This window comes from Nocardia sp. NPDC057227 (assembly GCF_042669725.1).
GTDB lineage: Bacteria > Actinomycetota > Actinomycetes > Mycobacteriales > Mycobacteriaceae > Nocardia > Nocardia asteroides_A.
In genome coordinates, this window is sequence record NZ_JBHUXA010000008.1 from 166,077 (window position 1) to 218,522 (window position 52,446).

Consider the following 52,446-nt stretch of genomic DNA (forward strand, 5'->3'; position numbering starts at 1 on the left):
GTACCAGGCCGCCGTGCGGCGATTCGCGGAGGAGCAGAAGTGACCGAGACCATTACCCGCGCCGAGGTCTGCGCGGTGGCGTGCGCCGAGATCTTCGCCGGGGCAGGCGAGATCATGGCGAGCCCGATGTCGCCGCTGACCACCATCGGCGCCCGGCTGGCCAAGCTCACCACCGAGCCCGACCTGCTGCTCTCCGACGGTGAGGCCCGGTTCTTCGCCGAGACCCCCGCGCTCGGCCGCTCGGCGCCGATCGAGGGCTGGATCCCGTTCCGCAAGGTCTTCGACGTGGTCGCCTCCGGGCGCAGGCACGTCGTCATGGGCGCGAACCAGATCGACCGCTACGGCAACCAGAACCTCTCCGCCTTCGGCGCGCTGCAGCAGCCTTCTCGGCAGATGTTCGGCGTGCGCGGGGCGCCGGGCAACACCATCAACCACGCCACCAGCTACTTCGTGCCGAAGCACGGGAAGCGGGTGTTCGTGGACAAGGTCGACATCGTTTCCGGCGTCGGGTACGACAAGGTCGATCCGGCCAACCCGGCGTTTCGCTTCCACCACCTGCACCGGGTGGTCAGCAACCTGGGTGTCTTCGACTTCGAGGGCCCGGATCACACGCTGCGCGCGCGCAGCCTGCATCCCGGCGTGACCGCCGACGAGGTCGCGGAGAACACCTCGTTCGAGATCGCCGGGCTGGCCGATGCTCCCGAGTCCCGGCTGCCCAACGCCGAGGAGCTGCGGCTCATCCGCGAGGTGCTGGACCCCAAGTCGGCGCGCGACCGCGAGGTGCCGCAGTGACCGGGCGGCTGCGCACCCCGCTCACCGAACTGGTCGGCATCGAGCACCCGGTTGTGCAGACCGGCATGGGCTGGGTGGCCGGTCCGGGCCTGGTCTCCGCCACCTCCAATGCCGGTGGGTTGGGCATTCTCGCCTCGGCGACCATGACCTACGCGGAGTTGGAAGAGGCCGTCGCCAAGACCAAGGCGCGCACTTCCAAGCCGTTCGGAGTGAACATCCGGGCCGATGCCTCGGACGCTCCCGAGCGGATCGACCTGCTCATCCGCGAGCAGGTTCGCGTGGCCTCGTTCGCTCTGGCGCCCAAGAAGGAGCTGATCGCCAAGCTCAAGGACGCGGGTGTGGTGGTGATTCCGTCCATCGGGGCGGCCAAGCACGCGGTGAAGGTCGCCTCCTGGGGCGCTGACGCGGTGATCGTGCAGGGCGGTGAGGGCGGCGGGCACACCGGCCCGGTCGCCACCACCCTGCTGCTTCCCTCGGTGCTGGACGCGGTCGACATCCCCGTCGTCGCCGCCGGCGGCTTCTTCGACGGCCGTGGGCTGGCCGCCGCTTTGGCTTACGGCGCGGCCGGGGTCGCGATGGGCACCCGGTTCCTGCTCACGCAGGAGAGTTCGGTGCCGGATTCGGTCAAGCAGGAGTACCTCGCCCGGCAACTCCAGGACACGGTGGTCTCGCTCAAGGTGGACGGTATGCCGCACCGGGTGCTGAACACCGAGCTCGTTTCCCGGCTGGAGAAGTCGGGTCGGGTGCGCGGGCTGAGCGCCGCCGTCGCGAATGCGGCCAAGTTCAAGGGGATGACCGGGATGAAGTGGTCGACCCTGGTCCGGGACGGGCTCGCCATGCGCAAGGCAAAGGATCTGACCTGGTCGCAGGTGGTGATGGCGGCCAATACGCCGATGCTGCTGCGGGCCGGGTTGGTCGAGGGGAATACCGAGGCGGGGGTGCTTGCCGCCGGGCAGGTCACCGGGATCATCGAGGATCTGCCTACCTGCGCCGAGCTCATCGAGCGGATCGTCGCCGACGCGGTCGCCCGGATCGGCACGCTCGCCGCGCTCCCGGAGAACACCCCCGCCGCAGGCTGAATCGGCCCACCGAGCCCCGCCGTCGATCTCGGCGCCGTCGGTGGGGCTGCGGGCAGATCTGTCAGAGATTGGCCGAGACGGGCCCTGGGGGCACGGCGTAGTTCAGTCGCCAATGAACAACAGGTACCCGTTGGCGCGCAGTGCAGCCGAGGCAGTTCGACGCAGCAGTTCGATCGCCTGCCGCTCGGGATCGCTCCGCACCTCGATCTCATCGATCCGATCGAGGACCAGCCCGAGCTGGTATCGGTTGAACATGGTGTCGCCGTACCGGAAGATCCCGCGCACCAGGCTGGTCTCCGGCTGCGCCGCGCACAGCTTGTACAGCGTGTCGTCCCTGTCGTCGCCGACATGCTCCAACTCGGCGTGATTGATGTCCTGGACGATGATTTCCAAAGCCAACTGGTCCTACCCGTCTCCCGCGGGATGCATGGTGATCACTGCACCGAATCTGTCCTGGACGACGATATAGTGCTGCGTCGCGGCACCGCCTCGCTTGGCCGACTCGTTTCCGATGTACCGATCGGGCACGGTGACTTCCCGACGGTAGGTACCGTCGCCTTGATCGATCGCGGGGCTGTTCTTCGCAGCTTCCACAAGCGCATACGGGTCTTCGCCGGCGTAGAAGGTGCTCTTCCATTCCGAATTCAGTCCCCCACCCGGATAGTGCTTGTTCCGGACATATTGCTCGCTCGCTGTTGTCAGAACCGGCGCGGGGACGGAGTTATGAATCTCAGGGGTGCCGCCTCTGCCTGACTCGTCCTCCATCAGGACGATGGGCACGGCGATGATATCGCGGAGTTGCGCAGCATGAAAATCGAGATCCGGCATCTTCGCGAAGGGGAGGCTTGTCACTACGACGGTAAAACTGCTCCTAGCCACAGTTGTATAAACCGGATCATCAAGATCCTTGTTGAATATCGGCGCCGCACATTTGACGATCACCTTCGCCGAATCAACGACGACTACGACACTCGGAATGGCCGTCTCCAGACGCTGCGCGATCGCCGTGCGCAGTTTCCCGAGCGCATCAAGATAGCCTTCCACGGAGAGCTCGACGACCTTCGAGGCACTGGCGATATCGATTGCGGCATCCCGCAGAGTCTCGAGCCTCGCTCGAATCTGGTCGACACTATCCGAAGCGGAATGGTCGAAGTTGTAGCCGATCTCCTTGATGCGATCCCCAGCGTCGGCCAGGTCCGGGTGTAGCGCGTGCGACAACCAGGCGTTGTCTTTCGCTCGCCGCAGCTTATCGGTATCCCCGTTGGGGATCGGCTCGACCTTCGAGAGCCCGACGCCGAGGATTTCGATACCGGTGCCGTTGTCGCCTCGGGCAGTCGGCGCTTCGCGGTAGGGGTTGCCAACCGGCTCGGAGGGGGCCGGGCGATCAGGATGTGGCAGCGTCTGGTTCGAGATATCCCAGTTGTATGCCATTGCCGCAAGCACATCGCCGTAATGCCGCAACGCTTCGGAAAAGAGGGAGCCAGCCGTCAACCACTCGACAGTTGCGGATTCGTAGGCCGAGATCCACTGCAGTGAAGTGGAATAGTCTCCAGCCAGTCCGGCACATGATCCGGTCAGTTCCCTATGCAAGGAATCAATTCTGGCGAGCACAGTTGAAGCAAGGTCGCCGCACCCCTGGGCTGCTTTTCGGTAGTCGGTGGCGTCTATATCCCAGCCCATTCGCTGCCCTCAGGACATCTGACGGTTGAGCTCGGCGGCCCGGACATAGCGGTCGCGCGCCTGTTGTACTGCATCCCCCGCCGATCGGACGTCAGCAACGAAGGCCCTGGCCGTGGCGCCCCATCCGCGCTGTGCATCGTCGAAAGCTCCCGCAGCGATGCCCTCCCAGCTCTCACCTAGTACCGCCGACATTCGCCTATCGAACTCATCGAGATGCGCCTCGATGAATCCGGCCAACCCGGTCAAAAGCGTTGCGACTTGTTCTAGTTGATCGACATCAACGGTGAACCGCTGGCCCATGAATCCCCCCGGAAAATCGCTCCGGGGCGATATTACCCTCCCGGCCCGCCTCTCCGCTCTATGGTATGGCTGCAATCTGAGCACCGCAGGTCGTCGAGCGGGTGCGGTGGGTCGTCAAAGGCATCGTCAGCGCTGCCGTTGCGCGCATCGGTGCGCTCGATCCCGCCAAGCACTGATTGCCGGTGTTCGTGCCGAGCGGTACCGTCTGATCCGACCGGGGCGGGGAGACGGTACCGGCCCCGCATCGGCAGGGAGGGTGCGGAGATGCGCAGGGCAGGGGTTATTGCTGGGGCGCTCGCCGTTGCGTGCCTGAGTGCGGGGTGTGGGCCGACGGTGGAGGAGGTTGCGCCGGAGTCGTCGGTGGTTGTGACGGTGGCGCCGAGTACGAAGGCTGATCCCGATGCGGGGCTGTGGGATCCGTGCGGGCTGCCCGATTCGGCCATTTCCGCGACGGGATTGGATCCGGGGAGCAAAGTGCCGGACGTGGGCGGCGTCGACTTCGACGGGTGGAAGGTCTGTAGCTGGCAGGGCAGCACCGGATGGTACAGCCTCGCCGTCCTCTCCGGCGAACCGACGTTGCAGGAAGTTCGGTCGCGCACCGACTTCGTTGGATTCACCGACCGCACCGTCGGTTCGCGACCGGCTGTGCAGTTCCGCGACGCCGGAGACGACCGGGGGCTCACGTGCTCGATCTCCGTGGAGGTTCCGGAGGGATCTGTCATGTTCACTCTCAACACGCGATACTCGGTCGGTAAGCAGGGCGATCCCTGCACTGAGGTTCGGCGTCACGCCGACGACCTAGCCGTTCACCTTCCCTGAGGCGGGCACATGAATGACGCAGCGGGAACCTTCGAATGGGCTCAGGTCCTAGAATCGGCCGAAGCGGGCGAGTTGGCACTCGACCCCGGAGTCGCCTCGAACCTCGACGCGGTCTGCGATCGGTACATATCGCGGCTCGATCAGATGCTCGATACCGTCCGCGTGGTCGACAAGATCAGCGGATTCGGCACCTTTCCTTCCGCGACGGTTCTCGAGCAGAAGTTCTCCCTCAAGGCCGCCGGCGGCGACCACTCCCTGGAGGTCGTCCTCATGCAGCACATCGACGCCGTGAAACTCGCCAAACAAGCCGTCGCGAAGGCGATCCAGAACTTCCTCGAACAGGACACCGCCTCCGGCGACCACATCTCGGGGACCACACCATGACCTACGACGACTACCGCGCCCGCATCATCGACGCGCAGGAACAGTGGAACCGCGAACGCGACACCATCTACGACTTCACCGCCCGCGCGAACACCGGCTTCACCGGCGAATACGACCCACCGAACATCCCCGCCCCGGACAACTACGACAGCATGACGCTGACCCAGATGGTCGACGCGGTGAACGACATGCGCCCCTCGGTGGCGCAGCAGGCGGCGGAGGCGTGGACGGGGATCGGCATGAACCTCACCGGCGCGGTGAGCGTGTTCAACGAGGAGTTCGCGCGCACCGTGCAGGGCGGGTGGCAGGGGGCGGCGGCAGAGTCGGCGGTCACGGCGGTGCAGAACTACACCCGGCGGTCCGAGGATCTGGCGACGGCGGCGGCGATGGTCGGGCTCAAGCTCTCCGAGCTGCACACCGGACTGCATCAGACGCAGGCGCTGATGCCGTACGTGACGGAGCGCCCGGACGTCGCGGGCAAGACGCTCCCGCAGGAGGGGGTGATGAAGGCGGGCGACTACGCGGAGGAGGAGGCGACGCAGGAGGCACGGCGGGTTCTGCGGACCGTGTACGGGCAGGTGGCGCAGCAGACCGATCACGGTGTGCCCGTGCTGCCCGATGCCCCGGTGATCGTGAACGGACCGGGATCGGAGGGGCCGCCCGCGAGCACTCCGGGAACCCCGACCAGCACCGACAGCACCGGTCCGGCCGGAACCGATACCCCCACCGCCGAGGAGGAGCCGGTCGCCGACGCTCCCGCCACCGACACCCCGACCACCGACGCCGGGACACCGACCGAGGATCAGTCCGACAGCGAGCCGCAGACCGAAGCCGCGGGTACCGAACCCACCACCCAGTCCACAACCCCCACGTCGACAACGCCGAGCACCACACCGGCGAGCACAACACCGAGCCCGACCAGCACCGTGCCCGGCACGCCGTCGACCACTCCCGGGACACCTTCGAGCCCCGGCACGCCATCGAGCCCCGGCACGCCATCTAGGCCGGGAACCCCCTCTCCCGGAACCCCTTCAGGCACTCCGACCACCACGCCCGCACCGGGCCGCAGCATCGCGGGCACTCCCCCGACGACCACTGCCACACCCGCGACCACCACCGCGACCACCGCCAACACCCGTTCCACCACCGGCACCCCCGGCATGATGGGCGGAGGCGCGGGAGCAGGCCGCCGCGACGACGAGAACGCCACCGGCACCAAGGACTACCTGGTGAACCAGCGCAACGGCGAGGAACTCACCGGCCTGGACGCACTGCCGAGGACGGTGCCGCCGGTGATCGGCGGCGACAATGCCTGAGTGGCGTTTCAGCGGCCTCGAATTCGAGCTGCTGTGGAGCGCCTACGGCCGCGACCGCCTCCCGTATCCCCTGCGCTACCGGCCGGAGCCGATGGACTTCCGAGATCTGCAGCAGCTCAGGGAGGCCGCCGTCACCACGCTCACCGGCATGTACGCGGTGGAGCTGGAACGCGCGCTCGACATCCTGCTGGAGCCGGACGTACGGGTCGAGGTCACCGGTCTGGACCACACCGACCCGGCGCACCTCGTGCGCTTCCACGGCGCGATCCGGGCCAATGCGGGCACCGCACTCACCCAGGAACCCGGCCCCGCCCCGGACACGGGCGCGGACATCGTGCTCCGCTACGGCCGGGCCGGGCAGGTACCGGCGGCCGCCGTCGCCGCGCTGCCCGCGCAGCCGCCCGGCTCCCAACCGGCGATCCGCCTGCCCCGCGCGGACATTCGCACCGACCGCGACCGCCCACTGCGCGCGACGAACGGCGCCATCGCCCGGCTCGACCGCGTCTTCGCCCGCCGACGCCGCGCACTCGGCGAGGTCACGGTGTCCCCCGGCCCCGCCATCGACGCCCGCCCGGCCCCCGGCGACAGCTTCTGGTGGATGGACTACGACGACGGCCGCTACCTGGTCCGCACCGGCGACCCGATCGAGGCCGCCCCGCTGAGCGCCGACGCCATGGTCACCGAGATCGAGCGCCGCGCGGTCCGCGCCCAGCGGTGGCACCGCGAGAACGAGCGTGCCTCGGGCTGAACCCCGCTACTCTCTGGCGCATGAACGCGGTGCAGGTGCAGAAGAAGCTCGAACTCTCGTCCGACGAGGACTTCGTCCTCACCGCCTGGCAGTACCGGATGATGCAGCGCGACATCGCGGCCTCCAAGGGCAAACATCTGCCCGCCAAGCGCGAAGTCCGGAATGCCTTCCGCACCGCGGCCGCCGCGGCCATCGCGCAGCACGACCGGGAGTGGTCTCCCGCGGTGGCCGAGGTAGTGCTCCTGATCAGCGCAAATGGTGCCGCACCGAATTTCGAGGCGCTCGAATCCGCCGGGCCGGAGATCTCCTCGGTCGTGGCGCGGCGATCCAGGGCCCTGCTTCTGCTCATCGACCTCTACGGCTTCGAGCCGTGGGCGGAGGGCAAGTGGGAGAAGGCCGCTCGTGCCGAAACCCTCAGTGCCGCGCACGCTTCGATGAGCGCGCTTCATCCTGAGGATCTCGAGGCGGTGGAGAACGCCTATCGGCACGCGATCAAGAAGCTGTCCACGTCGGGCAACTGGACCAAGTACGCGCTTCTCGCGGGGGCCGGCCTCGGACTCGGCGTGCTGACCGGCGGTCTCGCCGCCCCGGCCATCGCCGGGGCGTACGGCGCACTGGTGCTCGGCTATTCGGGCGCGGTCGCCACGACCGCGGGGCTGGCGGCGCTCGGCGGCGGCTCCATCGCCGCAGGCGGTCTCGGCATGGCCGGTGGCGCCGCGCTGATCACCGGTGTCAGTGGTGCGGCTGGCGCAGGAATGGTCACGCTCGCGGGGAAGGCCGCCGGGCTCACGGCGGCGCGCATCGCCGCCGATGCCGTGCGGCTGCACGTGGTGACCCAGCTCGTGCTCCGCGATGTGGACGGCGACGAAGAGGCGGCGAAGGCCGTGATCGTCAGCCTGCGCGAGCGGGTCACGAATCTCGGCAAGACCGTCGCGGCGCTCGCCGAGCACATCGACAAGCTCCGGGTGCAGGTCGAGACCAAGCAGTCGGAGCTGGACGCGGAGCGGGAGCAGCGGGTCGCGGCGGAGGATCGCGTCGCCCGGTTCCGCGGGGTCGCCGACCGGCTCAAGGAGCGCGTCACCGGACCCGAGGACGACGAACTCAAGACCTTGATCGCCGAGCTGGACGAGCTCACGGACGAGAAGAAGACCGTCGAAACGCTCGCCGACGGGGTCTCGAGCCTCGCCGACGATCTCGAGGAAGCGGCGTGAGCGTCGTCGACGACGACTACATCGGCAACCTGGACGTCCTCACCCGCGACCTCGACGCCATCGAGCAGCTCGCCGCGGCAGCACTTTCGGACGCTCCGATCGATCACGTGGCGCGGCAACGGCTCGCGACCGCGCCGGTCGGGCTCGACTACGCCGAACTCACCGACCACCATCGGGAACGACGCGCAGTCGAGATCACCGACCTGCTCGATCCCGTCGCGCTTGCACAACTCGACGAATGGCGAGCCGCCCAGCGGCTGCCGTGGGAGCGCGGCGATCTGCTGGTCGTCGGGATCTCCGGCCTGCTGGGCGCGCTCGCCAACCTCTACGACCACCGGGTGGACGCCGCCGTGCTCGGCGGACTGGCCCAGCTGAAGAAGAGCGATCTGCTGCGCCGGTGGGAGCGGGAAACTGCCCGGCTCCCCATCGACTACACCGGCCCGAAATTCGGCGGCCCGACCCATCGGGTCAAGTCCGCGGGGCACGACATCGGTCGCTTCTACACGGCCCTAAACCAGATCCGCACCGGGATCTTCGAAGGGACCTGGTGGGAGGAGGGCAGGCAAATGACCGGACTGGCGACGACCACCCGCTCCGGGCTGCCGTTCGCGCAGGCGCCCGAGCCGCACCTCGCGGTCGCGCTGCTGCTCAAACACTGGGCCGCCGATTTCGTCACCCCTATGAGCCTCCCGCTCCCCGGGTGGACCCTGCTCTGCGAGATGCCGGACCCGACCCTGCGCAAGTTCGCCCACGACGCCTACGCAAGCGGCCTGAATCTCCGCTCCGGACTGCTGACACCCGGGCTCGGCGTGCTCGCGACCGAGGTCGTCATCCGAACCCACACGCACCTCGCGGCCTATCGGTCGACGGGCACCGCGCAGCTGTCCTCCGGCGCGGCGGCCAAACGCACCGAGATGCTGTTGGCCGCGCACGCCGCGGCCGGCGCCATCAGCGTCTCGAAAACGGCCGCAGCGGCGGTCGCCGGGGAGACAGCGGTCGCGGCCAGGCACCTGAACGTTCCGGTTCTCCTCCGGATCGGCACGCTCGCGCTGCAGGTCCGCTCCGATTCCGCGAGCCGCGCGAATGCCGGAGCACCCTCGTGGGAGGAACTGCTCGCCGAAGAGGCGGCGACGTGGACCTTGCCCGAGGCGCTCACCATCGCGGACCTGCTTGCGGTCGGCACATCAAAGTGCCCACAGTGATGCAAAGGGGATTTCGGGAAGCTCCTCGGTGACTTGATTGTCCAATTTCACCCGGACGTCCGGCACCCATCGGGAAAGTTCGCTCCGGAGCTTCCCTGCCACAGTGCGGTTGATCCGGTACTCGAACGTCGCGCCCACTGGGGGAACTGGGTCGGCTCACTCGACGATCGAGATGTCCGGTCGACCCGGTGGCGGGGCCGTCAGAAGACTCCCAACGACGCATGTCCGCTCGCTATGGCACTCTCGGCGGCTTGGTCGGTGAAGTGCCACGGAGCACCGAATCAGCTGGGAATGATCAGTATTCGAGATGAATGGTGTCGGCCATTTCGCGCATCTCGCGCGTGAGGGTGCGTCGCCTTCCGATAATGCGTCCGAGAATGTCGCGCGCCAGGCGCTGCTCCACGAGCCAGGGGCGGGCCTCGTTCGAAAGCTTGATCAGAACGCCGAAAGCGGCGTCATAGGAAGGAAGTTCGAGGTTGGCTGCTGCCACGTCCAGCAGGTGACGGTTCCGGTTGTCCGAGGTCGGGCGCAGGTCGGGAGGGATTTGGCGGGCGAGCCGCAGTGCCAGGTCCGGCCGGTCGTCCACCACGGCGTTCTCGACGCGCTTCATGTCGACCACGGCGGTGTCGAATGTCGTCCAGTACTGGTGGTAGGGGCCGGGTTCACGGCGCACGGCGACCGCCCCGGCGCGAGCGAGCCGCATCATGTCGTCGGCTTCGTCGGGCCGGTTGTCGCGAATGGCCGCGGCGGACCCGCGAAGCAGCAGCCACCCCCAGGTCGACAGCTCACGGGTCGTTGCCGTCGACATGCGCGGTTCGATACGGTCTGCCCATTCCGCAGCCAATCGGCGCACCGCGTCGAATCGCCGCTCCACCAGCAGTAGCCAGCACTGGGTGATCACCGCCGATGCCGCGTCGAGTTCGTCGCCGGTCGACTCCGCGTCGGCGACGGACCGATCCAGGGCGATGCGGGCAGCGCTGTGCTGGCGGGTCTGCACCATCGCCGAGCCGGCGAGTTGCAGCACCCTCGAGCGCATGAGCGGCGTGGCGGTGCCGCTGTCCTCGATCAGGGCTGGAAGCACGCGGGCCAGCTGCTCGTATTCGTTGTCGTGGTAGAGCCGGGTGGCGTAGGCCAGGACCGGTTCCATGCCCGGATGCGCTGCCGACTCGGTGCCGGGGTCGAGCGCTGCCAGGGCATCCCGCGTCGGTGTCCAGATCTCTGCGGCCGCTACGTCCTCGGGTGGTACGGGTTGCGGCCCGAGCAGTGCGGTCAGTGGGCAGTTCAGAGCCACCGCGAACCGTCGCAGGGTGTCCATGCGGGCGCTGGTGCGCTCGCCCTGTTCCACCTTGCGGACCAGCGACAGCAAGACCCCCGCCGCAGCGGCCAGCTCACGTTGGGTCATGCCGCGGCGCACCCGCACCGACCGCAGCAGTTCCCCGAGCTGGGCAGCCATACAACGAGGCTAACGCGTTCTTCCAGGCGAGCCAGCCCGAGCGCGATAGCGCCGCCGCTGGCAATCACCTCAGGACGCCACCGGAGTGGTCGCCCGTGGTGGCCAGGGTGGAGAAGTAGGCCTACCAAGAAGCTCTCGAGCGACGGACCCGAGTACGTGCTTCGCACGGGGCGCGCCTAGGATTCAGCGCCCTGACAAGTGGGTTCGCCGCACCGCGATCGCGCTTAGGGCGCTCGTGGCCGGCGAGTGCTGCGTGGACGATAGACACTCGGCGAGAGCCCTAACATCTAAACTCGTTCGCTGCAGGATGGCCGACGCTGCTTCGGGCCGTCATCACTTCGACGACAGGGGGGTTTCGATCAAGCTCTTATCGAGCGCGAGGTGTTGGAATGGGTGAGGCATGGCCCGAGGCCCGCTTGCAGGACGCCCGGGGGTCGATCGACAAAGAGGTCTACGACGTGGTCGAGGACCTCGTAAAGAATCAGAAATGGCGGTTGCGCGCGCAGGGCCACAAGTATGCGATCTACTGCCCTTGCATGGATGGGAGCGGGGATTTCGTCACGCTCCCAGGAACCTCTAAGAACCCCGGAAATGCCGCTAAGCGAGTCAAGCGATCTGCGGCGAAGTGTCCTGACCGTCACGAGTTGATGAAGTAGAAGCTCTCTGTCCATCATCGATTGGGCACCGGATCAGCTGTGGCCAATTGACAACAGCCGAGTGAGGGGCGCATGCTGGTGGCATGTCCACGATCGAGTTCGAGCTCATTTTCGAGGTGCCAGAGGTCTCCGGCCCTGGTGACCCGCGAATAGAGCAGGTCGAGGAGCATCTGGACATCGTGGTTCAGTCCCACTCCGGCCTCACGCTGGCTACTGTCACAGCTGACGGAGCCGAGGTGCTCGCCGCAGCCCTGAACGCGGCGCATATTCTGGCGGTTTGCGGTCTTCGACCGGTGCGGTCCCATCCGGATCTGGTCACCCGCCAGGACATCGCCGAGCGAGCCGAAGTGACCCGCCAAGCAGTTGGAAACTGGGTTCGGGGCGAGCGTCTGCGTACAGATCCCTTCCCCGTACCGGCAAATCTGGTCGGTGGCGGTGTCTGGCTCTGGGGCGATGTTGTCGCCTGGCTCCGCCGACAGGGTCATGAGACCGATGATCTGGAATTTCCTTCGCTGAGTGATCACACCCGCATCGATAGTGCGCTCATCGAACTATCAGGAGACTTGACCCAGCCGAGCGCTGCCGTCCGAGGGGCACGGCCTTCGAACGGATGCGAAATCACCGGTTTCGTCAAGCTGGCCGGGGAGCGAACAGCGACTCTTTACGCCCCATCCGGAACTGACGCGCATCATTCCCTGGCAGGCGAGAGTTTCCAGGCGGAATACGGCCTTGCAGTATGAGCGACAAATCCTCATCTCCCGGTGTTGCCACCGACGCCAGCACACTTCTCGCCCTTTCCGAACTCACCGACATCGTGTTCTACGAATGTAGTGGACGCCGCGATCGCGACTCCGGAGAAGCGCCCCTATCCATACAGATCGCGCTCGGCCGAGAGAAACTCGGTCTCGAGGTTCGCTGCCGAGCGACGATCGCCGGCGCCGGGGGCGAGTACGTCGCGGATGCTTCAGCTGTTTTCACATTCCGAGAACCGGTCGAGGCCACGGAGGAAGCCATCACCGACTTCGCGGCCCGGGTCGGGGTCATGGCGGTCTACCCCTACCTTCGCGAATCCATCACCCAGTCAAGCGCGAAGCTTGGTCTGCAACGGCCGGTCTTGCGCCTCCTCCGGCCAGGCGAGGTCTCGCTCACAATCACTGATCAGGTCGGGGAAGGCGCATCCGAACTGGCACAGCACGGCAAAGGCTGACCGCTCCGGCCCGAGCGGGCCAACTCCGAGGACCCTCAGGACTGTCTGCCGCGTACGCGAATACCGGCGCTGACCCGCTCGTAACCGAGTTGTCCGCCGCCGCAACGCGGTGCGCCGCGCTCTGGGCGGCGCACCGCGTCGAGATGCGGCGCACGCGCCCCAGGCGGGTGCGGCACCCGGAGTTCGGCGAACTGGAATTCGACTGCCAGGTGCCGCATATCGTTGATACCGATCAGCGGACGATTGCGTGCTATCCCGAGCCGGGCTCTCCCACCGCATCGGGGTTCGCCCGGCTGACCGAACTCACAACCGCTCGATGATGGTGGCGTTGGCGGTGCCACCACCTTCGCAGATGGTGAGCAGGCCGTACCGCCCGTTCCGCCGCTCCAACTCGTTCAGCAGCGTGGCGAACAGCTTGGCCCCGGTGGCACCGAGCGGGTGGCCCAGCGCGATAGCCCCACCATTCGAGTTCACCTTGTCCGGGTCGGCCCCGGTCTCCTTCAACCACGCCAGCACGACCGGTGCGAACGCCTCATTGATCTCGACCACGTCGATGTCATCGATGGTCAACCCGGTCTTCTCCAGCGCCCACTTCGTCGCCGGAATCGGCGCGGTGAGCATGAAGATCGGGTCGGCGCCGCGGGCGGAAACGTGGTGGATGCGGGCGCGCGGCTTCAGCCCGTATTCCTGGACCGCCCACTCCGAGGCGAGCAGGGTGGCGCTGGCACCGTCGGAGATCTGGCTGGCGACGGCCGCGGTGAGCGGGCTGCCCTCGGCGAGCGCAGGGAGGGAGGCCATCTTCTCCAGGGTGGTCTCGCGCGGGCCCTGGTCGACGCGGAAGTCGCCGACGGGGACGATCTCGTTGTCGAAGCGGCCGTTCTTGATGGCGTCGCGGGCGCGCTCGTGCGAGCGGAGGGCCCACTGCTCCATGTCCTGCCTGCTGATGCCCCACTTCTCGGCGATCAGCTGGGCGCCGCGGAACTGCGAGACCTCGTCGGTGCCGTAGCGGTCGTCCCAGCCCTTGGCGCCGACGAAGGGCGAGTCGAAGCCGTACTCCTTGCCCGCGAGCATGGCGGCCGAGATCGGGATGGCGCTCATGTTCTGCACGCCACCCGCCACGATCAGCTCGGCGGTGCCGCTCATGATGGCCTGGGCGCCGAAGTTGATGGCCTGCTGGCTGGAGCCGCACTGCCGGTCGACGGTGACCCCGGGCACCTCCTCCGGATAGCCGGCGGTGAGCCACATGGTGCGGCCGATATTGCCAGCCTGCGGGCCGACATTGTCGACGCAGCCGACGATCACGTCATCGACCAGCGCCGGGTCCACGGGGTTGCGGTCGAGCAGGCCGCGCAGCACGGTGGCGCCGAGGTCGGCGGGGTGCACCTGGGCGAGCGCGCCATTGCGCTTGCCGACGGGGGTGCGGACGGCGTCCACGACATAGGCATCGAGGGCGCGGCGGGGTGCGGACATCGGAACTCCTAGCTGTGCCCGGGGGCGGTGAGCCCATCGAGCACGATGGTCAGATACTGCTTGGCGAGGTTCTCGACCGTGACCGGGCCGCCCGGGCGATACCACCGGACCGCCACCCAGACGGTGTCGCGCAGGAATCGGTACGCGAGCTCCACGTCCAGCTCGGCGCGGAAGGTGCCGTCGGCGACGCCCGCCGTCAGCACCTGGTGCCAGAGCTCGCGGAACTCGCGGTTGTACTCCTCGATGTAGGCGAAGCGCTCGGAATCGCGGAGCCGCTTGGCCTCGGTCTGGTAGATGGCGACCGCGGAGTGGAAGCGGTCGAACGACTCGTAGGAGCTGAGGACGAGCGCCTCGAGGGTGTCCCGGGAGCCGAGCCCGGCGCCGACGATCTCCCGGTAGCGCCCGAAGAGGTCGTCGAGGAAGCCGCGCAGGATCTCGTCCACCATGGATTCCTTGGAATCGAAGTGGTGGTAGAGGCTTCCGGAGAGGATGCCGGCGGAATCGGCGATATCGCGGACGGTGGTGGCCCGCAGCCCGCGCTCGGCGAAGAGTCCGGCGGCGAGCGCGAGCAGTTCGGCGCGCCGGTTCGGCTTCGCGGCATCGGGAGCGGTCACCCGGTTCATCATGCCCGCTGGCTACTGACCGAGACCACCTCGCCGGTCAGGTAGCTGGTGTAATCGCTGGCCAGCATGGCGATGGTGGCGGCGACCTCCCACGGCTCGGCTGCCCGGCCGAATGCCTCGCGTTCGGAGAGGCGGTCGAGCAGCTCGGTGGAGCTGGTCTTGTCCAGGAAGGCGTGCCTGGCGATGCTCGGTGAGACGGCATTGATCCGCACGCCGAGTTCGGCTGCCTCGACCGCGCTGCACCTGGTCAGCGCCATGACGCCGGCCTTGGCCGCGGCGTAGTGCGCCTGGCCGTACTGCGCGCGCCAGCCGAGCACGCTGGCATTGTTCACGATCACGCCGCCGTGCCCGGCCTCGCGGAAGTAGCGCAGGGCGGCGCGGGTGCAGCGGAAGGTGCCGTTCAGGGTGATGTCGAGGACGCGGTCCCACTGGGCGTCGTCCATGTCGACCACCGGGGTCTCGCCGCCGAGGCCGGCATTGTTGACCAGGATGTCGATCCGGCCGAGTTCGGCCACGGCGCCGGTGATCAGCGCGTCGACCTGCTCGGTGCTCTGCACGTCGCAGGTGACGGCGCCGATGGTGCGGTCCGGGAACTCCGCGGCCAGCGCGGTTCTGGTCTCGCCGAGCCTACGCTCGTGCCAGTCGGAGACCACGATGTCGGCGCCCTCGGAGAGCAGCCTGCGTGCGGTCGCCGAGCCGATCCCGGTGCCGGCGGCGGCGGTGACCACGGCTTTACGCCCGGTCAGGAGACCGTGTCCGGCAACAGGTTCCGGCGCGACAGAGAGCGGCCCCGCGCTCACGGCCGAGCCTCGCGGGGAAGTCCGAGCACCCGCTCGGCGATGATGTTGCGCTGCACTTCGTTCGAACCTCCGTAGATCGTGTCGGCGCGGGTGAACAGGTACAGCCGCTGCCATTCGTCCAGGTCGTCGGCGGCGAGCAGCCCGGCCGGGCCGCGCACTGCCATCGCCAGTTCGCCGAGCGAGCGGTGCCAGTTTGCCCACAGCAGCTTGCCCACCGAGGCTTGGCCGCCCTCGTCGCCACTCTCGCCCATGGTGCGCAGCGCGTGCGCGCGCAGCACCCGCAGCCCGACCCAGGCATCGTCGATCCGGGCCGCGATGGCCGGGTCACCGTCCACCCCGGACTCCTGCGCCAGCTCCTCGATGGAGGCCAGCTCCCGCTCGAAGCGGATCTGCTGGCCGAGCGTCGAGATCCCGCGCTCGACGGCGAGCGTGCCCATGGCCACCCGCCAGCCCTGCCCCGGCTCGCCGACCACCAGGTCGGCGGCGGTGCGGGCATTGTCGAAGAACACCTCGTTGAACTCCGAGCTCCCGGTGAGCTGGATGATCGGGCGCACCTCGATCCCCGGCTGGTCCATGGGAACGAGCAGGTAGGAGAGGCCCTTGTGCCTGCTGGAGCCCTTCTCGGTGCGGGCGATCACGAAGCACCAGTCGGCTACGTGCGCCAGCGAGGTCCAGATCTTCTGGCCGGTGATCGACCACTCGTCGCCGTCCAGCTGCGCGGCGGTGCTCACCGCGGCCAGGTCGGAGCCCGCACCGGGCTCGGAGTAGCCCTGGCACCAGAGTTCGGTGACGTTCCTGACCCCGGGCAGGAAGCGCTGCTTCTGCTCCTCGGTGCCGAAGGCGAGCAGCGTCGGGCCGAGCAGCTCCTCCCCCACGTGCGAGACCCGCGCGGGCGCGTTCGCCTTCGCGTACTCCTCGTGGAAGATCACCTGCCTGCGCACGCTCGCGTCCCGGCCGCCGTACTGCTCCGGCCAGCCGAGGCAGGTCCAGCCCGCGGCGGCGAGATGCCGGTCCCAGGCGAGCCGCTCGTCGAAGGCCTCGTGCTCGCGGCCGGGGCCGCCGAGCCCGCGCAACCCGCTGAACTCGCCGGACAGATTGTCGGCGAGCCACTCGCGCACCTCGCGGGCGAAGGCGGCATCGCCGGAATCGGCCCCGCCGCTGCCCGCCGTGCCGGATTCTGAGGTCTGGATCGCACCCACGACGCTAGGGTAACCTACCAAGCACTTGCTTTGTAGCTTCGACGGTGAGGATATTCGTGAGCACCCCTGCTCGGACCATTCCGGCGGCGCTCAGGGCGGCCGCGGCCGACTTCGGCGCCGCCCCCGCCATCGCCGACGGCTCGGTGCGGCTCGACTGGGACGACCTGCTCGCCGACGTGCGCCGGGTGGCCGGCGCGCTGATCGCCCGCGGGGTCCGGCCCGGTGACCGGGTCGCCATGTGGGCGCCGAACACCCACCACTGGGTGGCGGCCGCGCTCGGCGCGCAGTACGCGGGTGCCGCCCTGGTCCCGCTGAACACGAGGTACGTCGCGGCCGAGGCGGCGGACGTGCTGGAACGGGTGCACGCGGCCGCGCTCTTCGTCGCCGGGCCGTTCCTCGGCCGGGACCGGCTGGCCGAGCTGCGCGCGGAGGCGCCGCAGCTCGAGATTCCCTCGATCGTGGTGATCCCGGTCGACGCCGACGCACCGCGCTCGACCGCCCGAGCGCTGCACTGGGACGACCTCACCGAGCTCGCGGAGCAGACCCCGCACGCGGAGGTCGAGGCCCGCGCCGACGCCGTCACCCCGGACGACATCGCCGACATCCTCTTCACCTCCGGCACCACCGGCCGCAGCAAGGGCACGCTGGTGGCGCACCGGCAGGCGCTCGACGTGGTGCGCGGCTGGGTCGAGTGCGCGACCCTGCGCCGGGACGACAACTACCTGATCATCAGCCCGTTCTTCCACAACTTCGGCTATAAAGCGGGCATCCTCGCCTGCGTGCTGACCGGCGCGACCATCGTGCCGCAGGCCGTGTTCGACGTGCCGGAGGCGATGCGGCTGGTCAGCGACGAGAAGATCTCGGTACTCCCGGGCCCGCCGACCATCTACCAGACCATCCTGGACTTCCCGGACCGCGCGCGGTTCGACCTGAGCACGCTGCGGGTCGCGGTGACCGGCGCGGCCACCGTCCCGGTGGTGCTCATCGAGCGGATGCGCGACGAGCTGGCCTTCGAGGTGGTGCTCACCGCCTACGGCCTCTCCGAGGCGGCGGGGTTCGGCACCATGTGCCGCCCGGACGACGACCCGGCCACCATCTCCGGCACCTGCGGCCGCCCGATCGCCGGCTTCGAACTGCGGCTCGCCGACTCCGGCGAGGTGCTGCTGCGCGGCCCGAACGTGATGCTCGGCTACCTGGACGACCCGGACGCCACCGCCGAGGCGATCGACGCCGACGGCTGGCTGCACACCGGCGACATCGGGGTGGTGGACGAGCGCGGCTACCTGAAGATCACCGACCGGCTCAAGGACATGTACATCTGCGGCGGCTTCAACGTCTACCCGGCCGAGGTCGAGCAGGTGCTGGCCCGGCTGGACGGGGTCGCGGAGTCCGCGGTGGTCGGCGTGCCGGACCCGCGGATGGGCGAGGTCGGCAAGGCGTACGTGGTGCGCAAGGCCGGTGCGCGGCTCACCGAGGAGCAGGTGCTCTCGCACGCCACCGGCACGCTGGCCAACTTCAAGGTGCCGCGCTTCGTCGAGTTCCGCGACCAGCTGCCCTACAGCGCCGCAGGCAAGGTGCTGAAACGTCGTCTACGTGAGGAGATTTCCTGATGTCCGCTGAGGGTGTACCCGACGAGGGCGAGGTGGTCACCTACGAGCGGCGCGGCCCGATCGCGGTCGTCACGATGAACCGGCCGGACTACCGCAACGCGCAGAACTCGGTGATGACCTACGCGCTCGACGCCGCCTTCCAGCGCGCGGTCGAGGACGCCGAGGTCACGGTGATCGTGCTGGCGGGCAACGGCAAGCACTTCAGCGCCGGGCACGACATCGGCACCCCCGGCCGGGACCACCACGTGCACTACGACAACAAGGCCGTGCTCTGGTGGGACCACGTCGACCGCGCGGGCGGTGACCAGCGCTTCGCCCGCGAGTCCGAGGTCTACCTCGGCATGTGCAGGCGCTGGCGGGAGATCCCCAAGCCGATGATCGCGCAGGTGCAGGGCGCCTGCATCGCGGGCGGGCTCATGCTGGCCTGGGTCTGCGACCTCATCGTCGCCTCGGACGACGCGTTCTTCTCCGATCCGGTGGTGCGCATGGGCATTCCGGGTGTCGAGTACTTCGCGCACCCGTGGATGATCGGCCCGCGCGCCGCCAAGGAGTTCCTCTTCACCGGCGACCGCTTCGGCGCGGCGCAGGCCAAGGAGTGGGGCATGGTGAACCGGGTGGTTCCGCGCGCCGAGCTGGAGGCGGAGGTGACCGCGCTGGCCGAGAAGATCGCGCAGATGCCGCAGTTCGGGTTGGCGCTCACCAAGAAGGCGGTGAACCAGGCCGAGGATCTGATGGGCATGCGCACCGGCATGGACTCGGTCTTCGGGCTGCACCACTTCGCGCACGCGCACAATGCCGAGGTCGGGGCGGATTCGCTCGGCGGCATGAACGCCCGCTCCATGCGCGACAACGCGACCGAGAACGGGAAATCCTGATGGATCTGGATCTCGACGAATCCGCGCGCGCCTTCCAGCAGGAGGTCAAGGACTTCCTCGCGGAGTCCGCGCCGCGCACCCCGCTCCCATCGATGGACACCGCCGAGGGCTTCGAGGCGCACCGCGAGTGGGAGCACACCCTCGCCGACGCCCGCTTCTCCGTGGTCTCCTGGCCGCACGAGCACGGCGGCCGCGACGCCTCACTCCTGGAGTGGGTCCTCTTCGAGCAGGAGTACTACGCCGCGGGCGCCCCGGGCCGGGTCGCCCAGAACGGCATCTTCCTGCTGGCCCCGACGCTCTTCGAGCACGGCACCCCCGAGCAGCTCGACCGCATCCTGCCCCGGATGGCCCGCGGCGACGACATCTGGGCCCAGGCCTGGTCCGAGCCGGAGGCAGGCAGCGACCTGGCAGGCATCCGCTCGACCGCCAAGCGCACCGAGGGCGGCTGGCTGCTCAGCGGGCAGAAGACCTGGAGCTCCCGCGCCTCCTTCGCCGACCGCGCCTTCGGGCTCTTCCGCAGCGACCCGGCGGCCGAGCGGCACCGCGGACTGACCTACGTCATGTTCCCGCTGGACGCCGACGGCGTCTCGGTGCGGCCGATCCCGCAGCTGGACGGCGAGGCCGGGTTCGCGGAGATCTTCCTGGACGAGGTCTTCGTCCCGGACGCCGACGTGATCGGCCCACCGCACGAGGGCTGGCGGATCGCCATGAGCACCTCGAGCAACGAGCGCGGGCTCTCGCTGCGCAGCCCCGGCCGGTTCACCGCGACCGCCGAGCGGCTGCTCGAACTGTGGCGCACCGCGGGCGACCGGGCGAACACCGCGCAGCGCGACGCCGTCGTCGACGCCTGGATCGGGGCAGAGGCGTACCGGCTGCACACCTTCGGCACGGTGACCAGGCTGGCCGACGGCGGCAAGCTCGGGGCCGAGTCCTCGATCACCAAGGTGTTCTGGTCCGAGCTGGACGTGGCCATGCACGAGACCGCGCTCGACGTCCTCGGCGACGCCGCCGAGCAGGCGGGGCCGTGGACCGACGGCTACCTCTTCGCCATCTCCGGCCCGATCTACGCGGGCACCAACGAGATCCAGCGCAACATCATCGCCGAGCGGCTGCTCGGACTACCGAGAGGGAGCCGATGAGATTCGCGCTCAGCCCGGAGCAGACCGATTTCGGGGCCAGCGTGCGCAAACTCCTCGAGGCGGGCCGCACCCCGGCCGCCGTCCGGAGTTGGGCCGCGGGCGACACCGGGCCCGGGCTCGCGCTGGTGCGCGGTCTGGCCGACGCGGGCGTGCTCGGCCTCGCGATCACCGAGGAGCACGGCGGGCTCGGCGCCGAGCCGGTCGACCTGCTCGTCGCCTTCCAGGAGATCGGCCGGGCCGCCGCGCCCGGACCGCTGGTGGAGACGGCCGCCGCCATTCCCGCGCTGCTCCAGGCGCTGCCGGATTCGACCGCAGCGGGCGAGATCCTGCCCGGGCTCGCGGAGGGCGCGCTCGGCACCATCGCCTTCGGCGAGCCGCTCGCGCTCGACGCCGACACCGCGGGCACCGTGCTCATCGCCGACGGACCGCGGCTGAGCCGCGCCACCGTCGGCGAGGCGGTGCGCTCGGTCGACCCCGCGCGCAGGCTCTTCCGGGTGCAGCCCGGCGAGGTGCTGGCCGAGGGCGATGAGGTGCGCACCGCCATCGCCGCGGGCTTCGACCACGGCGCGCTCGCGGCCGCCGCGCTGCTGCTCGGCGCGGGCAAGGCCCTGCTCAACGCCACCACCGAGTACGCCAAGCAGCGCAAGCAGTTCGGCGCGCCGATCGGCAGTTTCCAGGCGGTCAAGCAGCAGCTCGCGGATGTGCTCATCGCGCTCGATCTGGCCGAACCGCTGGTGCTGCGCGCCGCGCTCACCACCGCCGGGCCGACTCGCGCGCGCGACGTCTCGGCGGCGCTGCTCACCAGCGCGGACGCCGCCTACCGTGCGTCGCGGGTGGCACTGCAGGTGCACGGCGCCATCGGCTACACCGCCGAGTACGACCTCTCGCTCTGGATCACCCGGGTCCGGGCGCTGCAGAGCGCATGGGGCACGGCGGATTTCCACCGCTCGCGGATCGCCGACGCCCTGCGAGGCACCGCGTGAGCGACGAGCTGCAGGATTTCCGCGCGTCGGTACGCGCGCTGCTCACCAGGCACGCCGATTCCGCCGCGGTGCGCGCCGCGCTGGCGACCGACCTCGGCTACGACGAGAAGCTCTGGCGCCTGCTCTGCGAGCAGATCGGCGTCGCCGCGCTCGCCGTCCCCGAGGAGTACGGCGGGGCCGGTGCGGGGCTCACCGAATCCCTGCTTGTCGTCGGCGAACTCGGCCGCACCCTGGCCGGGGTGCCGATGCTCGGCTCCGCCGTGCTCGGCGTGCAGGCGCTGCTGCTGGCAGGCGACGCCGACACCTGCGAGCGGCTGCTCCCCGAGGTCGCCGACGGCACCCGCACGCTGGCCGTCAGCTGGGCCGATGCCCGCGGCTGGGACTCGCCGGGCGTCCGCGCCGACGGCGACGTCCTGCACGGCACCGCGCACTACGTCCTCGACGCCGCGGGCGCGACCACCCACCTGGTGCTCACCGAATCCGGGCTGTACGAGGCCGAGCCGAGCGCCGTCCGGACCATCGCCACCATGGACCCGACCCGCCGGGTGAGCGAGGTCGAGTTCGCCGGGGTCACCGGCCGCCGGATCGGCGATGCCGACCCGGTCCGGCTGCGCGAGATCGCCTGGACCGCGCTCGCCGCCGAACAGGTCGGCGCGGCGACGCGCTGCCTGGAGAGCACCGTCGAGTACTCGAAGTCGCGGGTGCAGTTCGGCCGCCCGATCGGCAGTTTCCAGGCGCTCAAGCACCGGATGGCCGACCTCTACGTGCTGGTCGAGTCGGCCGAATCCACCGTCCAGGCGGCCGTTGCCGCGCTGGTGGCAGGGTCGGAGAGCGCCGCGGAGGACGTCTGGGTGGCGCGCACGCACAGCACCGCCGCCTTCTCCACGGTGGCGGCCGAGGCCATCCAGCTGCACGGCGGCATCGCCATCACCTGGGAGCACGACGCGCACCTGTTCTTCAAGCGCGCGCACGCCGACGCACAGCTCTTCGGCACCGCGCGGCGCCCGGCCCGCACCGGGTGAGCGACCTCACCGCACACAGATAATTAGCTTATGTAACAATTATCTGTGTGCGGCCTGCCGCGTGAGCACGGCGCCGCGATCAGCCGTCGACACGCGATGAGGTCTCCCGATGAGCAGCACTCCCGAACGCACCAGGCAGCCGAGGGCGGTCTATGCCGTCGCCTTCGCCAGCGTGATCGCCTTCATGGGCATCGGCCTGGTCGATCCCATCCTCAAGCCGATCGGCGAGCAGCTGCACGCCTCGCCGTCCCAGGTGTCGCTGCTGTTCACCAGCTACATGCTGGTCACCGGGGTCGCCATGCTGGTCACCGGCGTGGTCTCCAGCCGGTTCGGGGCCAAGCGCACGCTGCTGGCCGGGCTCGCGGTGATCGTGGTCTTCGCGGCGCTGGCCGGGATGTCGGGCAGCGTGGCGCAGATCGTCGGGTTCCGGGCGGGCTGGGGGCTCGGCAACGCGCTCTTCATCGCGACCGCGCTCGCCACCATCGTCGGCGCGGCCAGCGGCGGGGTCGCGCGGGCGATCATCCTGTACGAAGCCGCGCTCGGGATCGGCATCGCCACCGGGCCGCTGGTCGGCGGGGTGCTCGGCGGAATCAGCTGGCGCGGGCCGTTCTTCGGCGTCTCGGTGCTGATGGCCGTCGCCTTCGTCGCCATCCTGGTCCTGCTGCCGGAGAGCCCGAAGCCCGAGCACCGCACCTCGATCACCGCTCCCTTCCGCGCGCTGCGCCACCGCGGCCTGCTGGTCGTCAGCCTGACCGCGCTGCTCTACAACTTCGGCTTCTTCACGCTGCTCGCCTACACCCCGTTCCCGCTGGACATGGGGACCTACGCGATCGGCTTCATCTTCTGCGGCTGGGGCATCCTGCTCGCCGTCTCCTCGGTCTTCCTCGCTCCCCGGCTACAGCGCCGCTACGGCACCCTGCCGATGATGTGCGCCGCCATCGGCCTCTTCGCCGCCGACCTCGCCGTCATGGCGCTCTTCGCCGACTCCAAGCCGGTCCTCGTCGCGGGCACCGTGCTCGCCGGGCTCTTCCTCGGCGTGAACAACACCCTCATCACCGAGGCCGTCATGATCTCCGCCCCCGTCGAGCGCTCCACCGCGTCGGCCGCCTACAGCTTCGTCCGCTTCGCCGGCGGCGCCGCCGCCCCCTACCTGGCGGGCAAGCTCGGCGAGCACAACACCGCGCTCCCCTTCTGGCTCGGCGCCGCCCTCACCGCCGCCGCCGTCGGCGTCCTGTACGCCGGGCGCGCCGCGCTCGCGCACATCGACGAGCACGAACCGGCGCCGCGCAGTGTGGCTGAGGCCCAGGCCATCACCGTCGGCGACTGACCGCCGCTACGCCGTCGCGCGCGGAACCCGCAGGTCGTGCAGGGCGGTGAACTGGAGGAGGCGGGTGGCGGCGCTGCGCGGGACTTCGGCGAGCAGGCCGTGCGACACCTCGGGAAAGACCTCGGTCTCGACGTTCGGGATCAACGCGCGGGCGCGGGTGACGGCGGCGGCGGGGTCGTAGAGGACGGTGCCGCCGCCGCAGAGGACGAGGGTGGGGGTGGCGATGGCGGTGAGATCCGCATCGGCCAGGACCCGGGCGTACGGCAGCGACATGCGGAAGCGGATCGCGGCGGTGGCGAGCTCGGTGTCCTCGGGGGTGGTCGGGACACCGGGCTGCAGCTTGGCGAGCAGCCTGCGGGTGCGACCCGATGTCGGCCGGATGCCTGCCAGCACCATGCGGGCCAGCAGCACGGTGCGCACCGGGACCAGCACCGATCCGGGTTCGATCAGGGTGAGGCTGGCGGGAATGGAGCTCTGCCCGGCGAGCATCCCGGCCAGCCTGCCGCCGTGCGAGAAGGCGACGAGGTGCGCACGCGGCAGCTCGAGCCCGGTGAGCACCTCGCCGAGCCAGCGCGCCATCTCGGCGCCGTGCACGATCGGCTCGGTCTGCACGCTCCGGCCGGGGGTGCCGATGATGTCCGGCATATAGACGGTGCGGCGGCGAGCGAGCCGCTCGATCACCGGGCTCCACATGAGGCTGTTGCCCTGGAAACCGTGGATCAGCACCAAGGGTGTGCCGACCCCGTTTCCGGAGCTCCGGACGTAGGTGGTGCCGTACGAGGTCGGCACCTCGAGATCGCGCCACGGGATCGGATACAGTGCTTCGGCGGCCCCGTAGGCGGCGACGAACTTCTCCCGCGCCTTCGCGCTGCCGAAGTGCCCCGCTCTGATAGCCATCACCGCTCCTCACACATGGTGGTACCGTCGTATCATATCGGCTGCCTCGCCGTACCGTATGCCTTCCGGGGAAAGGTGGACGAATGCCTCGGCTCGCGGACCACGAACAGCGGCGGAAGCAGATCACCGACGCCACCCGCCGGGTGATCGCGCGGGACGGGCTGACCGCGGCCACCTTCCAGTCCGTCGCGGCCGAGGCCGGGATCTCGGTGCGGCTGGTGCAGTACTACTTCGGCACCAAGCGCGAGTTCCTGATCGCCACCCACCAGGCGGTCGTGGTGGATGCCGGGGCACGGCTCGGCGCCGGGCTCACCGCGCTCGGCCCGGACGCGACCCCGCGCGACATCCTGCGCACCACCTTCGCCGAGCTGCTCCCGCTGGACGACACCCGCCGCGACGAGGTACTGATCCTCGGCGCCTTCCAGGCCGCCCAGCTCGGCCGCGCCGAGGTCGAGAACACCATCGGCAACGGTCCCGCCCGCTACATGGTGGACGCCGCCGCCCAGCAGCTGGCGCGGCTGCGCAAGGGCACCGATGCGCGGATGGAGACGATCACGCTGGACGCCGAGCTCCTGGTCGCCGCGGTCGGCGGGCTCGCCCAGGGCATGCTGAGCGGCTTCGCCACCCCCGAGCACGCCGAATCACTGCTCGACCGCCTGCTCGACCGGCTCCTCCCGCCCTGACCCCCGGAGTACCGTCGGCCCCATGAGCCTCCGCTCCGAGCCGAGCCCCAAACGCGTGCGCACCTACCTGGCCGGCCGCCAGGTCGCGGACACCGACGCAGCGCTGCTGGTCTGGGAGATCCCGCACTACCCCGCCTATTACCTCCCGCTCGCCGACGTGGCGGCCGAACTGGTCCGCACCGGCGCGACCGAGACGCACGAGCTGCTCGGCACCGGCACCAGGTACGACGTGCTGCTCGACGGCGTGCGTGCGCCCGGCTCCGCACTGCGCTGGACCGCGGTCCCGGATCACGTCCGGCTGGAGTGGGCGGCGATGGACGAGTGGCTGGAGGAGGACGAGCCGGTCTACGTGCACCCGCGCGACCCGTACAAGCGGGTGGATGTGCTGGCCAGCTCCAAGCACGTGCGGATCGAGCTCGACGGCACCCTGCTCGCCGAATCCCGTTCGCCGCGCATCCTCTTCGAGACCTCGCTGCCGCCGCGGTACTACCTGCCGTTCGCCGACGTCCGGCTGGAGCTGCTCACCCCGAGCGCCACGCACACCAGCTGCCCGTACAAGGGCACCGCCGACTACTGGACGGTCACGGTGGACGGCACCGAGCACCGCGACATCGTCTGGGGCTACCGCACGCCGCTGCCGGAGAGTCAGAAGGTCGCCGGGCTGCTGTGCTTCTACAACGAGAAAGTGGACATCGTCATCGACGGCGTCCGGCAGGATCGGCCGCAGACCCCGTTCTCCTGAGAGGAATCCATGCGCCCGCCCCTGGCCGAAACGCTCGATCTGGACCCGCACCCCGAGGGTGGCTGGTTCCGCGAAACCTACCGCAGCCCGGTGCGTTTCACCCCCGACGGGTACGACGGCGACCGCGCCGCGGCGACCGCCATCCTGTTCCTGCTCATGCCGGGCGAGCGCTCGGCGCCGCACACCGTGCGCTCGGACGAGCTGTGGTTCTGGCAGGGCGGGGGCGCGCTGACGCTGGAGATCGGCGGCACCGAGGTGGCCCTCGGCCCGGATCACGCGGCCGGGCAGCAGCTACAGGTGGTGGTTCCCGGTGGGGTGAGTCAGGCGGCGAAGCCCGCAGGCGACCAGCACGTGCTGGTCGCCTGCGTGGTCTCCCCCGGCTTCGATTTCGACGACTTCCGGCTCGATTGACCGCTACGCACGTCGAGCCGGCCGTCATGGCACATCGAGCACGCCGCGGCGAGACTCCCGGCCGGATCTACCCTCACTCCACCTCGAGCACGCCCTCCTCGACAGCCCACCGGATCGTCTTGGCGAGACTCTCGCACCCCTCCGGCCGCCCGGGCCCGTACCCGCCCGCGCTCAACCGCGCGAAGACCGGGCACCGCTCCTGCGGCGGCTCGGTCCACTCGATCGAGGTCTGCCGCGCACTGGCCTTGCGCACCCGGACCTCGGTGCCGCAGGCCTGACACCGCAGCGGGGTCAGGCCGTCCTCGAGATAGCGCCGCTTGTCCGCCACCGTCTGGGCCCGCACCTCGGCCTGCCGCTCCGGCCGGTCCGCGAAATCGGGAGCCTTGGCCCAGGTGGCGGCCATCAGACGCTCGCCTCCTGCGGCCCAGGCTCCTGCTGGCGGCGCAGGTTCTCCGCCACCTCGGCCTCCCAGAACTCGTTCGCCTTGGTGGTGTCCACCTCGAACTCGTAGCGCTGGGTCATCTTCTCGGTGACCTCGGCGAGGTCCACGTAGAACTGGTCGTACCAGCGGCGCAGCTGGTAGACCGGCCCGTCCTCCTCGCAGAGCAGCGGGTTCTCGACCTTGGACTTGTGCTTCCAGATCTCCACGTCCTGCAGGAAGCCGACGCTGATGCCCTCGCTCATCTTGGCCGCCAGCTTGTCCGCCGTCGCGCCCTCGACCCCCTCCGGCTTCTGCAGGGTGATCCCCCACTGGAGCATGAAGGAATCCTGCGACACCGGGTAGTGGCAGTTGATCAGGACGCTCTTGACCTCGTACCCGCTGTAGATGTTGACCAGCGGATTGATCATGTACGAGGGGCCGAAGTACGACGCCTCGGACTTGAGCAGCGTGTCGCCGCCGTACTTCGACGCCATCCCGATGTCCGGCCTGCCCTTGGTCTCCAGGAACTGGGTGGCGATGTGCCCCTCGAAGACGTTCTTGAAGTAGGTCGGGAAGGCGTAGTGGATGTAGTAGAAGTGCGCCATGTCCACGACGTTGTCGATGATCTCGCGGCAGTTGGCGCCCTCGATCAGCATCGAGTTCCAGGTCCAGTCGGTCCAGCCGCTGTCCAGTTGCTCGGTGGTGTTGCCGTCCGCGTCGGTGTAGGGGCCGACGATGTGCGGGATGGTGACCTCGTCGGGCGGCGTGCTGCCCTCGTGGTCGTGCCAGACGAAGAGCTGGCCGTTGCGCTCCAGGGTGGTCCACTTCCTGGTCCTGGCCAGCGGCGGCACGCGCCGCGCGTACGGGATCTCGGTGCACTTGCCCGTGGTCCCTGACCAGCGCCAGTCGTGGAACGGGCAGGCGATGTCGTCGCCCTTGACCTCGCCCATGCTCAGGTCGCCGCCCATGTGCCTGCAGTAGGCGTCGAGCACGCGGAGCTCGTCGTTGCCGTCCGCCCAGATCACGAGCTTGGTACCGAAGACGTGGACCGCGTGCGGCTTGCCGTCGCGGAAGTTCTTCGCCAGCCCGAGGCAGTGCCAGCCCCGCGCGTAGCGGGTCGGAACCGTGCCGACGTCGAGCTCCCGCACCTTACCGCCGCGGGTTGAGGTGTCTGCCATTCGCGAATCCTCCTCCTTCACTACTAGAACACGTTACAAAACTGTGGGCCGCAGCGCCAGCGTCGGCCCAGGTCTCCCGCATTCGCCCAGCGGCGACCAGCACCCGCGTTCTGTTCTCGACATAAATAAGAACCTGTTCTAGTCTCAGGGGTGATGAGTACCGGTTACCGATCGACCAGGCAGGAGCAGGTCCGGACATGACGCAGGAAGTGACCGAACGGGTCGAAGCACTGTTGCCGACGCTGCGCGAGCGCGCGCAGGAGGCCGAGGATCTGCGCCGCATTCCGGACGAGTCCGTGAAGGCGCTGCAGGAGACCGGCTTCTTCCGGCTGCTACAGCCGACGCAGTGGGGCGGCCACGCAGCCGACCCGGTCGTCTTCTACGACACCGTGCGCAAGATCGCCAGCGCGTGCGGCTCCACCGGCTGGGTGTCGGGCATCATCGGCGTGCACAACTGGCACCTGGCGCTCTTCGACCAGCGGGCGCAGGAGGACGTCTGGGGCGAGGACACCGAGGTCAGGATCTCCTCCTCGTACGCGCCGATGGGTGTCGGCACCGTCACCGACGGCGGCTACATCGTGCGCGGCAGCTGGGCCTGGTCGTCCGGCTCGGACCATGCCAGCTGGGCGGTGCTCGGCGGCCCGGTGATCAAGGACGGCAAACCGGTCGATTTCGGCTCCTTCCTGATCCCGCGCGACGACTACCGCATCGACGACGTCTGGAACGTGGTCGGGCTGCGCGGCACCGGCTCCAACACCGTCGTGGTCGAGGACGTCTTCGTGCCGCGGCACCGCTTCCTCAGCTTCCGCGCGATGAGCGAGCTGACCGCGCCCGGCCTGGAGCAGAACACCGACCCGGTCTACCGGATGCCGTGGGGCACCGTGCACCCCACCACCATCTCCGCGCCGATCGTCGGCATGGCCTACGGCGCCTACGAGGCGCACATCGAGCACCAGGGCAAGCGGGTGCGCGCCGCCTACGCGGGCGAGAAGGCCAAGGAGGATCCGTTCGCCAAGGTGCGGGTCGCCGAGGCGGCCAGCGACATCGACGCCGCCTGGCGCCAGCTCTCCGGCAATGTCGCCGACGAGTACGCGATCCTGAAGGCGGGCGGGGAGATCCCGTTCGACCTGCGGGTCAGGGCCCGCCGCGACCAGGTGCGCGCCACCGGCCGCGCCGTCGCCTCGATCGACCGGCTCTTCGAGAGCGCGGGCGCCACCGCGCTGTCCAACGGAACGCCGCTGCAGCGCTTCTGGCGCGACGCGCACGCGGGCCGGGTGCACGCGGCGAACGATCCGGAGCGCGCGTACCAGATGTTCGGCACGCACGAGTTCGGGCTGCCGATCAACGACGCCATGGTGTAGGGGGAGAACACGTGACCTCGACGGCGGAACTCACCTACGAGTCCACCTCCCGGTACGCGCAGGTGCGGCCGGACCTGAAACTGCATTACCACGAGGCGGGGGTCGGCAACGGCCCGACCATCGTGCTGCTGCACGGCGGCGGCCCCGGCGCCTCCTCGTGGTCCAACTTCGCGCGCAACATCCCGGTGCTGGCGCGCGAGTTCCACGTGCTGGCGGTGGACCAGCCCGGCTTCGGCAAGTCCGACAAGCCGACCGAGCACCCGCAGTACTTCGTGCACAGCTCGGCCGCGCTGAAGGACCTGCTCGACCACCTCGGCATCTCCGACCGGGTGCACCTGCTCGGCAACTCGCTCGGCGGCGGCGCCGCGGTGCGGTTCGCGCTGGACTACCCCGAGCGCGCGGGCAAGCTCATCCTGATGGGCCCCGGCGGGCTGAGCACCAACCTCTTCGCCGCCGACCCCACCGAGGGCGTCAAGCTGCTCGGCAAGTTCAACTACCAGCCCACCAGGGAAAACCTTGAGGCGTTCCTCCGGATCATGGTCTTCGACCAGAAGCTGATCACCCCGGAGCTGATCGAGGAGCGCTTCGCCTCGGCGAGCGAGCCGGAGTCGCTGGCCGCCACCCGGGCGATGGGCAAGTCCTTCGCCGGCGCGGACTTCGAGAAGGGCATGCTCTGGCGCGACGCCTACACGCTGCGCCAGCCGGTGCTGCTGATCTGGGGCCGCGAGGACCGGGTGAACCCGCTGGACGGGGCGCTGGTCGCGTTGAAGTCCATTCCGCGGGCGCAGCTGCACGTGTTCGGCGGCTGCGGGCACTGGGCGCAGCTGGAGAAGTTCCACGAGTTCAACCGGCTGGCGATCGACTTCCTGGCCGGCGTGAAGGAGAAGTGATGGGCATCCGCTCCCTCGGCTACCTCCGCATCGAGGCCACCGACGTCGCCGCCTGGCGCGAGTACGGGCTCAAGGTGCTCGGCATGGTGGAGGGGAAGGGCACCGACCCGAACTCGCTCTACCTGCGCATGGACGAATTCCCGGCCCGCCTGGTGATCGTGCCCGGCGAGCAGGACCGGCTGCAGGTCTCCGGCTGGGAGACCGCGAACGCCGAGGAGCTGCAGGACATCCGCGCCCGGCTGGACGCCGCGGGCGTGCCCTACAAGGAGGGCACCGCGGCCGAACTGGCCGACCGCAAGGTCTACGAGCTGATCCGGTTCGAGGACCCGAGCGGCAGCGTGCTCGAGGCGTTCCACGGGGTCGCGCTGGAGCACCGCAGGCTGGCCAGCCCGTACGGGCACCGCTTCGTCACCGAGGAGCAGGGGCTCGGGCACGTCGTGCTCAGCACCTCCGACGACAAGGCGGCGCTGGAGTTCTACCGCGACGTCCTCGGCTTCCGGCTGCGCGACTCCATGCGGCTCCCCCCGCAGATGGTCGGCCGCCCCGCCGACGGCGAACCCGCCTGGCTGCGCTTCCTCGGCTGCAACCCAAGGCACCACTCGCTCGCCTTCCTGCCGCAGCCGACCCCGAGCGGCATCGTGCACCTCATGCTCGAGGTGGAGAACGCCGACGACGTCGGGCTCGCGCTCGACCGCGCGCTGCGCAAGAAGGTCAAGATGTCGGCCACGCTCGGGCGGCACGTCAACGACAAGATGCTGTCCTTCTACATGAAGACACCCGGCGGCTTCGACATCGAATTCGGCTGCGAGGGGCTGGAAGTCGAGGACACCGACTGGATCGCGCGGGAATCCACCGCCGTCAGCCTGTGGGGGCACGACTTCACCGTCGGATTCCGCGAGCAATGAGCGAGTATCCGGAGATCGACGGCAGGGCGTTCCGGAACGTCCTCGGGCAGTTCTGCACCGGCATCACCGTGATCACCACCTTCGGTGCGGACGAGGCCCCGATCGGCTTCGCCTGCCAGTCCTTCGCCGCGCTCTCCCTCGACCCGCCGCTCGTCCTGTTCTGCCCGGGCAAGTCGTCCCGTTCGTGGGCGGCGATCGAGGAGCGCGGGCGGTTCGCGGTGAACGTGCTCGCCGAGGAGCAGCGGGAGCTCTGCGCCCGCTTCGGCTCCCGTGAACCGGACAAGTTCGCGGGGGCCGCATGGCACCGTTCTTCCCTGGAGCTGCCCGTCCTGGACGATGCGCTCGCGACCATCGAGTGCTCGGTGGATCGGGTGGTCGACGGTGGGGATCACTGGATCGTCATCGGGCGGGTGCTCTCGCTCGCCGAGGTGGGTGAGTCGGGGCGGCCGTTGCTGTTCTACCGGGGGCAGTACAGCGCTATCGAGCCGGACAAGACGGTGCCCGCGCCCTGGCGCGCGGATCTCGAGCACTTCCTCACCACTACGACGTTGGATACGTGGTTGTGAGCTTTTAGATATCGCGGATCAGCTCGGCGAAGGCGGAGAGTTCGTCGAGCTGGGCGTCGAGCGGGTTCAGGGAGGCGTTGACCACTATGCGGTCGACGCCTTCCGCCGTCAGTGCGGCTATGTCGTCGGGGGTGAGGGCGGTGGAGCCCCAGCGGGTGTATTCGAGGCGCGCGGGATCGCGGCCGGCGGCGGTGGCTTCGGCGCGGGCGAGGGTGATCTGGCGGGCGCGTTCGTCGGGGGTGCGGGTGCCGCCGGCGAAGTAGCCGTTCCCGCGGCGGCCCGCGCGGCGGGCGGCGGCCGGGCTGGAGCCGCCGATGTGGAGGGGGAACTCCGCTGTGGACGGCTTGGGATAGACGCACACCTCGGCGAAATCGAAGAACTCACCGTGGAATTCGACGCCGTCGGGACCGCCGGACCAGAGCAGGCGCAGCACGTCGAGCGCTTCGTCGGCGCGCCTGCCGCGGGTCGCGTAGTCGACGCCGAGCGCCGCCGCCTCGCCCGGCAGCCCACCGACGCCGACGGTCAGCAGCCGCAGCCTGCCCTTGGAGAGCAGGTCGAGGGTGGCGAGGCGCTTGGCAAGCAGGATCGGGTGGCGGTACGGGAGCAGCAGGACGCCGGTGCCGAGGAGCAGGCGGTCGGTGTGTGCGGCGGCGAAGGTCAGGATCTCGAGCGGGTCCGGGAAGGGGAGGGTGGTCGGCACCTCGCTGCCGCCGATGCGGGCGCCGGGGTACAGGGCGACGTGGTCGGGTACGTACAACCCCTCGAAACCGCATGCCTCGACGTGCCGGGCGAAGGTGACCAGGGCGTCCGGGTCGGCGCCGTGTATCGGCGTCGGGTAACTGACCGAGAACTTCATTCTCGCCACGGTAGTTCGTCAGTAAAGTGCTCAGTGGATGAGCGCTTATCTCGGGATCATGAGATGCATGGAGATCATCGAGTGCGCGGACGCCGCCGAGTGGGACCGCTGGCTGGCGGCGAATCACGAGCGGGCAGGCGAGGTGTGGGTGCGGATCGCGAAGAAGGGGGCGGCGCGGACGAGCGTCACGCTCACCGAGGCGCTGGACGGGGCGCTGTGCGTCGGCTGGATCGACAGCCATCGGCGGGCGGTCGACGCCGAGCACTACTTGCAGCGCTACTCGCCGCGCCGGGCGCGCAGCCCGTGGTCGGCGGTGAACGTGGCGAAGGCGGAGGCGTTGATCGCGGCCGGGAGGATGCGGGCCGCCGGGCACGCGGCGATCGAGGCGGCGCGGGCGGACGGGCGCTGGGCGGCGGCGTATCCCCCGCAGCGAAGTGGTGCGACGCATCCGGATCTGGTCGCCGCGCTCGCCGCCGATCCGGCTGCCCGGGCGCGATTCGACGCACTGGGGCGCAGTGCGCGCTACGGCTTCTCATTGCGGGTGACCAAAGCGCGAACCGACGCCGGGCGGGCGACTCAGGTGCGGAAGGTGCTCGCGGAATTACGGTCTTGACCGCTTCCGCCTACGCCCTGCCGTACAACTCATCGAGGCCGATCAACTCGACCTCACCACGGCTCTGCTCCTGCACCAGATCGTCGGTGAATCCGGCCCCGGAGAAGCAGAGCAGGCGGGTCGCCTCGGCGTCGTAGCGTCCCTGACGGCCGACGAGATCGCGGATGCGCCGAAGCCGATCCAGGTGCCCGAGCCCCATGACGTCGTTCCACTTCGCCTCGCCCAGCGCGAGCAGCGGCGCCCGGCTTCCGTCTGCATAACCGACCGCGACCACGTCCACCTCGTGCGTCGTCCGATCGACGGGGTCGTTGACGGTGCCCGCACACACCCGAACCGGCAGATCTGCCAGCCGCCGCTGATGCCCGTACAGCGCCGCCCACTCCCGGCACACCTGCTCGAAGTGCGGCCCGAGAACATTGCTCGTCCAGCGTTGCGCGGACCGTTCCCAGATGCGCTCGATGGCCGTCGCCGCGCTGAGCTGAGGCCAATAGGGCCGCATGATCGCGTGATAGAAGGTGAGGAGCGGTTCGGCGATTCGGAAATCGGTGCGGTTGGCGCGGAAGGCGTCGACTTCGCGGGTGATCAGGCCGGCATCCTCGAGCACCGTCAGCGGGTGCGCGAGCTCGTTCGACTTCCGGCCCACGTAGCCCGCGATACCGCCGCGGCCGCTGTTGCCGTTGGCGATCGCATTGAGTACCGAGTTGTAGATCGCGCCGTCGCGGAGGTCCGGTTCCTCGGCGAGCAGGTAGCGGGCTTCGAGGAACATCGGGCTGCCCGGGGAGAGGACCGCGCGGACGACCCAGTCATCGAAATCGTCGAGCCCGCGCGGGGCGTCGTAGCGGATCATCTCGGTGCGGTACGCGGGCGTGCCGCCGACCACCGCGTGCACGCGCAGCGCCAGCCGCGGGTCATCGATCTCCCAGAACCGCGCCGCCTCCCGATACCCGAGGGTGCGGATAGGCAGTTCGAGCGAGGCGCGGCCGCGCAGCGGGGCATTCCCGGACAGCAGTTTCCCCATGAACGACAGCGCCGAGCCGCACAGCAGCAGCCGGGTGCGGGACGAAGTGCGCTCGCTCCGCCGAGGGGCGTACGCGCCCTGGAGGATGGAGGGCAGTGCCGGGTTCACCCGCACCAGGTAGGGAAACTCATCGATCACCACCGGGACGGGCCGCTCCGCTCCCATCCTGAGCAGCACGTCGAGCACCTGCCCCCAGTCGGCGGGCGCGAACGGCACCACCGGCCGCAGGTGCCGGGTCAGCGCCTGCCCGATGGATGCCAGCGACTCGGCGTCGGTGGCTTCCTGCGCCGAGAAGTAGAAACCGCCCGCGCTCTCGCAGACCGCCTCCAGCAGGAAGCTCTTTCCCTGCCGCCGCCGGCCCGAGACGACGCCGAGCGAGGCTCCGCGGCTTTCGTCCGTGACGAAGCGGCGCAACGCGTCCCACTCGCGATCCCGATCGAAGACATCGGCTGGCTTTTCCACAGCGCCTCCCGGGAGAAGTACAGTTATGATAAGTATACTTCTCTCAGAAAGGCTCTGCTAGGGGCGCATTTCGAGCCACTGTGCGAACGTCTGAATTCCGCGATCGGCATCCGGCCCGGCTACCAGGGCTCCCTGCCGGAACGCACGTCCCGCCTTCCCCGGCAGCGGGAACCGCAGCACCCGATCGCCACGACCGGTGGCGGCGGCATAGCGGCGAATCATGTCGTCCAGCGGCAGCTCCTCCGGACCCCCGAGGTCTCGCACCCGACCCGCCGGCGCACCGACCGCCAGGTCGACCAGCCGCTCGGCCACCTCGCGCGCCGCGATCGGATTCACCCGCATGGCGGGGACCAGCGTCAGCGGGCCGACCCGCACCCCACCCTGCGGTTGTCCGGCGAACTCGTGGAACTGGGTGGCGCGCAGCAGCGTCCACGGCACCGGTCCACGCTCGACGGCGCGCTCCTGTGCCATCTTCCCGGTGTAGTAGCCGAACGGCACCGCATCGCTCCCGACGATGCCGAGCAGCACATGGTGCCGCACCCCCGCCGCCTGCTCCGCGCGGTGCAGGTTCGCGGTGACCTGCTCGAAGAACTCCGTCGCCGCCGGGGCCGATCGGGTGACCAGCGAGGTCAGATCGATCACCGCGTCGACTCCGGTCAGGTCCAGCCCCGCACCGGTGCGCAGGTCCACCCCGGTCGACCGAGCCAGCACCACCGCCTCGTGCCCGCGCTCGCGCAGCACCTCCACCACCGGCTTCCCCACAGTCCCGGTCCCACCTGCCACCGCGATCCTCATCGCCCGCTCCTTCGCTCGTCGGTTACCGGATAGACCAGGTAGGTCCGGGGAAGCTGACAGGGAACCCGTGAGGCGTGCGTCACGTCAGCAACCGTGAGAGATCCCGACTTCGCTGAACTCGAACTCGTCTGCCGGGGTGACGTGAACCGCGCGGCGCGCAGGTTCGTCACTCGCATCACCTCAACAGACCTTATATACGGTTGGCATAGCACATATATACTAAGGGTATGTCGAAGCTATTGATCGAGGTCGATGACGATGCCCTCGCGGAGGCGCAGCAACTGCTCGGAACCTCCACCAAGAAGGACACCGTGAATGCGGCTCTCGTGGAGGTCGCCCGACGGCTGAAGAGGGTGAAGGCGCTCAACGGCCTCGCCGAAATGGCCGAGCAGGGCGACTTCGACTCGCTGCTCGACAAGCGCGAGTACCGGCGGTGATCGGCTACCTGATCGATACCTCCGCCGCAGTTCGCCTGCTCACCGATCCGGCCGTGCGACGGACCTGGCACGAGACCGTCACCGCAGGCGTGGTCGCGCTGTGCGACACGGTCGAACTGGAACTGCTGTTCAGCGCCCGCTCGTTGACCGATCGGGTGCACAAGAAAGCCATGTTCGAGGATTTGTTCGGCTGGGTCGTCACTCCGGACAGTGCGTGGACCCGAGCCCACGAGGTGCAGCAGCGCCTGACCGAGGAGGGGCACCATCGCAGCGCGGGGGTCGCCGACCTACTCATCGCCGTGACCGCCGAGGCGAACGACGTCACCCTGCTGCACTACGACCGGGACTTCGAAACCGTGGCCAAGGTGACCGGACAACCCACACAGTGGATCGCCCCGCCGGGAGCGATCAGTTGAGCCGCCGGACGGTGGCGAAGATCTGCTGCGCCCGCGCGGGCGACAGCTCCCCCGCGACCCCGCGGTCGGCCCCGACGGTCAGCACCAGCAACTCCCGATCCAGGCGGAAGGCGAAGGTGTAGACGGAGAAGTCCGTAGGGCACACGGGGTCGTCGGGTTGGCGAGTTCCTGAAGTCTCGACGACGTGCCCCGCGAGCCCGCCGAGGGTGGTGAGCGGGACCGCGGGGGTGGCTCGGCGGCCCCAGCGGGAGCCGCGGTAGCCGATGTCGGCGGTGGCGGCGCCGACATCGATGGCGGCGGAGGCGGTGTCGGGGGTGCCGGTGCGGGCGACGAAGGCGAGGGCTCGGGTGGCGGTGCCGCAGTAGTCGTCGCCGTCGCTGGCGGGGCCGCGGCCGGTGATGCGGCCGCGCGCGCTCTCGTAGCCGCGGATGACGCCCTCGGGGCTGACGGTCCAGCTCAGCGGGACGTCGTAGGCGACGCCGCGGGAGGGCACCGCGACCCCCTGGAAGCCGGGCAGGATCGGGGCGGTGAGGCTGGGCGGCCTGAGCTGGGCGTGCTCGGGTTGCGGGAGGGAGCGCGGCGGCAGGTCGGCACGGTGGACCGGCGGGTCGGACTCCGGGAGCAGGTCGAAGAGGAACGCAAGGAAGGTGATGCCTGCGATGAGCAGCACCGCGCCGAAGACTCCGACCGGCCAGAGCGACGGCGGTTTGCGGTACTCGTCGAGCGGCCGCATGGGCGGCATATCGGCTGACATCGGCGACCCCTTCCGGCGTCGATCATGCCGGAAGGGACGAAACCGCTACGCGGACAACGATTACTCGAACCGCAGCCGGACGGAGCCGAGTCCGGCGAACTCGGCCAGAAAACTATCCCCCGGCCGCGCATCGATCGCCCGCGTGCAGGATCCGGGCAGCACGATATCCCCGGCCTTCAACCGCACCCCGAAGCCCGCAACCTTCCGCGCCAGCCACGCCACCGCGATCACCGGATCGCCGAGCACCGCGTCACTGCGCCCCTCCGCGACCACCTCACCGTTACGGGTGAGCACGGCGTCGATCGCCTTGATGTCGATGTCACCGGGCGCCACCCGCTCCGGCCCGAGCACGAACCCGGCGGAGGAGGCATTGTCGGAGATGGTGTCGCAGAGCCCGATCTTCCAGTCCCTGATCCGCGAGTCGATCAACTCGATGGCGGGAGCGAAGGCGGTGGTGGCGGCGAGGACGTCGGCCTCGGTGCACTCCTCGCCGGGGAGGTCGGCACCGAGCACGAAGCCGACCTCCACCTCGACCCGGGGGAAGAGGTAGTTCGCGGCGGGCACCGGGCGGTCCTCGAAGACCTCCATCTCGGCGAGCAGGTGGCCGTAGTCCGGCTCGTCGACGCCCATCATCTGCTGCATGGCCTTGGAGGAGAGCCCGACCTTGTGCCCGACCACCTTCGCGCCGTTCGACACCCGGTGCCTGATGTTCAGCAGCTGGATCTCGTAGGCGTCGACCACGTCGATCTCCGGGTGCCTGGCCACCAGCGGGTCGATCGCGACCCGTTCGCGCTCGGCGACCGCGAGTTCGTCGGCCAGCTCGATGCGTACCGCCTCGGAGAGCACCTATCGGATTCCTTCCACTATGTCCGCGCCCGCCACCGCCCGCCCGGCGCGGCGCCCGGAGAAGACGCAGTCGGCGAGCGAGAGCCCGCTCACGTAGGAGCGCGAGCAGATGCCGACGGCGGTGCGGCCCGCGGCGTAGAGACCGGGGATGTCGGCACCGTCGCGGTCGCGCACGGCCCCGGTCTCCTCGTTCACCACGACGCCGCCGAGCGTGAGCATCGGGCAGGGGTTGGTCAGGCTGGGTTTGATACCCACATCGAACAGCCAGAACGGGCCGGTGGCGCAGTTTTCGCGGAATTCGGCAGGCTTGCCGACGGGGTCGGGCGTGCCGTTCGCGATGGCGGCGTTGTGCGCCTCGACGGTGGCGCGCAGCCCGGCCGGGTCGATGCCCGCCTTCCTGGCCGCCTGCTCGATGGTCGGGGCCTTGACGGCCCGGCGGCGCACCGGTTCGAACTGGGCGCGCTGGAACCAGGCGCCTTCCCTGTGGATCTGCCCGAAGGCACGCCGCGCGACCGCGTCGTCGGCCAGCAGCCAGCCGAGCCCGCCGTGCTCGCGGACCAGTTTGCCGCCGACGGCCGCGCCGTAGCGGGTTTCGTCGATGACGCGGGTGCCCGCCGCGTCGACCAGCAATGCCCCCGCGAACGCGCTGGGCGGGAGCAGGAAGCGCCAGGCGGAGATGTTGTCCATGTGCGCGGTGACGGCGCCGGCCTCCTGCGCCATGCGGATGCCACTGCCGTCGTCGCCGGTGGTGCCGAGCGCGAGGCCGTGCCGGAACTCGGGGCCGTGCTCGAGCACCATCTCCCGGTTCGCGATGAAGCCGCCGGCACTCACGATCACGCCGCGCCTGGCAAGCACCCTCGTGGTGACGCCGTAGCGCTGCTCCAGCCGGGCCATCCGCTGTTCCATCGCCGTGCGCAGCGGCGGGTAGTAGATGCCCGGCTTGGCCGCGAGCGCCGCCATCCGCGCGAACTGGTCGCGCACGCGGCGGGGTGCGCTGTTCATGGTCACGCACTCGACGCCGATCACCGCGCCGGTGTCGTCGGTGAGCAGGGTCGTCGCGCGGGTGTAGGTCTCGAGCTGGATCCCGGCCTTGCGCATCGAGGCGAGCAGCCCGGTGGCGAACTTCTTCCCGGAGACCCCGCGCCCCTTCACCCGGTGCCCGCGCTGCGCGGGCGGGATGTCGGCGAAGGCGCCGGAGAGCTCGCTGCCGGAGTGGTAGAGGTACCAGTCGTCGTTCGGGTAGGAGGTCTTGTAGGGGCAGAGCGCGGGGTCGAAGGGGACGCCGTGCTCGATCAGCCAGTCGATCAGCGCGGGGCTCTCGTCGACGAACCGCCGCAGCGTCTCCGGCGCGACCGCGTCGCCGACCTCGCGCTGGAGATACGCGAGCATCCACGCCGGATCGTCGGTGACCCCGGCCGCGCGCTGGATGCTGGTGCCGCCGCCCGCGTAGACGATCCCGCCGGAGAGCGCCGCCGCCCCGCCGCCGGCGAACCGGTCGAGCGCGAGCACCTGCGCCCCCGCTGCCGCCGCCTCCAGCGCGGCGGCGGCGCCCGCGGCCCCGGCACCGATCACGACGACGTCGGCACTGCTATCCCAGACCATTCACACTCCGAACTGAAACGAGTTACCTGGTTGTTCTCGAGTCATCTGCCACTCGACATAGACCAAAGCCGCGTCCATTCTATAACGTGTTCTACATGAGCGATCGGGAATACGACGTGGTGGTGGTCGGCAGCGGCGCCGCCGGGATGACCGCGGCCCTCACCGCGGCACACCACGGACTCAGCGTGGTTGTCATCGAGAAGGCCGCGCACTACGGCGGGTCGACCGCGCGCTCCGGGGGCGGGGTGTGGATTCCGGGGAACAAGGCGCTGAAGGCGTCGGGGCGCCCGGACGACCGCGAGGAGGCCCGCACCTACCTGCACAGCATCATCGGCGAGGTGGTGCCGAAGGACCGGATCGACACCTACATCGACCGCGGCGCCGAGGCGTTCGACTTCGTGCTCGACCACACGCCGCTGAAGATGAACTGGGTGCCGGGGTACTCCGACTACTACCCCGAGGCGCCGGGCGGGACGGCCGAGGGGCGCTCCTGCGAGCCCAAGCCCTTCAACGCGAAGGTGCTCGGTGCCGAGCGTTTCAAGCTGGAGCCCAACTACAGCAAGGCGCCGCTGAACGTCGTGGTCACCCAGGCCGACTTCAAGCAGCTGAACCTGATCCGCAGGCATCCGCGCGGCATGCTGCGGGCCGCGAAGGTCGGGGCGCGCACCACGTGGGCGCGGCTCACCGGGAAGCACCTGCTCGGGATGGGTCAGGCGCTGGCCGCCGCCATCCGCAAGGGGCTGCTCGACGCGAACGTGCCGGTGCTCCTGGAGACGCCGCTGACCGGGCTCGTCGTGGAGAACGGCCGGGTGGTCGGGGTGGACGCCGAGCAGAACGGCGAGGCTGTGCGGTTCACCGCCAAGCGCGGCGTCGTGCTCGCGACCGGCGGGTTCGACCACAACGCGGAGATGCGCGCGAAGTACCAGCGCGCCCCGATCACCACCGACTGGACCACCGGCGCCCCCGCCAATACCGGCGACGGCCACCGCGCCGCGCTCGAGCTCGGCGCCGACACCGACATCATGGCCGACGCCTGGTGGGGCCCGACCATCTTCAAGGGCGGCAAGCCCTGGTTCTGCCTCTCCGAGCGGAACCTGCCCGGGTGCGTGATCGTGAACGATCGCGGCGAGCGGTTCGGCAACGAGTCGGCGCCGTACGTCGAGGCGGTGCACACCATGTACGGCGGCGAGTACGGCGAGGGCGACGGCCCCGGCGAGAACATTCCCGCCTGGCTCGTCTTCGACCAGCGCTACCGCAACCGCTACATCTTCGCCGGGCTGCAGCCGGGGCAGCGGATTCCCAAGCGCTGGCTGGAGAACGACTACATCGTCTCCGCGCCGACGCTGGCCGAGCTCGCCGAGAAGATCAAGGTGCCCGCCCACAAGCTGGCCGCCACCATCGAGCGGTTCAACGGATTCGCGAAGACCGGTGTCGACGAAGACTTCCACCGCGGGGACAGCGCCTACGACAAGTACTACGGCGATCCGACCGTCAAGCCGAACCCGTGCCTCGGCGCGCTGGAGGAGGGGCCGTTCTACGCGGTCGTCCTCGTGCCGGGCGACCTGGGCACCAAGGGTGGCGTCGTCACCGACACCGCTGCCCGGGTGCTGCGCGAGGATCAGAGCGTGATCGAGGGGTTGTACGCCTCCGGCAATGTGAGCGCGCCGGTCATGGGCCACACCTACGCCGGTCCCGGCGCCACCATCGGCCCCGCGTTGACCTTCGGATACCTGGCCGTCCTGGATATCGTCGAGCAGAAGGCCAAGGAGGTTCACTGATGCCCATCGACCTGGAACGCGCGCTCGGCGCCGAACTGCCCGGACGCTCGTTCTCCTGGACGCCGTCCGACGTACAGATCTATCACCTCGGGCTCGGCGCGGGCACGCGCTGGACCGACCCCGCGGAGCTGCGCTACCTGGACGACGTTTCGCCGCAGGTACTGCCCACCTTCGCGGCCGTCGCGCCGACCGTGCACGAGACCGAGCCGCCCAAGGTGAGTTACCCCGGGGTCGATATCGACCTGGCGAAGGTGGTGCACGCGCATCAGGAGATCGTGCTGCACCGGGCCATTCCGGCTTCCGGGAAAGCGACTCTGTCCGGTCGAGTGACCGAGGTGTGGGACAAAGGCTCCGCCGCTGTCGTTGTTCGCGAGCTGACCATTGTCGGCTCCGACGGGGAGCCGCTGTGGACCGATCGGTCCTCGATCTTCGCCAAGGGTGAGGGTGGGTTCGGCGGGGAGCGGGGGCCTTCGACCAAGGTCGAGATTCCCTCGTCCGCTCCGGATTTCGAGGAGTTGGTGCCGATTCTGCCGCAGCAGGCGCTGCTGTATCGGATGAGCGGGGATCGCAATCCGCTGCATTCGGATCCGGCGTTCGCGAAGGGGGCCGGGTTTCCGGCGCCGATCCTGCACGGGCTGTGCACGTACGGGATCACCTGCAAGACGGCGACGGATGCGCTTCTCGGGAGCGATGTTTCGAAGGTCGGCGGGTTCCGGGCGCGGTTCGCCGGGGTGGTCTTCCCGGGGGAGACGTTGCGGATTCGCGGGTGGAAGTCCGGCGATGTGGTCACGCTCGGGGTGACCGTGGTCGAGCGGGACGATGCGCCGGTGCTGGCGGATGTGGAGTTGCGGATCGCGGAATAGGTTTCGCCGCGCCTTGCGGACGCACTGTCGCCCGGGCGGCTGCGAAGGACGTTTCGGCCCGAGCATCGGTGCGGCGCGGGCGTAAGACCGCCACGACCAGCCGCCGACCTGCCATGATGGCCCGGTGCGGGTACTCGTGACCGGAGCGAACGGCTATCTCGGCCGGGCCGTCGTCGCAGCGCTGCGCGACCGCGGCCATGAACCCATTCCGATGGTTCGGGCGCCGGGCCGGGTCGGCGTACCCGGCCCGGTCCGGGTCGCCGACCTGCACGATCCCGGGTCACTCCGGGAAGCCGTCCGGGAGGTGGACGCGGTGTGCCACCTCGCCGGTCGCACCCGCGCCCGCGAGTCGCTCACCGACCCGCTCGGCTACTTCCGCACCAACGCGACCGGGACGCTCGCGCTACTCGACGCGATGACCTCGGTCGGCATCCGCCACATCGTCTTCGCCTCCACCGGCTCGGTGTACGGCACTCCGGACCGGCAGCCCATGACCGAGGAGCTGCCCGCGGCCCCGCCGCACCCCTACGCCGCCAGCAAACTCGCCGCCGAACTGGCGCTCGAATCGTTCGCCACCATCACCCTGCGGATGCTGAACATCGCCGGCGGCGCCGACCCTGACCCCACCCGCCTCCTCCCTCGCGCGCTCACCGCCGCCGGCTGCGGGACGCCGCTCACGGTGAACGGAGACGGGTCGGCGGTCCGCGACTATCTGCACATCGCCGACGCGGCGGATGCCTTCACCGCCGCTGTCGACCAGCTGCCCGCGGTCTCGCGCGCGGTGAAGTACAACGTCGGCAGTGGGGTGGGGAGCAGTGTGAAGGATGTCGTCGCCGCGGTGGAGCGCGTGACCGGGCTGCCGGTTTCGCTCGAGTACCGTCCGGCGGCGCCGGAACCGGCGGTCTCGATCAGCGATCCGTCGCGGGCAATCGCGGACCTGGGTTGGTCACCCCGCCGGTCGGAGCTCGAGGAGATCGTCCGGGATGCGTGGTCAGCGCAGGTCAGGACTCTCCGCTGAGCTCTGCCGAGCTTCATCGACCAACTGCTGCGCGGCGATGTCGGCGGGCCATTCGATGCGAAGGTCGATCGACGACGGGTCGACATCGTCCATGATGGCGAAGAGGTCGCGAGCCATATCGTCGACCTGTTGAAGGTCGAGTGCCTGGGTGACGCGAGCGACCTTGGGCACCTCGACGAGCCATGCGTCCTCGTCGCGCGAAACCCGCACGGTGTACGTCTTGCTCATCTCCACCATTCCTGAGCTTCGGTGCACAACTCGTCAATTGCGCGGGCCACCGTCACGGCGGAACGCGAAACCGAACTTCAACTGCTGTCGCTCCTGGCCGCGCTACCCCGCCGGCTTCCGCCCGCTCAGGGAAGGAGGTCGAAGTACTGCGGCCGGGCCTTCATCGCGTGGATGAGGAGTTCGCCGCCGCCGTCGAAGCGCAGGACCACCAATTCCAGGAGTCGACCGTTCGGGTCGAACCCCAACCGAAACTCGCGTGCGGGGTTCTCGTCGTCAAGATCTGCGACATAGACGTGGCGCTGCGCGGCGTAGAGGCCGTCCGCTTCTGCTATTCCATGCTTCAGGGCGGATTTGTGCGCCCTCACGCGACCTGGGTCCAGGCCCGCACCGCTTCTCGAATCGCCTCTGACCTGGAAACATGCTCCTGCTCTGCGCGAGCGTTCAGAGCCCGCAGCAAGGCCGCGTCCATCCGCACGGGCACCACAGCTCCCGGCCCGTCCCCGACCGTCGGCCGACCGCGTTTGCGCAGCTTCTCGGTGTCGTAGCCAGCTTCCGCCTCGTCTGCCCAGCCCTGGATCATCTGGTCGGTGACGGGCTCACCGCCGATCGTCTCATCAGTCATGCTCATTATTGTAATACGAAACTTTTCAGTCGAGAATTGCCGTGGCTTCGACCTCGACGAGAACATCCGGCTGGAACAGGTAGTCGACTCCGATCAGCGAGGCGGGCGGGAGGGGAAGGGGCAGGCCGATGTCGGCGGCGACGCGTTCGACGCCGGCCATGAAGTCGGTGATCTGCTCGGGTGCCCAGTGCGTCACGTAGAAGGTCAGGCGCAGGACATCGTCGAAGGTGGCGCCCGCGCCGGTCAGACCGATCGCGGTGTTGCGCAGCGCCTGCGCCACCTGACCGGCCAGGTCGCCGGGGGCCACCGGTGTGCCGTCGGCAAGGCGGGCGATCTGACCGCTGACGTGCACGTGCCGGGAGCCGGTGCCGACAGCGACGTGGTGATAGGGCGTCGGCTGCATCATGCCTTCGGGGGTGGAACGGATAACAGGCACGGTGTTCTCCTCTGGTTACTTCCGGACTAGGTATAACCTTGATACTTGGTATGTCCAGGACACTTCAAGGGAACGTAGTTTCATGACCGATACCTCCCACGCGACGGCCGAGTTCACCATCAGCGCGCCGCACCGCGAATTGCTGGACCAGGTGCTCGACAAGTGGTCGCTGGCGGTTCTGAACGAACTGTGCGAACGCCCCTGCCGGTTCAACACCCTGCGCCGCGCGATCCCGGCGGTCACGCAGAAATCGCTGACCGCGACGCTGCGCAAGCTCGAGCGCAACGGAATCGTCGAGCGGGTGCTGCTGAGTTCGCGGCCGGTCGCGGTGGAATATCGCATCACGCCGCTCGGGAAGACGCTGCGCCCGCCGATCGATGCGATTCTGCACTGGGCCACCAACCACATGACCGATATCGAGCGCGCCCGCGATCGCTTCGACAGCGCCGAGGAACTACCGGGGTAGGTGGCCGGGCGCGGCGGGGACCGGGATGTCGAACTGCCACGGGCCGGGCGGGCCGGGGCGGGCGGCGGCGCTCGTGTGCAGGGCCAGGTAGTCGGCGCGGGAGAGTTCGATGGCGCCGAGGGAGGTGAGGTGACCGGAGGCGACCTGGCAGTCGATGAGGTCGAAATCCCAGGCGGTGAGTTGGGCGCAGAGCCAGTAGAGCGCGATCTTGGAGGTGTCGCGAGCGCGGGAGAACATGGATTCGCCGGCGAAGGAGCGTCCGCACGCGACGCCGTAGAGGCCGCCGACGAGGTCGCCGTCGCGCCACACCTCGATCGAGTGCGCGTGGCCGAGGTGGTGCAGCCGGAGGTAGGCCGCGAGCATGTCCGAGCCGATCCAGGTCCCGGCGTCGTCGCCGCGGGGTTCGGCGCAGTTCGACATCACGTCGGTGAAGGCGCGATTCATGGTCACCGCGTAGTCGGCTCTCTCGACGGCTCGGCGATGCGACTTGGTGACGCGCAGGTCGGTCGGTATCAGGATGCTGCGTGGGTCCGGGCAGTACCAGTGGATCATTTCGCCGGGGTCGTACCAGGGGAAGATGCCCGAGGAGTAGGCGTTCAGCAGCCGCTGCGGAGACAGATCGCCGCCGAAGGCGATCAGCCCGGAGGGGTCGGCGAGTTCGACAGGTGGGAAGGGCTGGTCGGGATCGGCCAGGTACATCCGCATCAGGTCGGTAGCGTCCACCGGTGAGACGCTACCGACCTTCGCGAGGAGCCTCCTGCCGTCAGTTGGCCGAGGTGGCCAGCCGATCGGCGTAGGGGGCGACGAACTTTCCGACGATGGGCAGTTCCGCGCGGACGCCGCCGGTCTTGTTCGCCTGGACCATGGCCAGCACCCAGACGACGGCGGCGAAGACCGCGAGGGCGAATCCGGCGAGGCTGAAGACGATTCCCAGCGCGCCGAGGAGCGAGCCGAGGATGCTCAGGACGATATTGAGCACCGAGACCGCGCCGAAGAACACGATCGACTGCGCGGCGTGGAAGCGCACGTCGGGGTCGTTCTTGCCCACGAAGAGGAAGACGATTCCGGTGAGCCAGCCGAGGGCGTAGGAGAGGATCGCGCTGGTCTTCTTGTCCAGGCCGGTCTGCGGGTTGTTCTGGGGGAGCTGTGAAGATGTCATGCGGTAAGTAGATGCCGGGCGCGACACCTACCGATCCCAGGTTTCTCAGAACTCTCCGCTGAGTACGCCGCGCTTGAAGGCGGTCCATTCGCCAGCGGTGAAGTGGAGGGTTCCGGCGTCGGGGTTCTTGGAGTCGCGGACGTAGCGGTCGCCGTTCGGTGCCTCGGCCACCTCGACGCACTCGCCCTCGGCCTGGCTGTAGGTGCTCTTGCGGAAAGTCAGACCCGACGGCTCATGCTCCACGTTCGAACTCCCTCATCACCTGCCGCAGCAGTTGCCTACTCGCCGTCTCGTCCAGTGCAGCGTGTCTGATGCGGTCGTAGGCCTCATGGTACTTCGCGGTGTCCTCGGGCTTTTCGAGGTACATATTGCCGACCACCGCCTCCAGGTAGACAACCGGCGGTTCGACCGGCTCACCTGGGGCCGCATCGCCGAACCCAAGGATGACGAACGGTGGCATGGACACGCCGCCCGGGAACCCTGCGTCGAATGGCAGCACCCGCACCGAGACATTCGGCAACCGCCCGGGTACATCAGCCAGGTGCCGCAGCTGTTTGGCCATCACGCCAGGTGTGCCCGCCGGGCGACGCAGCGCCGTTTCGCCGACCACCACGTCCAGCTGCACCGGTTGGGTCCGTCGATTGATGATGGACTGCCGATGGATTCGGAACTCCACTCGCTGCTCCCGCTCGTCCGGTGTCAGGTCCGGTCGCGCTGCCCGGAGAAGTGACTGCACGTACTGGGGCGTCTGCAGCATTCCCGGAATCAGCTCCGGCTGGTACGAGAAAAGGTGAGTGGCAACCGACTCCAGGCCCACGTACACGTTGAAGCCGGGCGGGATCAGGTCACCGTACTGGTGGAACCAGCTCTTCGCGTTCCCCTGGCGGGCAAGCCCGACGAACGCCGTGGTCACCTCCTCAGGCACTCCGTAGACATCGCAGAGCGCTTCTACATCACGCGGACGAATGCGCGTCGTCTCCCCCGCTTCGATTCGTTGCAGCGCACTGGCACTCATCTCCACCAACCGCGCAGCTGCCGCTTGGGTCAAGCCGACCCGCGAACGCCATTCGCGGAGGTATCGACCGAGCTGTCGGCGCGGCAGTGTCGAGGCCGTCTGATCCATGAACTTCCCCCATTCCGGGTCCGCCGGTGCACCCACTTCGGGTGCAGCCCCCGACCCGCTACGAATACCTACTCCCACCTGCGACGGGCACGCCTCTGGGCCGACGAGCGAATCCGATCGGGCGCCCCGATTCGGCGAGACCATACTCTGCGGCCGATGTCTCATGGGCGAAATCGCAAGCCGGAGTGCGACGCTCCGGCAATCGCCAGTCGAGAGCGGGGTTTTGATGAACACCCGGATGCCGCCCTGGGGCACCACCCCGAAGCAACGCTGTGCGTACTACCGAAACGTGTGCGGCATACCCGCCTTCATCCCCCGGTGGTGTGTTCGGCAAATCCTTTGCACCCGGTACAGAGATTTCCGCGATCACTATGCCTGCCGGGCTCGGCGGTGCCGTCGCGGCTCGGCTGGAATCGATCGGCCAGGGCGCGCCTGTGTCGTGCTATCCGTCTTCCCGGCGGTGGATGTTCCTGACCGAGGTCGATCTGCCCGACGACCGCCCGCCTGCCGGACTGGCCGAAGTCAACGCCGGGATCGTCGCAGGCACGGATATTCCGCTCCCGTCTCCGGCGCTCCGGTGCGCAGCGGCACGGATCTGGATCGTGCCGCCGACCAGCACTTCGCTACCGTCGCGAAGCACGGTGATCGCCGCCCTCCGCCGGTGCGCGGCAGCGCGATGACCGCCCGCCCCGCTCCGGATCCGCTTCCGCTCCGAATCCCAGAGCTGATCCCACCGCCAGCAGATGCCCTGCAACCGCCGGAACTCGAATTGCTCGAGCGACTGGCTATCGCTGTCGCCCGCTGGGCCCAGACCTGACGATGCCGTCACCCCATCCACACGAGCCCGACGTGTGGCTCACCCTCCTGATCGGCGGGCTGGAGTTCCATTTCACCGCCTGCCTCACCGCCGCGCTGGTATTCGTCTGCGACCTCGAACACCACCGCCTCGCCGAAACGGTGCGGGTAAGACCGCACGGCCCGGCCAAAACACCGCGCCTACCGAACGAGCGCCTTTTCCTGGAGCCGTAATTCTCACCCCGCATCCGATCTACCGGGTTGGACAGCGGCGAGCGCGGCGTCCCAGGGAAAGGCACCTCCGCCGGGTGGATGGGGTTCGTAGCAGACGCGGATTCCGGATTCCCGGAGTTCGGCCAGGCTGCGGTGGAAAACGCGGTTCGCGGCGAGGACGGAATTGACGTAGGGCACGGTGACGATCGGTACTCCGAGGCCGGTGAGTTCCGCGAGTTTGATGAGGACGTAGGTATCGCCGATACCCGCGGCCCATTTGTTGATGGTGTTGTAGGTGGCGGGGGCGACGATGACGGCATCGGCGGGCGGGAGTGGAGGGTCGCCGGGGTTGCGGTGGGCGGTGCGCACCTCGTGGCCGGTGGTGGCTTCCAATTCAAGGATGTCGAGGAAGTGCTCGACGGCGGCGGGGGTGGCTATGCAGTGGACGGACCAGCCTTCGGCCTGCGCGGAGCGGACCATGTCCACGGCACGGTTGGCGGTGCCTGCGGCGCAGATGATCAGGTAGAGGGTGGGCACCGAGCGATCATGGCTCACCGGGAGTGCAGGGTGAACACGACCGAGTAGTCCACTCGACCGGGCGCGGTGGTGTGACCGTTCGTCGCGGTGAACGCGCAGTTGGCGACGAGCCGGTACTGCGTATCCACCTGGAGGTTCGGCACGACGGAGTGCCACTGATAGTCCGCGGGAATGGACGGGTGATGGTCGGCGTATCCGCGCTTCCCCTCGACATGGGCTCCGCAGGACATCGGCCCCTGCACGATCGCGCGCACGGAATCCGACAGCCGGAGGGACCAGAAGAGGCGAGGGTTCGCCGGGTCGTATACGGCGTCGGCGGTGAAGATCCCGTGGTCGCCGCTGTATCGGTGTGCGGTGTTCGATGGAGTGAAATCGGCCTGTCCGGGCTTCGCGGATGCCGGGCCCGCGGTCAGGACTGCCAGGATGCAGGCGATGACAGCCGAATGCGTGTAGCGCGACACGAGAACTCCCCCTGAGGCGTGTGGTCGACTTCGACGTCGACCGGCAGACCTGCGGCGATGTCGGTCACCGAGGCATTGTCGAAGGCGGAGAAGTGGAACCACACGAGCGTTTCACCGATTCGGATGACGCCCGTTCCCGTCGCTGGGTTCCAGCGGTGGATTGTGCCCCTGTCCATTTCCCCTCCCGGGTTCATCATCTCTCAGTGGCGCTCAGCGCGTCGGTGGATTCCCGATGACACCCTAGGCCGCTCAGGGCTCGGAGTGGGCCTCCACCGTGGTGGGGGCCGGGGTTGGCTCGGCGGCTGGAGCCGGGGCCGGGTCAGGTCGGGAACCGTTGCGGCGCACGGCTACTCCGAGCAGTACGAGCGCACAGAGGACCAGAACGAGGACCGGGGCGGCGAGGGGGGCGTAGGGGAGGTCGATGGGGACGCTTGCGACCAGGACGGCGCAGCCGGAGAAGAAGAGGGCGCCGACTACGGAGGGGATGGTGGTGGGGACTACCCCGGACGGGGCGGTGACGGTCGCGCTGAGCAGCAGGTAGGTGGTGGCGACCAGACCGGCGGCGGTGCAGACGACCAGGTCGACGTCGGCGACGGCAATGAGGCCGACGACGACGAGGACCGCGGCGACGGCGGCGATCCGGAACCACAGGCCGATGGCGGCCAAGAGCAGGACAACCAGAGCGAACCACGGCTCGACCACCCAGACGGCAACGGCGAGCAGCACCCCGGAGAGCGCGGCGAGGAAGCGCTTCATCGGCGGGCTCGAATCATGCGGCGGTGCTCGGGGATCAACTTCATGACCTGGTCGAGCCGGGCGTCCTCGGGCCAGCCGACGATGTCGACGCCGACCGTCCCCATGTCCCGGTACATGGCGGTCCGCTCCAACTGCCACATCTTGCTGAGCGTCGGATCGAGCCCCGCGCTGAAGGGCGTGCCGCGCAACACGTCGACCACGATCACCACGTGCCCGCGTTTGCGGAGATCGATCAGCGCCAAAGCGAATTGGGTGTCGAGCAGAGTGGAAAAGGCGACGATGATCGCGCCGAGCGGAACTGCCGCGTGCGGAGCGAGGGTGCCGGTGGTGGGGATGTGCTCGTCGCCGACATCCAGCACGGTGTCGACGATCCGATAGAACTGGCGGCGGCCGATATCGGGCCGCAACCAGCGCGGGGTTTCGCCTAGGCAGACGACGGCGGTGCGGTCACCGGCTTGCAGGGTGGATTGCACGACCTGGGCGGCGCCGCGCACGGACAATTCGAGCGAGTCGGTGGCGGGGCCCGGCGCCTGCTGGGAGGTGTCGACCAGGACGACGACGTCGGCGGAGCGATTCGTGAACCGCTCGGTGACGTAGAGCTTCCCGCGCCGCGCACTCACCGGCCAGTTCACCAGCCGCAGCTGATCACCCGGCGCGTAGGCGCGAATATCGGCGTACTCCACACCCGGCCCGTGCTTCCGGGTCAGATGCACGCCGAGCCGCTCCGGCATATCGATGCGCGGCAGCGTGAGCCGCTGCGGATCGGTGATCGGGTACACATACAGCTGCCCGGCGGGCAGCACAGCGGTAGCCACGGCAAGCCCCGCCGGACTCAGCGCGGAAACGCGGACAGCGGCGGGATACCGCCCCCACCGCTGCGCGGAGAGCGCGAGTTTCAACCCGGCCGGGGCGAGCCCGGAGTCCGAGCTCTCCTCGACGTGAATGGCAAGCCCACCCAGCGGCTCCGGCACCATCCGGAGCAGCGCGTGCCCGTCGTCAACGAAGGCGGCGACGGAGAACGTCACCTCCTCGGTCTCGAAACACCGCAGAGTCCCGGACCCGTCCACCTGGATACGGGTCCGCGACTGCTGCCACGGCGCGGTGATCAGCACCCCGATCATCGGCGCCGCGAAAACAACCAACTGCCACCGCTGCAGCACCAGCGCGAGCAGCAGCGCGCCCCCGGCGACGGCGAGCAGCATGAACACCAGCGGAGCGGGCCGCCACCGCAGCTCCGCCTCGACGGTGGCGCCCGCGTCCCGATGCCTCATGAGTTCGTGGCGCGCGGCACCGGAAGCCGGCGTAGCAGTTCGGAGATCACATCCTCGCCACGGATGCGCCGCACCCACATCTCGGGCCGCAGCGTGATCCGGTGCGCCATGGCGGAGACGGCCAGTGCCTTGATGTCCTCCGGGATGACGTAGTCGCGGCCGAGCAGCAGCGCCCTCGACCGGGACATCTGGACCAGGTCGAGTTCGGCGCGCGGGCTGGCGCCCACCTCGACCTGCGGGTGCGCGCGGGTGGCGGCGGCCAGCGCGACGACGTAGCTGACCACGTCGGGATGCACGGTCACGTACTCCACCGACTGCCGCATCTCCAGCAGCCCCTGGGCATCCACGACCTGCCCGACCTGCGCCGGCACCGACCCGCGCTCCAACCGGCGCCGGATCATCTGGGTCTCGTCGTGCTCGGAGAGGTAGCCGAGCCGGAGCTGGATGGCGAACCGGTCCAGCTGGGCCTCGGGCAGCGGGTAGGTGCCCTCGTACTCGATGGGGTTGTCGGTGGCGAGCACGATGAACGGGTCGGGCAGCGGGAAGGTCTCGCCGTCGATGCTCACCTGTCCCTCTGCCATCGCCTCCAGCAGCGCGGCCTGGGTTTTCGGCGGGGTGCGGTTGATCTCGTCGGCGAGCAGCATGTTGGTGAAGATCGGGCCGCGGCGGAAGTTGAAGCGGCCGGTGTTCATGTCGTAGATGGTGGAGCCGAGCAGGTCGGCGGGGAGCAGGTCGGGGGTGAACTGCACCCGGGTGAAGTTCAGCCCCAGCGCGGCGGCGAACGATCTGGCGATGAGCGTCTTGCCCAAGCCGGGCAGGTCCTCGATCAGTACGTGGCCGCCCGCGAGCACAGCCACCAGAATCAGCTGCAATTCGTCGCGTTTACCCACCACCACCCGCGACATCTCGCGGAGGATGGCCTCGCTGCGGTGGACGGTAGCGTCCATCGGCATGGTCATGTGAACACCCGCA

64 protein-coding genes (1 of these 64 cut by a window edge) are annotated in these 52,446 nt (G+C 69.2%); 34 read left to right on the plus strand and 30 right to left on the minus strand.

What is annotated here, in order from left to right:
- The 3 genes in view from ipdA to ACFUJ1_RS14120 are tightly spaced (each overlapping or abutting the next) and all read left to right on the plus strand, a layout consistent with a single transcriptional unit that may run on beyond the window.
- A protein-coding gene (gene ipdA / locus ACFUJ1_RS14110) for a cholesterol ring-cleaving hydrolase subunit IpdA (RefSeq protein WP_378645559.1) crosses the window boundary here: on the plus strand, positions 1-43 show its 3' portion. It extends 824 nt beyond the left edge of the window; 43 of the gene's 867 nt are visible here — the last part of the coding sequence; its start codon lies off the left edge, out of view; it ends in the stop codon at positions 41-43.
- Positions 40-792 carry a CoA-transferase subunit beta gene (locus tag ACFUJ1_RS14115; protein WP_378645560.1) on the plus strand — a complete coding sequence of 251 codons (753 nt, stop codon included), beginning with the start codon at positions 40-42 and terminating at the stop codon, positions 790-792. Before ipdA ends, ACFUJ1_RS14115 begins: the two co-directional genes overlap by 4 nt.
- Positions 789-1,871 (plus strand): NAD(P)H-dependent flavin oxidoreductase, encoded by a 1,083-nt coding sequence (locus ACFUJ1_RS14120; RefSeq protein ID WP_378645562.1) that lies wholly within the window; start codon positions 789-791, stop codon positions 1,869-1,871. The genes ACFUJ1_RS14115 and ACFUJ1_RS14120 overlap by 4 nt, the downstream gene beginning before the upstream one ends.
- Before the next feature lie 102 nt (positions 1,872-1,973).
- Here ACFUJ1_RS14120 and ACFUJ1_RS14125 read toward each other — a convergent pair whose 3' ends face one another.
- From ACFUJ1_RS14125 to ACFUJ1_RS14135, 3 genes are read right to left on the minus strand one after another with little or no spacing between them, the layout of a single operon-like run.
- Positions 1,974-2,264: a hypothetical protein gene (locus ACFUJ1_RS14125; protein ID WP_378645563.1), complete on the minus strand. Its 291-nt coding sequence runs from the start codon at positions 2,262-2,264 to the stop codon at positions 1,974-1,976.
- Positions 2,265-2,276: 12 nt separating this feature from the next.
- Positions 2,277-3,551 (minus strand): hypothetical protein, encoded by a 1,275-nt coding sequence (locus ACFUJ1_RS14130; RefSeq protein ID WP_378645565.1) that lies wholly within the window; start codon positions 3,549-3,551, stop codon positions 2,277-2,279.
- A gap of 9 nt (positions 3,552-3,560) precedes the next feature.
- Entirely contained in the window at positions 3,561-3,851 is a 291-nt protein-coding gene (locus tag ACFUJ1_RS14135) for a WXG100 family type VII secretion target (RefSeq protein ID WP_378645566.1), read from the minus strand.
- Between the two features lie 264 nt (positions 3,852-4,115).
- Between ACFUJ1_RS14135 and ACFUJ1_RS14140 the strand changes: the two genes are divergently transcribed.
- The 6 genes from ACFUJ1_RS14140 to ACFUJ1_RS14165 are packed head-to-tail and all read left to right on the plus strand — an operon-like array spanning position 4,116 to position 9,531.
- Positions 4,116-4,670, plus strand: a complete 555-nt coding sequence (locus tag ACFUJ1_RS14140; protein ID WP_378645568.1) for a DUF3558 domain-containing protein — start codon at positions 4,116-4,118, stop codon at positions 4,668-4,670.
- A gap of 9 nt (positions 4,671-4,679) precedes the next feature.
- Positions 4,680-5,054, plus strand: a complete 375-nt coding sequence (locus tag ACFUJ1_RS14145; RefSeq protein ID WP_378645569.1) for a hypothetical protein — start codon at positions 4,680-4,682, stop codon at positions 5,052-5,054.
- Positions 5,051-6,370 carry a hypothetical protein gene (locus ACFUJ1_RS14150; RefSeq protein WP_378645571.1) on the plus strand — a complete coding sequence of 440 codons (1,320 nt, stop codon included), beginning with the start codon at positions 5,051-5,053 and terminating at the stop codon, positions 6,368-6,370. Before ACFUJ1_RS14145 ends, ACFUJ1_RS14150 begins: the two co-directional genes overlap by 4 nt.
- On the plus strand, positions 6,363-7,118 hold the full coding sequence (locus ACFUJ1_RS14155; protein WP_378645572.1) for an ESX secretion-associated protein EspG: 756 nt from the start codon (positions 6,363-6,365) through the stop codon (positions 7,116-7,118). Before ACFUJ1_RS14150 ends, ACFUJ1_RS14155 begins: the two co-directional genes overlap by 8 nt.
- A gap of 20 nt (positions 7,119-7,138) precedes the next feature.
- Positions 7,139-8,329, plus strand: a complete 1,191-nt coding sequence (locus ACFUJ1_RS14160) for a hypothetical protein (protein ID WP_378645574.1) — start codon at positions 7,139-7,141, stop codon at positions 8,327-8,329.
- Entirely contained in the window at positions 8,326-9,531 is a 1,206-nt protein-coding gene (locus tag ACFUJ1_RS14165) for a hypothetical protein (protein ID WP_378645575.1), read from the plus strand. Before ACFUJ1_RS14160 ends, ACFUJ1_RS14165 begins: the two co-directional genes overlap by 4 nt.
- Positions 9,532-9,826: 295 nt before the next feature.
- Here the strand turns inward: ACFUJ1_RS14165 and ACFUJ1_RS14170 are convergent, their stop codons facing one another.
- Entirely contained in the window at positions 9,827-10,984 is a 1,158-nt protein-coding gene (locus ACFUJ1_RS14170) for a helix-turn-helix domain-containing protein (RefSeq protein WP_378645577.1), read from the minus strand.
- A 739-nt stretch (positions 10,985-11,723) separates the two neighbouring features.
- Between ACFUJ1_RS14170 and ACFUJ1_RS14175 the strand changes: the two genes are divergently transcribed.
- From ACFUJ1_RS14175 to ACFUJ1_RS14185, 3 genes are read left to right on the plus strand one after another with little or no spacing between them, the layout of a single operon-like run.
- Positions 11,724-12,380, plus strand: a complete 657-nt coding sequence (locus ACFUJ1_RS14175; protein WP_378645578.1) for a hypothetical protein — start codon at positions 11,724-11,726, stop codon at positions 12,378-12,380.
- Positions 12,377-12,847 carry a hypothetical protein gene (locus tag ACFUJ1_RS14180; protein ID WP_378645580.1) on the plus strand — a complete coding sequence of 157 codons (471 nt, stop codon included), beginning with the start codon at positions 12,377-12,379 and terminating at the stop codon, positions 12,845-12,847. The genes ACFUJ1_RS14175 and ACFUJ1_RS14180 overlap by 4 nt, the downstream gene beginning before the upstream one ends.
- A gap of 41 nt (positions 12,848-12,888) precedes the next feature.
- Positions 12,889-13,167, plus strand: coding sequence for a hypothetical protein (locus ACFUJ1_RS14185; RefSeq protein WP_378645737.1), 279 nt, complete (start codon positions 12,889-12,891; stop codon positions 13,165-13,167).
- Here the strand turns inward: ACFUJ1_RS14185 and ACFUJ1_RS14190 are convergent.
- Genes ACFUJ1_RS14190 through ACFUJ1_RS14205 form a run of 4 tightly spaced genes read right to left on the minus strand, consistent with a single transcriptional unit; the run spans position 13,151 to position 16,939 of the window.
- Positions 13,151-14,317, minus strand: coding sequence for an acetyl-CoA C-acetyltransferase (locus tag ACFUJ1_RS14190; RefSeq protein WP_378645581.1), 1,167 nt, complete (start codon positions 14,315-14,317; stop codon positions 13,151-13,153). The two genes, ACFUJ1_RS14185 and ACFUJ1_RS14190, sit on opposite strands and share 17 nt — an antisense overlap.
- A gap of 8 nt (positions 14,318-14,325) precedes the next feature.
- Positions 14,326-14,940, minus strand: a complete 615-nt coding sequence (locus ACFUJ1_RS14195; protein WP_378645739.1) for a TetR/AcrR family transcriptional regulator — start codon at positions 14,938-14,940, stop codon at positions 14,326-14,328.
- Positions 14,940-15,740: an SDR family oxidoreductase gene (locus ACFUJ1_RS14200; RefSeq protein WP_378645583.1), complete on the minus strand. Its 801-nt coding sequence runs from the start codon at positions 15,738-15,740 to the stop codon at positions 14,940-14,942. Before ACFUJ1_RS14200 ends, ACFUJ1_RS14195 begins: the two co-directional genes overlap by 1 nt.
- Complete coding sequence (locus ACFUJ1_RS14205) at positions 15,737-16,939, minus strand: acyl-CoA dehydrogenase family protein (RefSeq protein ID WP_378645584.1); 1,203 nt, start codon at positions 16,937-16,939, stop codon at positions 15,737-15,739. The genes ACFUJ1_RS14200 and ACFUJ1_RS14205 overlap by 4 nt, the downstream gene beginning before the upstream one ends.
- A gap of 56 nt (positions 16,940-16,995) precedes the next feature.
- Between ACFUJ1_RS14205 and ACFUJ1_RS14210 the strand changes: the two genes are divergently transcribed.
- The 6 genes from ACFUJ1_RS14210 (at position 16,996) to ACFUJ1_RS14235 (ending at position 23,895) form a co-directional block, all read left to right on the plus strand.
- Complete coding sequence (locus ACFUJ1_RS14210) at positions 16,996-18,549, plus strand: FadD3 family acyl-CoA ligase (protein ID WP_378645586.1); 1,554 nt, start codon at positions 16,996-16,998, stop codon at positions 18,547-18,549.
- The gene (locus tag ACFUJ1_RS14215; RefSeq protein WP_378645587.1) at positions 18,549-19,424 is read left to right on the plus strand and encodes an enoyl-CoA hydratase; all 876 of its coding nucleotides are present in this window, start codon (positions 18,549-18,551) and stop codon (positions 19,422-19,424) included. The genes ACFUJ1_RS14210 and ACFUJ1_RS14215 overlap by 1 nt, the downstream gene beginning before the upstream one ends.
- Complete coding sequence (locus tag ACFUJ1_RS14220) at positions 19,424-20,563, plus strand: acyl-CoA dehydrogenase family protein (protein WP_378645589.1); 1,140 nt, start codon at positions 19,424-19,426, stop codon at positions 20,561-20,563. The genes ACFUJ1_RS14215 and ACFUJ1_RS14220 overlap by 1 nt, the downstream gene beginning before the upstream one ends.
- Positions 20,560-21,546 carry an acyl-CoA dehydrogenase family protein gene (locus ACFUJ1_RS14225; RefSeq protein ID WP_378645591.1) on the plus strand — a complete coding sequence of 329 codons (987 nt, stop codon included), beginning with the start codon at positions 20,560-20,562 and terminating at the stop codon, positions 21,544-21,546. The genes ACFUJ1_RS14220 and ACFUJ1_RS14225 overlap by 4 nt, the downstream gene beginning before the upstream one ends.
- Positions 21,543-22,568, plus strand: coding sequence for an acyl-CoA dehydrogenase family protein (locus tag ACFUJ1_RS14230; protein WP_378645592.1), 1,026 nt, complete (start codon positions 21,543-21,545; stop codon positions 22,566-22,568). The genes ACFUJ1_RS14225 and ACFUJ1_RS14230 overlap by 4 nt, the downstream gene beginning before the upstream one ends.
- A gap of 109 nt (positions 22,569-22,677) precedes the next feature.
- Positions 22,678-23,895 carry an MFS transporter gene (locus ACFUJ1_RS14235; RefSeq protein ID WP_378645594.1) on the plus strand — a complete coding sequence of 406 codons (1,218 nt, stop codon included), beginning with the start codon at positions 22,678-22,680 and terminating at the stop codon, positions 23,893-23,895.
- Between the two features lie 6 nt (positions 23,896-23,901).
- Here the strand turns inward: ACFUJ1_RS14235 and ACFUJ1_RS14240 are convergent, their stop codons facing one another.
- On the minus strand, positions 23,902-24,792 hold the full coding sequence (locus ACFUJ1_RS14240) for an alpha/beta fold hydrolase (RefSeq protein WP_378645595.1): 891 nt from the start codon (positions 24,790-24,792) through the stop codon (positions 23,902-23,904).
- 83 nt (positions 24,793-24,875) lie between these two features.
- Between ACFUJ1_RS14240 and ACFUJ1_RS14245 the strand changes: the two genes are divergently transcribed.
- The 3 genes from ACFUJ1_RS14245 to ACFUJ1_RS14255 are packed head-to-tail and all read left to right on the plus strand — an operon-like array spanning position 24,876 to position 26,628.
- Positions 24,876-25,475, plus strand: a complete 600-nt coding sequence (locus ACFUJ1_RS14245; protein WP_378645597.1) for a TetR/AcrR family transcriptional regulator — start codon at positions 24,876-24,878, stop codon at positions 25,473-25,475.
- 22 nt (positions 25,476-25,497) lie between these two features.
- Positions 25,498-26,217, plus strand: coding sequence for a DUF427 domain-containing protein (locus ACFUJ1_RS14250; protein ID WP_378645598.1), 720 nt, complete (start codon positions 25,498-25,500; stop codon positions 26,215-26,217).
- Positions 26,218-26,226: 9 nt separating this feature from the next.
- Positions 26,227-26,628 (plus strand): cupin domain-containing protein, encoded by a 402-nt coding sequence (locus ACFUJ1_RS14255; protein WP_378645600.1) that lies wholly within the window; start codon positions 26,227-26,229, stop codon positions 26,626-26,628.
- A 73-nt stretch (positions 26,629-26,701) separates the two neighbouring features.
- Here ACFUJ1_RS14255 and ACFUJ1_RS14260 read toward each other — a convergent pair whose 3' ends face one another.
- Both ACFUJ1_RS14260 and ACFUJ1_RS14265 read right to left on the minus strand, forming a co-directional pair.
- Positions 26,702-27,031, minus strand: coding sequence for a hypothetical protein (locus ACFUJ1_RS14260; protein WP_378645601.1), 330 nt, complete (start codon positions 27,029-27,031; stop codon positions 26,702-26,704).
- Entirely contained in the window at positions 27,031-28,227 is a 1,197-nt protein-coding gene (locus ACFUJ1_RS14265; RefSeq protein ID WP_378645603.1) for a Rieske 2Fe-2S domain-containing protein, read from the minus strand. Before ACFUJ1_RS14265 ends, ACFUJ1_RS14260 begins: the two co-directional genes overlap by 1 nt.
- 197 nt (positions 28,228-28,424) lie before the next feature.
- Here ACFUJ1_RS14265 and hsaA point away from each other — a divergent pair, with 197 nt between their 5' ends.
- From hsaA to hsaB, 4 genes are read left to right on the plus strand one after another with little or no spacing between them, the layout of a single operon-like run.
- The gene (hsaA, locus tag ACFUJ1_RS14270; RefSeq protein ID WP_378645604.1) at positions 28,425-29,588 is read left to right on the plus strand and encodes a 3-hydroxy-9,10-secoandrosta-1,3,5(10)-triene-9,17-dione monooxygenase oxygenase subunit; all 1,164 of its coding nucleotides are present in this window, start codon (positions 28,425-28,427) and stop codon (positions 29,586-29,588) included.
- An 11-nt stretch (positions 29,589-29,599) separates the two neighbouring features.
- The gene (gene hsaD / locus ACFUJ1_RS14275; protein ID WP_378645606.1) at positions 29,600-30,478 is read left to right on the plus strand and encodes a 4,5:9,10-diseco-3-hydroxy-5,9,17-trioxoandrosta-1(10),2-diene-4-oate hydrolase; all 879 of its coding nucleotides are present in this window, start codon (positions 29,600-29,602) and stop codon (positions 30,476-30,478) included.
- Positions 30,478-31,383, plus strand: coding sequence for an iron-dependent extradiol dioxygenase HsaC (gene hsaC, locus ACFUJ1_RS14280; RefSeq protein WP_233015724.1), 906 nt, complete (start codon positions 30,478-30,480; stop codon positions 31,381-31,383). The genes hsaD and hsaC overlap by 1 nt, the downstream gene beginning before the upstream one ends.
- The gene (gene hsaB, locus ACFUJ1_RS14285) at positions 31,380-31,949 is read left to right on the plus strand and encodes a 3-hydroxy-9,10-secoandrosta-1,3,5(10)-triene-9,17-dione monooxygenase reductase subunit (RefSeq protein ID WP_378645608.1); all 570 of its coding nucleotides are present in this window, start codon (positions 31,380-31,382) and stop codon (positions 31,947-31,949) included. Before hsaC ends, hsaB begins: the two co-directional genes overlap by 4 nt.
- Before the next feature lie 4 nt (positions 31,950-31,953).
- Here hsaB and ACFUJ1_RS14290 read toward each other — a convergent pair whose 3' ends face one another.
- Positions 31,954-32,805: a TIGR03619 family F420-dependent LLM class oxidoreductase gene (locus tag ACFUJ1_RS14290; RefSeq protein ID WP_378645609.1), complete on the minus strand. Its 852-nt coding sequence runs from the start codon at positions 32,803-32,805 to the stop codon at positions 31,954-31,956.
- Between the two features lie 67 nt (positions 32,806-32,872).
- Between ACFUJ1_RS14290 and ACFUJ1_RS14295 the strand changes: the two genes are divergently transcribed.
- Positions 32,873-33,418 carry a YdeI family protein gene (locus ACFUJ1_RS14295; protein ID WP_378645611.1) on the plus strand — a complete coding sequence of 182 codons (546 nt, stop codon included), beginning with the start codon at positions 32,873-32,875 and terminating at the stop codon, positions 33,416-33,418.
- 10 nt (positions 33,419-33,428) lie between these two features.
- Here the strand turns inward: ACFUJ1_RS14295 and ACFUJ1_RS14300 are convergent, their stop codons facing one another.
- Complete coding sequence (locus tag ACFUJ1_RS14300; protein WP_378645612.1) at positions 33,429-34,850, minus strand: ATP-binding protein; 1,422 nt, start codon at positions 34,848-34,850, stop codon at positions 33,429-33,431.
- Between the two features lie 105 nt (positions 34,851-34,955).
- The gene (locus ACFUJ1_RS14305; RefSeq protein ID WP_378645614.1) at positions 34,956-35,693 is read right to left on the minus strand and encodes an SDR family oxidoreductase; all 738 of its coding nucleotides are present in this window, start codon (positions 35,691-35,693) and stop codon (positions 34,956-34,958) included.
- A 227-nt stretch (positions 35,694-35,920) separates the two neighbouring features.
- On the opposite strand from ACFUJ1_RS14305, the gene ACFUJ1_RS14310 reads away from it, so the two are divergent.
- On the plus strand, positions 35,921-36,130 hold the full coding sequence (locus tag ACFUJ1_RS14310) for a type II toxin-antitoxin system VapB family antitoxin (protein WP_378645615.1): 210 nt from the start codon (positions 35,921-35,923) through the stop codon (positions 36,128-36,130).
- Positions 36,127-36,546, plus strand: a complete 420-nt coding sequence (locus ACFUJ1_RS14315; protein WP_378645617.1) for a PIN domain nuclease — start codon at positions 36,127-36,129, stop codon at positions 36,544-36,546. The genes ACFUJ1_RS14310 and ACFUJ1_RS14315 overlap by 4 nt, the downstream gene beginning before the upstream one ends.
- Here ACFUJ1_RS14315 and ACFUJ1_RS14320 read toward each other — a convergent pair.
- From ACFUJ1_RS14320 to ACFUJ1_RS14330, 3 genes are read right to left on the minus strand one after another with little or no spacing between them, the layout of a single operon-like run.
- On the minus strand, positions 36,539-37,300 hold the full coding sequence (locus ACFUJ1_RS14320) for a hypothetical protein (RefSeq protein ID WP_378645618.1): 762 nt from the start codon (positions 37,298-37,300) through the stop codon (positions 36,539-36,541). The two genes, ACFUJ1_RS14315 and ACFUJ1_RS14320, sit on opposite strands and share 8 nt — an antisense overlap.
- A gap of 60 nt (positions 37,301-37,360) precedes the next feature.
- Positions 37,361-38,146: a 2-keto-4-pentenoate hydratase gene (locus ACFUJ1_RS14325; RefSeq protein ID WP_378645620.1), complete on the minus strand. Its 786-nt coding sequence runs from the start codon at positions 38,144-38,146 to the stop codon at positions 37,361-37,363.
- Positions 38,147-39,748 carry an FAD-binding protein gene (locus tag ACFUJ1_RS14330; protein WP_378645621.1) on the minus strand — a complete coding sequence of 534 codons (1,602 nt, stop codon included), beginning with the start codon at positions 39,746-39,748 and terminating at the stop codon, positions 38,147-38,149.
- 95 nt (positions 39,749-39,843) lie between these two features.
- Here ACFUJ1_RS14330 and kstD point away from each other — a divergent pair, with 95 nt between their 5' ends.
- From kstD to ACFUJ1_RS14345, 3 genes are all read left to right on the plus strand, one after another.
- Positions 39,844-41,526 (plus strand): 3-oxosteroid 1-dehydrogenase, encoded by a 1,683-nt coding sequence (kstD, locus tag ACFUJ1_RS14335; RefSeq protein WP_378645623.1) that lies wholly within the window; start codon positions 39,844-39,846, stop codon positions 41,524-41,526.
- Positions 41,526-42,389 (plus strand): MaoC/PaaZ C-terminal domain-containing protein, encoded by an 864-nt coding sequence (locus ACFUJ1_RS14340; protein WP_378645624.1) that lies wholly within the window; start codon positions 41,526-41,528, stop codon positions 42,387-42,389. The genes kstD and ACFUJ1_RS14340 overlap by 1 nt, the downstream gene beginning before the upstream one ends.
- 124 nt (positions 42,390-42,513) lie before the next feature.
- Positions 42,514-43,407: an NAD-dependent epimerase/dehydratase family protein gene (locus tag ACFUJ1_RS14345; protein ID WP_378645626.1), complete on the plus strand. Its 894-nt coding sequence runs from the start codon at positions 42,514-42,516 to the stop codon at positions 43,405-43,407.
- Here the strand turns inward: ACFUJ1_RS14345 and ACFUJ1_RS14350 are convergent.
- The 4 genes from ACFUJ1_RS14350 to ACFUJ1_RS14365 form a co-directional block, all read right to left on the minus strand.
- Positions 43,381-43,635 carry a hypothetical protein gene (locus ACFUJ1_RS14350; protein ID WP_378645627.1) on the minus strand — a complete coding sequence of 85 codons (255 nt, stop codon included), beginning with the start codon at positions 43,633-43,635 and terminating at the stop codon, positions 43,381-43,383. The genes ACFUJ1_RS14345 and ACFUJ1_RS14350 overlap by 27 nt on opposite strands.
- Before the next feature lie 125 nt (positions 43,636-43,760).
- A complete protein-coding gene (locus ACFUJ1_RS14355) occupies positions 43,761-44,000 on the minus strand; it encodes a toxin (protein WP_378645629.1) in 240 nt (79 codons plus the stop codon).
- Positions 43,997-44,257, minus strand: a complete 261-nt coding sequence (locus ACFUJ1_RS14360) for a ribbon-helix-helix domain-containing protein (RefSeq protein WP_378645630.1) — start codon at positions 44,255-44,257, stop codon at positions 43,997-43,999. Before ACFUJ1_RS14360 ends, ACFUJ1_RS14355 begins: the two co-directional genes overlap by 4 nt.
- A gap of 25 nt (positions 44,258-44,282) precedes the next feature.
- Positions 44,283-44,663, minus strand: a complete 381-nt coding sequence (locus ACFUJ1_RS14365) for a Rid family hydrolase (protein WP_378645741.1) — start codon at positions 44,661-44,663, stop codon at positions 44,283-44,285.
- Positions 44,664-44,775: 112 nt separating this feature from the next.
- Here ACFUJ1_RS14365 and ACFUJ1_RS14370 point away from each other — a divergent pair, with 112 nt between their 5' ends.
- A complete protein-coding gene (locus ACFUJ1_RS14370) occupies positions 44,776-45,159 on the plus strand; it encodes a winged helix-turn-helix transcriptional regulator (protein WP_378645632.1) in 384 nt (127 codons plus the stop codon).
- On the opposite strand, the gene aat is transcribed toward ACFUJ1_RS14370, so the two are convergent.
- From aat to ACFUJ1_RS14390, 4 genes are read right to left on the minus strand one after another with little or no spacing between them, the layout of a single operon-like run.
- The gene (gene aat, locus ACFUJ1_RS14375; protein ID WP_378645634.1) at positions 45,148-45,882 is read right to left on the minus strand and encodes a leucyl/phenylalanyl-tRNA--protein transferase; all 735 of its coding nucleotides are present in this window, start codon (positions 45,880-45,882) and stop codon (positions 45,148-45,150) included. The genes ACFUJ1_RS14370 and aat overlap by 12 nt on opposite strands.
- A gap of 40 nt (positions 45,883-45,922) precedes the next feature.
- A complete protein-coding gene (locus ACFUJ1_RS14380) occupies positions 45,923-46,318 on the minus strand; it encodes a DUF4870 domain-containing protein (protein WP_378645635.1) in 396 nt (131 codons plus the stop codon).
- Positions 46,319-46,363: 45 nt separating this feature from the next.
- A complete protein-coding gene (locus ACFUJ1_RS14385; RefSeq protein WP_378645637.1) occupies positions 46,364-46,561 on the minus strand; it encodes a DUF397 domain-containing protein in 198 nt (65 codons plus the stop codon).
- A complete protein-coding gene (locus ACFUJ1_RS14390; protein ID WP_378645638.1) occupies positions 46,551-47,441 on the minus strand; it encodes a helix-turn-helix domain-containing protein in 891 nt (296 codons plus the stop codon). Before ACFUJ1_RS14390 ends, ACFUJ1_RS14385 begins: the two co-directional genes overlap by 11 nt.
- 323 nt (positions 47,442-47,764) lie before the next feature.
- On the opposite strand from ACFUJ1_RS14390, the gene ACFUJ1_RS14395 reads away from it, so the two are divergent.
- Both ACFUJ1_RS14395 and ACFUJ1_RS14400 read left to right on the plus strand, forming a co-directional pair.
- Entirely contained in the window at positions 47,765-48,121 is a 357-nt protein-coding gene (locus tag ACFUJ1_RS14395; RefSeq protein ID WP_378645640.1) for a hypothetical protein, read from the plus strand.
- A 169-nt stretch (positions 48,122-48,290) separates the two neighbouring features.
- Positions 48,291-48,470 carry a hypothetical protein gene (locus ACFUJ1_RS14400; protein ID WP_378645641.1) on the plus strand — a complete coding sequence of 60 codons (180 nt, stop codon included), beginning with the start codon at positions 48,291-48,293 and terminating at the stop codon, positions 48,468-48,470.
- A gap of 3 nt (positions 48,471-48,473) precedes the next feature.
- Here ACFUJ1_RS14400 and ACFUJ1_RS14405 read toward each other — a convergent pair whose 3' ends face one another.
- The 5 genes from ACFUJ1_RS14405 to ACFUJ1_RS14425 form a co-directional block, all read right to left on the minus strand.
- Positions 48,474-48,986: a flavoprotein gene (locus ACFUJ1_RS14405; protein ID WP_378645643.1), complete on the minus strand. Its 513-nt coding sequence runs from the start codon at positions 48,984-48,986 to the stop codon at positions 48,474-48,476.
- Between the two features lie 14 nt (positions 48,987-49,000).
- Positions 49,001-49,447, minus strand: coding sequence for a hypothetical protein (locus ACFUJ1_RS14410; protein ID WP_378645644.1), 447 nt, complete (start codon positions 49,445-49,447; stop codon positions 49,001-49,003).
- Positions 49,448-49,696: 249 nt separating this feature from the next.
- Complete coding sequence (locus ACFUJ1_RS14415) at positions 49,697-50,203, minus strand: hypothetical protein (RefSeq protein WP_378645646.1); 507 nt, start codon at positions 50,201-50,203, stop codon at positions 49,697-49,699.
- Complete coding sequence (locus tag ACFUJ1_RS14420; RefSeq protein WP_378645647.1) at positions 50,200-51,474, minus strand: DUF58 domain-containing protein; 1,275 nt, start codon at positions 51,472-51,474, stop codon at positions 50,200-50,202. Before ACFUJ1_RS14420 ends, ACFUJ1_RS14415 begins: the two co-directional genes overlap by 4 nt.
- Positions 51,471-52,433: an AAA family ATPase gene (locus ACFUJ1_RS14425; RefSeq protein ID WP_378645649.1), complete on the minus strand. Its 963-nt coding sequence runs from the start codon at positions 52,431-52,433 to the stop codon at positions 51,471-51,473. Before ACFUJ1_RS14425 ends, ACFUJ1_RS14420 begins: the two co-directional genes overlap by 4 nt.
- Positions 52,434-52,446 lie beyond the last annotated feature (13 nt).

Excerpts from the sequence above, each read along its gene's own strand:
- ACFUJ1_RS14330 (WP_378645621.1), bottom strand. The coding sequence starts at position 39,748 with ATGGTCTGGGATAGCAGTGCCGACGTCGTCGTGATCGGTGCCGGGGCC.
- ACFUJ1_RS14360 (WP_378645630.1), bottom strand. The coding sequence starts at position 44,257 with ATGACTGATGAGACGATCGGCGGTGAGCCCGTCACCGACCAGATGATC.
- hsaC (WP_233015724.1), top strand. The coding sequence starts at position 30,478 with ATGGGCATCCGCTCCCTCGGCTACCTCCGCATCGAGGCCACCGACGTC.
- ACFUJ1_RS14225 (WP_378645591.1), top strand. The coding sequence starts at position 20,560 with ATGAGATTCGCGCTCAGCCCGGAGCAGACCGATTTCGGGGCCAGCGTG.
- ACFUJ1_RS14135 (WP_378645566.1), bottom strand. The coding sequence starts at position 3,851 with ATGGGCCAGCGGTTCACCGTTGATGTCGATCAACTAGAACAAGTCGCA.
- ACFUJ1_RS14265 (WP_378645603.1), bottom strand. The coding sequence starts at position 28,227 with ATGGCAGACACCTCAACCCGCGGCGGTAAGGTGCGGGAGCTCGACGTC.
- ACFUJ1_RS14150 (WP_378645571.1), top strand. The coding sequence starts at position 5,051 with ATGACCTACGACGACTACCGCGCCCGCATCATCGACGCGCAGGAACAG.
- ACFUJ1_RS14380 (WP_378645635.1), bottom strand. The coding sequence starts at position 46,318 with ATGACATCTTCACAGCTCCCCCAGAACAACCCGCAGACCGGCCTGGAC.
- ACFUJ1_RS14340 (WP_378645624.1), top strand. The coding sequence starts at position 41,526 with ATGCCCATCGACCTGGAACGCGCGCTCGGCGCCGAACTGCCCGGACGC.
- kstD (WP_378645623.1), top strand. The coding sequence starts at position 39,844 with ATGAGCGATCGGGAATACGACGTGGTGGTGGTCGGCAGCGGCGCCGCC.
- ACFUJ1_RS14190 (WP_378645581.1), bottom strand. The coding sequence starts at position 14,317 with ATGTCCGCACCCCGCCGCGCCCTCGATGCCTATGTCGTGGACGCCGTC.
- ACFUJ1_RS14195 (WP_378645739.1), bottom strand. The coding sequence starts at position 14,940 with ATGAACCGGGTGACCGCTCCCGATGCCGCGAAGCCGAACCGGCGCGCC.
- ACFUJ1_RS14295 (WP_378645611.1), top strand. The coding sequence starts at position 32,873 with ATGGAGATCATCGAGTGCGCGGACGCCGCCGAGTGGGACCGCTGGCTG.
- ACFUJ1_RS14425 (WP_378645649.1), bottom strand. The coding sequence starts at position 52,433 with ATGACCATGCCGATGGACGCTACCGTCCACCGCAGCGAGGCCATCCTC.
- ACFUJ1_RS14305 (WP_378645614.1), bottom strand. The coding sequence starts at position 35,693 with ATGAGGATCGCGGTGGCAGGTGGGACCGGGACTGTGGGGAAGCCGGTG.
- ACFUJ1_RS14350 (WP_378645627.1), bottom strand. The coding sequence starts at position 43,635 with ATGAGCAAGACGTACACCGTGCGGGTTTCGCGCGACGAGGACGCATGG.
- ACFUJ1_RS14250 (WP_378645598.1), top strand. The coding sequence starts at position 25,498 with ATGAGCCTCCGCTCCGAGCCGAGCCCCAAACGCGTGCGCACCTACCTG.
- ACFUJ1_RS14390 (WP_378645638.1), bottom strand. The coding sequence starts at position 47,441 with ATGGATCAGACGGCCTCGACACTGCCGCGCCGACAGCTCGGTCGATAC.
- ACFUJ1_RS14310 (WP_378645615.1), top strand. The coding sequence starts at position 35,921 with ATGTCGAAGCTATTGATCGAGGTCGATGACGATGCCCTCGCGGAGGCG.
- ACFUJ1_RS14245 (WP_378645597.1), top strand. The coding sequence starts at position 24,876 with ATGCCTCGGCTCGCGGACCACGAACAGCGGCGGAAGCAGATCACCGAC.
- ACFUJ1_RS14240 (WP_378645595.1), bottom strand. The coding sequence starts at position 24,792 with ATGGCTATCAGAGCGGGGCACTTCGGCAGCGCGAAGGCGCGGGAGAAG.
- ACFUJ1_RS14160 (WP_378645574.1), top strand. The coding sequence starts at position 7,139 with ATGAACGCGGTGCAGGTGCAGAAGAAGCTCGAACTCTCGTCCGACGAG.
- hsaB (WP_378645608.1), top strand. The coding sequence starts at position 31,380 with ATGAGCGAGTATCCGGAGATCGACGGCAGGGCGTTCCGGAACGTCCTC.
- ACFUJ1_RS14365 (WP_378645741.1), bottom strand. The coding sequence starts at position 44,663 with ATGATGCAGCCGACGCCCTATCACCACGTCGCTGTCGGCACCGGCTCC.
- ACFUJ1_RS14370 (WP_378645632.1), top strand. The coding sequence starts at position 44,776 with ATGACCGATACCTCCCACGCGACGGCCGAGTTCACCATCAGCGCGCCG.
- ACFUJ1_RS14420 (WP_378645647.1), bottom strand. The coding sequence starts at position 51,474 with ATGAGGCATCGGGACGCGGGCGCCACCGTCGAGGCGGAGCTGCGGTGG.
- ACFUJ1_RS14290 (WP_378645609.1), bottom strand. The coding sequence starts at position 32,805 with ATGAAGTTCTCGGTCAGTTACCCGACGCCGATACACGGCGCCGACCCG.
- ACFUJ1_RS14155 (WP_378645572.1), top strand. The coding sequence starts at position 6,363 with ATGCCTGAGTGGCGTTTCAGCGGCCTCGAATTCGAGCTGCTGTGGAGC.
- ACFUJ1_RS14220 (WP_378645589.1), top strand. The coding sequence starts at position 19,424 with ATGGATCTGGATCTCGACGAATCCGCGCGCGCCTTCCAGCAGGAGGTC.
- ACFUJ1_RS14145 (WP_378645569.1), top strand. The coding sequence starts at position 4,680 with ATGAATGACGCAGCGGGAACCTTCGAATGGGCTCAGGTCCTAGAATCG.
- ACFUJ1_RS14235 (WP_378645594.1), top strand. The coding sequence starts at position 22,678 with ATGAGCAGCACTCCCGAACGCACCAGGCAGCCGAGGGCGGTCTATGCC.
- ACFUJ1_RS14255 (WP_378645600.1), top strand. The coding sequence starts at position 26,227 with ATGCGCCCGCCCCTGGCCGAAACGCTCGATCTGGACCCGCACCCCGAG.
- ACFUJ1_RS14140 (WP_378645568.1), top strand. The coding sequence starts at position 4,116 with ATGCGCAGGGCAGGGGTTATTGCTGGGGCGCTCGCCGTTGCGTGCCTG.
- ACFUJ1_RS14130 (WP_378645565.1), bottom strand. The coding sequence starts at position 3,551 with ATGGGCTGGGATATAGACGCCACCGACTACCGAAAAGCAGCCCAGGGG.
- hsaA (WP_378645604.1), top strand. The coding sequence starts at position 28,425 with ATGACGCAGGAAGTGACCGAACGGGTCGAAGCACTGTTGCCGACGCTG.
- ACFUJ1_RS14215 (WP_378645587.1), top strand. The coding sequence starts at position 18,549 with ATGTCCGCTGAGGGTGTACCCGACGAGGGCGAGGTGGTCACCTACGAG.
- ACFUJ1_RS14415 (WP_378645646.1), bottom strand. The coding sequence starts at position 50,203 with ATGAAGCGCTTCCTCGCCGCGCTCTCCGGGGTGCTGCTCGCCGTTGCC.
- ACFUJ1_RS14180 (WP_378645580.1), top strand. The coding sequence starts at position 12,377 with ATGAGCGACAAATCCTCATCTCCCGGTGTTGCCACCGACGCCAGCACA.
- ACFUJ1_RS14320 (WP_378645618.1), bottom strand. The coding sequence starts at position 37,300 with ATGTCAGCCGATATGCCGCCCATGCGGCCGCTCGACGAGTACCGCAAA.
- ACFUJ1_RS14260 (WP_378645601.1), bottom strand. The coding sequence starts at position 27,031 with ATGGCCGCCACCTGGGCCAAGGCTCCCGATTTCGCGGACCGGCCGGAG.
- ACFUJ1_RS14170 (WP_378645577.1), bottom strand. The coding sequence starts at position 10,984 with ATGGCTGCCCAGCTCGGGGAACTGCTGCGGTCGGTGCGGGTGCGCCGC.
- ACFUJ1_RS14175 (WP_378645578.1), top strand. The coding sequence starts at position 11,724 with ATGTCCACGATCGAGTTCGAGCTCATTTTCGAGGTGCCAGAGGTCTCC.